The 57671-nt window shown below is 58.2% G+C and carries 50 protein-coding genes and 1 tRNA gene (2 of these 51 running past the window's edge); 19 read left to right on the top strand and 32 right to left on the bottom strand.

Annotated features, from left to right (window positions below; translation table 11 throughout):
- The 6 genes from thiP to H3Z84_RS10160 all read left to right on the top strand — a co-directional run.
- A protein-coding gene (thiP, locus tag H3Z84_RS10185; RefSeq protein ID WP_199457364.1) for a thiamine/thiamine pyrophosphate ABC transporter permease crosses the window boundary here: on the top strand, positions 1–1030 show its 3' portion. It extends 653 nt beyond the left edge of the window; the window shows 1030 of its 1683 coding nt (coding positions 654–1683); the start codon falls outside the window, past its left edge; the stop codon is at positions 1028–1030.
- Positions 1023–1637: an ATP-binding cassette domain-containing protein gene (locus H3Z84_RS10180; protein ID WP_199457363.1), complete on the top strand. Its 615-nt coding sequence runs from the start codon at positions 1023–1025 to the stop codon at positions 1635–1637. The genes thiP and H3Z84_RS10180 overlap by 8 nt, the downstream gene beginning before the upstream one ends.
- A gap of 96 nt (positions 1638–1733) precedes the next feature.
- Complete coding sequence (locus tag H3Z84_RS10175; protein WP_206768967.1) at positions 1734–2822, top strand: MlaE family ABC transporter permease; 1089 nt, start codon at positions 1734–1736, stop codon at positions 2820–2822.
- 9 nt (positions 2823–2831) lie between these two features.
- Positions 2832–3647 (top strand): ABC transporter ATP-binding protein, encoded by an 816-nt coding sequence (locus tag H3Z84_RS10170; RefSeq protein WP_199457362.1) that lies wholly within the window; start codon positions 2832–2834, stop codon positions 3645–3647.
- On the top strand, positions 3647–4588 hold the full coding sequence (locus H3Z84_RS10165; RefSeq protein ID WP_199457361.1) for an MlaD family protein: 942 nt from the start codon (positions 3647–3649) through the stop codon (positions 4586–4588). The genes H3Z84_RS10170 and H3Z84_RS10165 overlap by 1 nt, the downstream gene beginning before the upstream one ends.
- The gene (locus H3Z84_RS10160; protein ID WP_199457360.1) at positions 4581–5189 is read left to right on the top strand and encodes an ABC-type transport auxiliary lipoprotein family protein; all 609 of its coding nucleotides are present in this window, start codon (positions 4581–4583) and stop codon (positions 5187–5189) included. The genes H3Z84_RS10165 and H3Z84_RS10160 overlap by 8 nt, the downstream gene beginning before the upstream one ends.
- Before the next feature lie 5 nt (positions 5190–5194).
- Here the strand turns inward: H3Z84_RS10160 and pgsA are convergent, their stop codons facing one another.
- The 4 genes from pgsA to H3Z84_RS10140 form a co-directional block, all read right to left on the bottom strand.
- Entirely contained in the window at positions 5195–5743 is a 549-nt protein-coding gene (pgsA, locus tag H3Z84_RS10155; RefSeq protein WP_022988958.1) for a CDP-diacylglycerol--glycerol-3-phosphate 3-phosphatidyltransferase, read from the bottom strand.
- Between the two features lie 7 nt (positions 5744–5750).
- Positions 5751–7610, bottom strand: coding sequence for an excinuclease ABC subunit UvrC (gene uvrC, locus H3Z84_RS10150; protein WP_036219419.1), 1860 nt, complete (start codon positions 7608–7610; stop codon positions 5751–5753).
- A complete protein-coding gene (gene uvrY / locus H3Z84_RS10145) occupies positions 7594–8253 on the bottom strand; it encodes a UvrY/SirA/GacA family response regulator transcription factor (protein WP_094625088.1) in 660 nt (219 codons plus the stop codon). The genes uvrC and uvrY overlap by 17 nt, the downstream gene beginning before the upstream one ends.
- Positions 8254–8345: 92 nt before the next feature.
- Positions 8346–8597: a hypothetical protein gene (locus H3Z84_RS10140; protein ID WP_022988955.1), complete on the bottom strand. Its 252-nt coding sequence runs from the start codon at positions 8595–8597 to the stop codon at positions 8346–8348.
- Between the two features lie 106 nt (positions 8598–8703).
- Between H3Z84_RS10140 and H3Z84_RS10135 the strand changes: the two genes are divergently transcribed.
- Positions 8704–9408, top strand: a complete 705-nt coding sequence (locus tag H3Z84_RS10135; protein WP_199457359.1) for an AzlC family ABC transporter permease — start codon at positions 8704–8706, stop codon at positions 9406–9408.
- Entirely contained in the window at positions 9401–9736 is a 336-nt protein-coding gene (locus H3Z84_RS10130) for a branched-chain amino acid transporter permease (RefSeq protein WP_199457358.1), read from the top strand. Before H3Z84_RS10135 ends, H3Z84_RS10130 begins: the two co-directional genes overlap by 8 nt.
- On the opposite strand, the gene H3Z84_RS10125 is transcribed toward H3Z84_RS10130, so the two are convergent.
- Positions 9737–10141 (bottom strand): DUF1330 domain-containing protein, encoded by a 405-nt coding sequence (locus tag H3Z84_RS10125; protein WP_199457357.1) that lies wholly within the window; start codon positions 10139–10141, stop codon positions 9737–9739.
- Between the two features lie 222 nt (positions 10142–10363).
- Here H3Z84_RS10125 and H3Z84_RS10120 point away from each other — a divergent pair, with 222 nt between their 5' ends.
- The 3 genes from H3Z84_RS10120 (at position 10364) to H3Z84_RS10110 (ending at position 13069) form a co-directional block, all read left to right on the top strand.
- Positions 10364–11011 carry a c-type cytochrome gene (locus H3Z84_RS10120; RefSeq protein ID WP_199457356.1) on the top strand — a complete coding sequence of 216 codons (648 nt, stop codon included), beginning with the start codon at positions 10364–10366 and terminating at the stop codon, positions 11009–11011.
- A gap of 13 nt (positions 11012–11024) precedes the next feature.
- Positions 11025–12038 (top strand): c-type cytochrome, encoded by a 1014-nt coding sequence (locus H3Z84_RS10115; protein ID WP_199457355.1) that lies wholly within the window; start codon positions 11025–11027, stop codon positions 12036–12038.
- Positions 12039–12127: 89 nt separating this feature from the next.
- The gene (locus tag H3Z84_RS10110; protein WP_416226134.1) at positions 12128–13069 is read left to right on the top strand and encodes an AEC family transporter; all 942 of its coding nucleotides are present in this window, start codon (positions 12128–12130) and stop codon (positions 13067–13069) included.
- A gap of 32 nt (positions 13070–13101) precedes the next feature.
- On the opposite strand, the gene H3Z84_RS10105 is transcribed toward H3Z84_RS10110, so the two are convergent.
- Together H3Z84_RS10105 and H3Z84_RS10100 are read right to left on the bottom strand one after the other, a co-directional pair.
- The gene (locus H3Z84_RS10105; protein WP_199457353.1) at positions 13102–13677 is read right to left on the bottom strand and encodes a hypothetical protein; all 576 of its coding nucleotides are present in this window, start codon (positions 13675–13677) and stop codon (positions 13102–13104) included.
- Between the two features lie 164 nt (positions 13678–13841).
- Positions 13842–13932: transfer RNA gene (locus H3Z84_RS10100), tRNA-Ser, on the bottom strand.
- Between the two features lie 189 nt (positions 13933–14121).
- Here H3Z84_RS10100 and H3Z84_RS10095 point away from each other — a divergent pair.
- Positions 14122–14652 (top strand): isochorismatase family protein, encoded by a 531-nt coding sequence (locus tag H3Z84_RS10095; protein WP_022989254.1) that lies wholly within the window; start codon positions 14122–14124, stop codon positions 14650–14652.
- 19 nt (positions 14653–14671) lie between these two features.
- On the top strand, positions 14672–15334 hold the full coding sequence (locus tag H3Z84_RS10090) for a cupin domain-containing protein (RefSeq protein ID WP_199457352.1): 663 nt from the start codon (positions 14672–14674) through the stop codon (positions 15332–15334).
- Here H3Z84_RS10090 and H3Z84_RS10085 read toward each other — a convergent pair.
- The 3 genes from H3Z84_RS10085 to H3Z84_RS10075 form a co-directional block, all read right to left on the bottom strand.
- Complete coding sequence (locus H3Z84_RS10085; RefSeq protein ID WP_199457351.1) at positions 15297–16487, bottom strand: MFS transporter; 1191 nt, start codon at positions 16485–16487, stop codon at positions 15297–15299. The genes H3Z84_RS10090 and H3Z84_RS10085 overlap by 38 nt on opposite strands.
- 12 nt (positions 16488–16499) lie before the next feature.
- A complete protein-coding gene (locus tag H3Z84_RS17190) occupies positions 16500–16631 on the bottom strand; it encodes a hypothetical protein (RefSeq protein ID WP_266096199.1) in 132 nt (43 codons plus the stop codon).
- Between the two features lie 75 nt (positions 16632–16706).
- Entirely contained in the window at positions 16707–17288 is a 582-nt protein-coding gene (locus tag H3Z84_RS10075) for a hypothetical protein (RefSeq protein ID WP_199457350.1), read from the bottom strand.
- Between the two features lie 213 nt (positions 17289–17501).
- On the opposite strand from H3Z84_RS10075, the gene H3Z84_RS10070 reads away from it, so the two are divergent.
- Together H3Z84_RS10070 and mnmC are read left to right on the top strand one after the other, a co-directional pair.
- Positions 17502–18110 (top strand): peptidylprolyl isomerase, encoded by a 609-nt coding sequence (locus H3Z84_RS10070; RefSeq protein ID WP_199457349.1) that lies wholly within the window; start codon positions 17502–17504, stop codon positions 18108–18110.
- 4 nt (positions 18111–18114) lie between these two features.
- Positions 18115–19992 (top strand): bifunctional tRNA (5-methylaminomethyl-2-thiouridine)(34)-methyltransferase MnmD/FAD-dependent 5-carboxymethylaminomethyl-2-thiouridine(34) oxidoreductase MnmC, encoded by a 1878-nt coding sequence (gene mnmC, locus H3Z84_RS10065; RefSeq protein ID WP_199457348.1) that lies wholly within the window; start codon positions 18115–18117, stop codon positions 19990–19992.
- A 44-nt stretch (positions 19993–20036) separates the two neighbouring features.
- On the opposite strand, the gene H3Z84_RS10060 is transcribed toward mnmC, so the two are convergent.
- From H3Z84_RS10060 to sdhC, 18 genes are all read right to left on the bottom strand, one after another.
- Complete coding sequence (locus H3Z84_RS10060; RefSeq protein WP_199457347.1) at positions 20037–22679, bottom strand: hypothetical protein; 2643 nt, start codon at positions 22677–22679, stop codon at positions 20037–20039.
- Between the two features lie 150 nt (positions 22680–22829).
- A complete protein-coding gene (gene ligA, locus H3Z84_RS10055; RefSeq protein WP_199457346.1) occupies positions 22830–24866 on the bottom strand; it encodes an NAD-dependent DNA ligase LigA in 2037 nt (678 codons plus the stop codon).
- A 24-nt stretch (positions 24867–24890) separates the two neighbouring features.
- The gene (gene zipA / locus H3Z84_RS10050) at positions 24891–25883 is read right to left on the bottom strand and encodes a cell division protein ZipA (protein ID WP_199457345.1); all 993 of its coding nucleotides are present in this window, start codon (positions 25881–25883) and stop codon (positions 24891–24893) included.
- Positions 25884–26004: 121 nt separating this feature from the next.
- Complete coding sequence (gene smc, locus H3Z84_RS10045; protein WP_199457344.1) at positions 26005–29499, bottom strand: chromosome segregation protein SMC; 3495 nt, start codon at positions 29497–29499, stop codon at positions 26005–26007.
- Position 29500: 1 nt separating this feature from the next.
- Positions 29501–30181: a GntR family transcriptional regulator gene (locus H3Z84_RS10040; RefSeq protein ID WP_058340556.1), complete on the bottom strand. Its 681-nt coding sequence runs from the start codon at positions 30179–30181 to the stop codon at positions 29501–29503.
- A 127-nt stretch (positions 30182–30308) separates the two neighbouring features.
- On the bottom strand, positions 30309–31271 hold the full coding sequence (rluB, locus tag H3Z84_RS10035) for a 23S rRNA pseudouridine(2605) synthase RluB (RefSeq protein ID WP_058340555.1): 963 nt from the start codon (positions 31269–31271) through the stop codon (positions 30309–30311).
- A gap of 37 nt (positions 31272–31308) precedes the next feature.
- Positions 31309–31920, bottom strand: coding sequence for an SMC-Scp complex subunit ScpB (gene scpB, locus H3Z84_RS10030; RefSeq protein WP_199457343.1), 612 nt, complete (start codon positions 31918–31920; stop codon positions 31309–31311).
- Positions 31921–31935: 15 nt separating this feature from the next.
- Positions 31936–32763 carry a segregation and condensation protein A gene (locus H3Z84_RS10025; protein ID WP_199457342.1) on the bottom strand — a complete coding sequence of 276 codons (828 nt, stop codon included), beginning with the start codon at positions 32761–32763 and terminating at the stop codon, positions 31936–31938.
- Positions 32764–32799: 36 nt separating this feature from the next.
- Entirely contained in the window at positions 32800–34014 is a 1215-nt protein-coding gene (locus H3Z84_RS10020; protein ID WP_199457341.1) for a tryptophan--tRNA ligase, read from the bottom strand.
- Positions 34015–34216: 202 nt separating this feature from the next.
- Positions 34217–35089, bottom strand: coding sequence for a succinate--CoA ligase subunit alpha (gene sucD, locus H3Z84_RS10015; protein ID WP_058340552.1), 873 nt, complete (start codon positions 35087–35089; stop codon positions 34217–34219).
- Positions 35089–36255 (bottom strand): ADP-forming succinate--CoA ligase subunit beta, encoded by a 1167-nt coding sequence (gene sucC / locus H3Z84_RS10010; protein WP_058340551.1) that lies wholly within the window; start codon positions 36253–36255, stop codon positions 35089–35091. Before sucC ends, sucD begins: the two co-directional genes overlap by 1 nt.
- 94 nt (positions 36256–36349) lie before the next feature.
- Positions 36350–37792, bottom strand: a complete 1443-nt coding sequence (lpdA, locus tag H3Z84_RS10005) for a dihydrolipoyl dehydrogenase (RefSeq protein WP_058340550.1) — start codon at positions 37790–37792, stop codon at positions 36350–36352.
- Between the two features lie 35 nt (positions 37793–37827).
- Positions 37828–39042 carry a 2-oxoglutarate dehydrogenase complex dihydrolipoyllysine-residue succinyltransferase gene (gene odhB, locus H3Z84_RS10000; protein ID WP_199457340.1) on the bottom strand — a complete coding sequence of 405 codons (1215 nt, stop codon included), beginning with the start codon at positions 39040–39042 and terminating at the stop codon, positions 37828–37830.
- Between the two features lie 25 nt (positions 39043–39067).
- Positions 39068–41905 carry a 2-oxoglutarate dehydrogenase E1 component gene (locus H3Z84_RS09995; protein WP_199457339.1) on the bottom strand — a complete coding sequence of 946 codons (2838 nt, stop codon included), beginning with the start codon at positions 41903–41905 and terminating at the stop codon, positions 39068–39070.
- Between the two features lie 318 nt (positions 41906–42223).
- Positions 42224–42928 (bottom strand): succinate dehydrogenase iron-sulfur subunit, encoded by a 705-nt coding sequence (locus tag H3Z84_RS09990; protein WP_058340547.1) that lies wholly within the window; start codon positions 42926–42928, stop codon positions 42224–42226.
- A 15-nt stretch (positions 42929–42943) separates the two neighbouring features.
- Entirely contained in the window at positions 42944–44716 is a 1773-nt protein-coding gene (gene sdhA, locus H3Z84_RS09985) for a succinate dehydrogenase flavoprotein subunit (protein ID WP_199457338.1), read from the bottom strand.
- A 3-nt stretch (positions 44717–44719) separates the two neighbouring features.
- A complete protein-coding gene (gene sdhD / locus H3Z84_RS09980; protein ID WP_199457385.1) occupies positions 44720–45061 on the bottom strand; it encodes a succinate dehydrogenase, hydrophobic membrane anchor protein in 342 nt (113 codons plus the stop codon).
- The gene (gene sdhC, locus H3Z84_RS09975; protein ID WP_058340544.1) at positions 45058–45435 is read right to left on the bottom strand and encodes a succinate dehydrogenase, cytochrome b556 subunit; all 378 of its coding nucleotides are present in this window, start codon (positions 45433–45435) and stop codon (positions 45058–45060) included. The genes sdhD and sdhC overlap by 4 nt, the downstream gene beginning before the upstream one ends.
- Positions 45436–45916: 481 nt before the next feature.
- On the opposite strand from sdhC, the gene gltA reads away from it, so the two are divergent.
- A complete protein-coding gene (gene gltA / locus H3Z84_RS09970) occupies positions 45917–47191 on the top strand; it encodes a citrate synthase (RefSeq protein WP_058340543.1) in 1275 nt (424 codons plus the stop codon).
- 104 nt (positions 47192–47295) lie between these two features.
- The gene (locus tag H3Z84_RS09965; RefSeq protein ID WP_199457337.1) at positions 47296–48165 is read left to right on the top strand and encodes an NAD(P)-dependent oxidoreductase; all 870 of its coding nucleotides are present in this window, start codon (positions 47296–47298) and stop codon (positions 48163–48165) included.
- Positions 48166–48359: 194 nt separating this feature from the next.
- On the opposite strand, the gene topA is transcribed toward H3Z84_RS09965, so the two are convergent.
- The 3 genes from topA to fadB all read right to left on the bottom strand — a co-directional run bounded on the left by topA (position 48360) and on the right by fadB (position 54622).
- Positions 48360–50999: a type I DNA topoisomerase gene (gene topA, locus H3Z84_RS09960; RefSeq protein ID WP_199457336.1), complete on the bottom strand. Its 2640-nt coding sequence runs from the start codon at positions 50997–50999 to the stop codon at positions 48360–48362.
- A gap of 267 nt (positions 51000–51266) precedes the next feature.
- Entirely contained in the window at positions 51267–52442 is a 1176-nt protein-coding gene (gene fadA, locus H3Z84_RS09955; protein WP_199457335.1) for an acetyl-CoA C-acyltransferase FadA, read from the bottom strand.
- Between the two features lie 32 nt (positions 52443–52474).
- Positions 52475–54622, bottom strand: coding sequence for a fatty acid oxidation complex subunit alpha FadB (gene fadB / locus H3Z84_RS09950; RefSeq protein ID WP_199457334.1), 2148 nt, complete (start codon positions 54620–54622; stop codon positions 52475–52477).
- Positions 54623–54948: 326 nt separating this feature from the next.
- Here fadB and H3Z84_RS09945 point away from each other — a divergent pair, with 326 nt between their 5' ends.
- The gene (locus tag H3Z84_RS09945) at positions 54949–55767 is read left to right on the top strand and encodes a hypothetical protein (protein ID WP_199457333.1); all 819 of its coding nucleotides are present in this window, start codon (positions 54949–54951) and stop codon (positions 55765–55767) included.
- Between the two features lie 152 nt (positions 55768–55919).
- A complete protein-coding gene (locus H3Z84_RS09940; RefSeq protein ID WP_022989223.1) occupies positions 55920–56351 on the top strand; it encodes a universal stress protein in 432 nt (143 codons plus the stop codon).
- Between the two features lie 20 nt (positions 56352–56371).
- On the opposite strand, the gene H3Z84_RS09935 is transcribed toward H3Z84_RS09940, so the two are convergent.
- A protein-coding gene (locus H3Z84_RS09935) for an ATP-binding cassette domain-containing protein (protein ID WP_199457332.1) crosses the window boundary here: on the bottom strand, positions 56372–57671 show its 3' portion. The gene runs 629 nt beyond the window's last position; 1300 of the gene's 1929 nt are visible here — the last part of the coding sequence; its start codon lies beyond the right edge, outside the window; it ends in the stop codon at positions 56372–56374.

Here is a 57671-nt window from a genome sequence, read left to right as displayed (position 1 = left end):
CAGCTTCGCCATCATCATGACCCTGGGTGGCGGGCCTCGCGCCACAACCCTTGAAGTGGCCATTTACCAGGCGTTGCGGTTCGAATTCGATTTCGGCCAGGCCGCCATCCTGGCCACCATTCAGCTGGTTATTTGCGGCAGCCTGTGGTGGCTTGTGTTCCGGAACCGCCTGGAGTCCTCACTACTTCCGGATCGGCGGTTTGCTGAACCTGTCTCTTTAAAAGACAGCCCCGGGCAGGGTCTGGGGCGCGTGTTGCTGCTGGGCATCTTTTCCGCTTTCCTGACGCTTCCCCTGCTGGCCATCGCGTTACGCGGTTTGCCGGCACTCTGGCCGGCCTCTCCCATGCCATCTATCTACGGACAACTGCTCCCCGCCACAGGCCGCAGTTTGTTGATTGCCGTTCCCGCCGGGCTTGGTGCGGTTGTCGCCAGTCTGTTCACACTGGCGGCCGCCAACAAATCCGAAAACCGGATACTGGCGGCCATTCCGGTTACCACGGGTTATCTGCCGCTGATTGTGCCGCCCCTGGTGCTTGGTACCGGCCTGTTCCTGTTATTGCGGCCCCAGCTCGGGAACAGCGCACAAGGCTGGGTACTGGTGTCTATGATTAACGGTTTGATGGCCATTCCATTTGTGCTGCAGGTGCTGCGTGGGCCACTGAATGCCATCGACAAGAACACCCTGAACCAGGCGGACCAGCTGGGCATCCTGGGCTGGTATCGCTGGCGCTGGCTGTACTGGCCACGGCTGCGCCGGCCAATCGCCCTGGGGCTGGCCTATGGCATTGCCCTGTCGCTGGGAGATTTCGGGGTAATTGCCCTGTTCGGTAGCCCCGGGCAGCCCACTTTGCCGGTTCTGCTTTACCAGCAGCTGGGCAGTTACCGAATCAGCGAAGCGGCTGGCACCGGGCTGTGGTTGCTTGTATTACTGGTGACCCTCTTCGCCCTGCTGTCCCGGGTTGCCCGGCCGGCCCCGGGCACAAACACAGAGCCTGCCCCCGCCGCCGCTCCGGAGCCTCGTCATGCTTGAACTAAGAAACCTGTGTTTCCAGTACCCGGATCAGTCGGAGGAGTGGCGCTTCCACTTCTCGGTCGCCGCCGGGCATTGCCTCGCAGTACGCGGTGCCAGTGGAACCGGTAAATCCACCTTGCTGAACCTGGTTGCCGGTTTTCTCGCACCCAAAAGCGGAGAAATTCTCTGGAACAACCAAGCTATCCATAACCTGCCCGCCTGGGAGCGGCCGGTAACAAGCGTGTTCCAGGAGCACAACCTGTTCGAACACCTGGATGTCTTCACCAATATCGGTCTTGGCCTGCACCCGGGCATGAAGCTGTCCCCCGAACAGCAATCGGCCATTGAGCAGGGTCTTGAACAAACCGGGCTCGGCGGTTTTGGTACACGGCTGCCCGGCGAACTATCCGGTGGCCAGCGGCAACGAGTTGCCCTGCTGCGCGCCATTCTGCGGCGCAAACCGGTACTGCTGCTGGACGAACCCATGACCGGGCTGGACCCGGACGCCAGGGCCATCATCCGGGACTTGTTACTGCAGGAAAAGGCCAGCGGCATTACCCTGATCCTGGCCAGCCATGATGAAGAAGACCGAAAGATACTGGCAGACAGCAACTGGAATCTTTAAGCTTGCTAAGACTTCTGGCAGGGATTTTTTCATTCTGTGGCGATAACTTCGGGCCTTACTACAGCCAAAGCCGGCGAGCCTGCCGGCACCCTTGAGTTGTCCGGCAATACGGTGGCCTTTGCCGGAGACTGGACCCTTGCCCATTACCCGGCCCTGAACCGGCAGGTATCGCAATTCAAGGCAGAGAACACTTCACTGAAGCCGGAATTTACCCGCCTTGGACGACTGGATACCGCGGGCGCGTCCCTGATGGTGAAAATGCTGGGTGCCGAACCGGTGCTTGCCGCGCTGGAGCAACCGTCCCTGCCCGAAGCCCAGCAAGCACTCCTTAAAGCCGTGGCGGAATCCATGTGTGAATCCGCACCGGCACCAGCCACGGTTAATCCACTGCTGAACATGCTGGCAATCACCGGAGAGAAGGTCACCCGGCTAACCCGTCTGTTATGGCTGCTGTCCGGTTTTATTGGCCAGACCTTCTCCACCCTGTTCTACATACTCCCACAGCCAAAACGCTGGCGCTTTACGCCGTTCGTGGCCGCTGTGCACGACACCGGCCTGAACGCCCTTCCGATTGTTGCCTTGCTCACGTTTCTTGTGGGTGCTGTCGTCGCATTTCTGGGTGCCACGGTGCTGGAGGACTTTGGCGCGACCATTTATACCGTAGACCTAGTCGCCTTCTCTTTCCTGCGGGAATTCGGCGTTTTATTAGCCGCGATTTTGCTGGCCGGCCGGACCGCCAGTGCCTTCACAGCCCAGATCGGGGCCATGAAAGTCAACGAAGAACTGGATGCCATCCGTACCCTCGGCCTCAACCCCGTGGAGCTGCTTGTAGTCCCCAGGGTACTGGCCATGATGGTGAGCCTGCCGGTGCTGACCTTTGTCGGCATGATGGCGGGCATGGTTGGTGGTGCCGTGGTGTGTGCACTGGCACTGGATATTCCGCCCAGCCAGTTTATGGCCATCGTGGAGCGGGATATTGCCCTGAAACATTTCCTGGTGGGTATCGGTAAAGCACCCGTGTTTGCCTTCCTGATTGCCGTGATCGGCTGCCTGGAAGGTTTCAAGGTGTCGGGCAGCGCACAGTCCGTGGGTGAGCACACCACCTCCAGCGTGGTGCAATCTATCTTTATGGTCATACTGCTCGATTCCGTAGCCGCGCTATTCTTTATGGAAATGGGTTGGTAAGGCATGGCCATGGGCACGCAGGATAACCACGCGCACCAAACACCGATTATTCAGGTTCGGGGCCTGAGCAACCGCTTTGGCAGCCATTCAGTACATGAAGACCTGGACCTGAACCTCTACCCGGGCGAAATCCTCGGCGTGGTTGGCGGATCCGGCACAGGAAAATCCGTGCTGCTTCGCAGCATTGTCGGCTTGAACACGCCGACGGCGGGCCACATCACGGTATTCGGGCAGGATCTAACAGAGCTGTCAGCACCGGAACGTTCGCTTTATGAGCAGCGGTTTGGCGTGCTGTTTCAGGGCGGCGCTCTATTTACCTCCCTGAATCTGGAACAGAATATTGCCCTGCCCCTGATCGAGCACGCGGGGCTGAAGCGGGCCGAAGCGGAAGAACTGGCCCGCATGAAGCTGGCCCTGACCGGCTTGCAGCCCGAGGCGGCCCGCAAATACCCGGCGGAGTTATCCGGCGGCATGGTGAAACGTGCAGCGCTGGCCCGGGCGCTGGCCCTGGACCCTGAAATATTGTTTCTGGACGAGCCCACAGCGGGGCTGGACCCGATCGGCGCTGCCGCGTTTGACGAACTGATTGTCACCCTGCGCAATGCCCTGGGGTTAACGGTATTCCTGGTTACCCACGATCTGGATACCCTGTACACCACCTGCGACCGGGTGGCGGTGTTGTCCCGGCGCAAGGTGCTGGTGGCAGATACCCTGGATAACGTGTCCCGTACGGATGACAGCTGGATTCAGGACTACTTCCACGGCCCCCGCGGGCGGGCCGCGATTGATGCACACAACAGGCTGACCGAACAGGAGCCCGGTTAATGGAGCCAAAAGCCCATCACGTTATTATCGGATTATTTACGCTGCTGGCCGTTACCGCCGCCTTGCTGTTCGCCCTGTGGCTGGGCAAGTCCTCGGCAGACCAGGAGTGGAGTTATTACCAGATCGGTTTCGACCACCCGGTAGGCGGCCTGTCCAAGGGTAACGCGGTGCTATACAGCGGCGTGCCGGTAGGTGATGTACTGGAATTGACCCTGGCACCCGACAACCCGGCCCATGTTCGTGTGCTGGTGCGGGTTCGCAGTGATATTCCCGTGCGTGAAAACACCCGTGCCGAACTGGTGCTGGCCAATATCACCGGCAGCATGAGCGTGCAGTTTACCGGCGGCAGCCCGGACAGTCCGGTGCTTGAAGGCGGCCGGGAGAATCCACCGCTGATCAGTGCCGAGCCCTCTGCGTTTTCCAACCTGCTCAATAACGGCGAAGCCATGTTGTCGAAGGCCGAACGCCTGCTGACCAGCATGAACCAGCTATTGAACGAGGAAAACCTGGGCAACGTAGCCACCATTCTGCACAACACCCGGTTAGCAACCGAGTCGCTGCTGGCAAGCCGGGATGACATGATGGCCCTGATGGAGCAGTTCGATGCGGCAGCGATACGGGCAGAAGAAGCTGCCGTAAAGGTATCCGCCACCTCTGACCATGCGCGCGTGGTGTTAGGCGAGCAGATTACGCCGGTACTGGAGTCTATGGATAAGGCCATCTCAACCCTGCAGCCCACCCTGGACCGGCTGAACCGTGTGACCGGTAATAACGAAGGTGCACTGGACTCCGGGCTTCAGGGCCTGGGCGAGCTCACACCGGCCTTACGGGAGCTGCGCAGCACCCTCCGCAACCTGAACTCGTTTACCCGCAGGCTTGAGCAAGACCCGAGAGGCACCATCTGGGGCGGCGGCCGAATCCAGGAGTACAGCAATGACTAAGCCAAGCAGAGGCATTTTCGCACTGGCCGGGGCCCTTGCCCTGTCTGCCTGCACCGTGTTCCCGATTCCTGAAGCACCGCGCCTGATGGAACTGGCACCCCCCGCTGAACGGGAAGTGTTCGATACGCCCCGGCCTGCTGCGCTCCGGGTGGACACTCCGCTGGCATCCGATCCGCTGGACAGTACCCGGGTTCTGGTAAAGCCCACACCCTACGAGTTCCAGGCACTGCCCGGCGCCCGCTGGCGCGACAGTATTCCCGTGGTTTTGAGGGATTACCTGATTCAGGAATTTCGCCAGAGCGGCGGCTTCACCAGCGTGATGACTGACACCAGTCCGGCTACGGCAGGGTTAACACTGGTCACCGAACTGACCGGCTTTCACGCCGAGACCCACGCAGACGGCACCACGGTGGTCATACACCTGCACACCGAACTGATGGAAAACCGCTCCCGGAAAAGCCTGTGCGTATTGGATCAGCGCGAGGAGGCACTGGCTGCCAGCGCAAAACTGGACGACCTGATGTCTGCCTTCTCTCGCGCAGCATCCGCGCTTTCGAAAGACATAACCCGATGGAGCCGGGATTGCCTGGCAGACGCCTGAGCCTGTTATTTTGAAGGGAACAAATCCGGCCAGGCCGCTTTCAGGTACAGGAACATAGACCAGAGTGTGAGCCCGGCTGCGATGTAAAGCAGGCCGATCGCAACGTACGACAGCATTTGACCGGGAGGAAACGCTAGCAAACCGACAATGGCCGCCATCTGGGCGGTGGTCTTGACCTTGCCGATGTACGACACCGCCACACTGGCGCGGCTACCCACCTCTGCCATCCATTCCCGCAAGGCGGAAATCACAATTTCCCGGCCAATAATCACCGTGGCCGGAATTGTCAGCAGCACCGCTGAGTATTCTTCAATCAGCACCGCCAGGGCCACGGCCACCATCAGTTTGTCCGCCACCGGGTCCAGAAACGCACCGAAAGGCGTACTCTGGTTCAGTTTGCGGGCCAGGTAGCCGTCCAGCCAGTCGGTCACACCGGCCAGGGCAAAGATGATGGCGCTGACCAGGTAACTCCACTGCACCGGCAGGTAGAAAATCACCACAAACACCGGGATCATCACGATGCGGGACATGGTCAGCAGGTTCGGTAAATTCATGGTGTTCCTATTCGTCGTGCAATGCTGCGTATATGGATTCTGCCAGTGACTTGCTGATGCCCTGAACCTTGGCCATCTCATCCACACTGGCTTTACGTAATTCCTGTATGCCGCCGAAGTAGCGGATCAGCTCCCGGCGGCGCTTCGGCCCTACCCCTTCGATGCCTTCCAGGGTGGATTGCCGGCGTTTCTTGTCCCGGCGCGCCCGGTGGCCGGTAATAGCAAACCGGTGGGATTCGTCCCGGATATGCTGGATCAGGTGCAGCGCCGGAGAATCGGCCGGTACCCGGAATACCGCGTCTGTCATGGCGTCGATCAGCTGCTCCATGCCGGCGCGGCGGGTAACGCCCTTGGCCACGCCAATCAGCGGGATATCGGAAATTCCCAGTTCTTCAAAGACTTCCCGGGCAATGTTCAGCTGGCCTTTACCACCGTCGATGAAAACGAGGTCTGGCCGTTTGCCATCACCGCTCACCAGCCGGCGGTAGCGACGGGTCAACACCTGGCGCATGGCGGCATAGTCGTCACCGGCCTTCACGCCCTCAATGTTATATAGCCGGTAATCGCTTTTCAGTGGCCCATTCTCGTCGAAAACCACACAGGATGCGACGGTATTTTCCCCATGGCTGTGGCTGATGTCGAAACATTCCATTCGGGACGGGGTTTCAGCCAGCTCCAGCAGGTCCCGCAGCGCCAGCAAACGGCGATACACGGTTTCCTTGCTGGCCAGGTGGGTAAGCAATGTTTGCCGGGCGTTGGTCATGGCCAGTTCCAGCCAGCGCTTGCGTTCGCCCCGCACATTGCCCCGAATTCGGGTTTCCCGGTTGGCGGCCTCGCTGAGGGCTTCTGCCAGCAGTTCCTGCCCTTCCACGGCAACCGGCACGAGGATGTCCCGGGGAATTTCCCGGCGGGTATCACCGCCAAAGTAGTACTGGCCCAGAAACGCCGAGAGCAGTTCACCTTCGGACTGCTCGAGTGAAAACCTCGGGAAGTAGTCCTTGGTGCCCAGCACCCGGCCACCACGAACGATGATCACCACAATACACACCACGCCGGCATCCTGGGCAATGGCGATCACATCGGCATCGCCGCCCTCGCCTTCAATGGATTGCTGCTCCTGAACATGGCGAAGATGGTTGACCTGGTCCCGGTAGGTGGCCGCTTTCTCAAACTCCAGGTTCCTGGCCGCCTGCTCCATGGCATTCATCAGATCGTGGATAATGGCCGGGTTCTTGCCTTCCAGGAACATGGTGGCATGGCGGATATCCTGCTGGTACTCCTCCGGTGTTACGTAACCCACACAAGGGGCCGTGCACCGGTTAATCTGATACTGCAGGCAAGGTCGGTTACGGTTCCTGAAATAGCTTTCACTACAAGACCTTATACGGAAAACCTTCTGCAGGATATTAAGGCTTTCCTTGACGGCACCGGAGCTTGGAAACGGCCCGAACCAGGTACCGCCACCCTTTTTGGTGCGGCCACGGCGGAAGGTCAGCGAGGGATAGTCGCTGTGAGAAGACAGGTAGATATAGGGGTAGGATTTGTCATCCCGCAGCAGGATGTTGTACGGCGGCCGCAGCGACTTGATCAGGTTTTGTTCCAGCAGCAATGCTTCGGTTTCGCTGCCGGTAATCGTTACCTCGATGGACTCGATCTTGCCCACCAGTGCTTCGGTTTTCGGGGCCAGGCCGGTCTTGCGGAAATAACTGCTCACCCGCTTTTTCAGGTTGCGGGCTTTTCCCACGTACAGAATATTCCCGGCGCCATCGTACATACGATACACGCCGGGGCGTTCAGTAAGCTGTTTCAGGAAGTCTTTACTGTCGAACTCCCCGGATCCTTGCTGGGGGTCAGACCTTGTCGGCATCCAGCAATCCAAGCCGTACGGCCATCAGCGCCAGCTCTACATCACTGGAAATCTCCAGCTTCTCGAAAATCCGGTAGCGGTAGCTGTTCACGGTTTTGGGGCTGAGGCAGAGTTTATCGGAGATATCCTGAACCTTCTGGCAATCCACCACCATCATGGCAATCTGCATTTCCCGTTCAGACAAACGATCGAACTTTGCCAGTTCGCCATCGTCGTCCTTTTCACCCGCCAGCTGCTTCAGCGCCATCTTCTGGGCAATTTCCGGGCTGATGTAACGCTGTCCGGAATGGGCCTTGCGAATGGCACGCACCATTTCCTGGATGTCCGCGCCCTTGGTGATGTACGCCTGGGCGCCACTTTGCATCACTCGGGAGGGGTAAGGATCATCCGCGCAGGCGGTTACCACAATCACTCGAATAGAGTCGTCCAGGCGCAGGATACGACGGGTGGCTTCCAGGCCACCGATTCCTGGCATGCGAATGTCCATCAGAACGATATCCGGTCGGTTCTCTCGCACAAACTCGATGGCGTCCTCTCCGGATGAAGCCTGGCCAATCACGTCGAGATCGGGATTGTCGGCTAACATGCGGGTTATACCGGAGCGCACCAGCTCGTGGTCATCTACAACCAGTACCCTGATCAAAGCTCACCTCGCAGTCAGGTAGACGAAAAATCACGGTGATTGTACCGTTTACACCGCCCATCGGGTAGGTAGGGGCCTGAAAACGATGGAAATCAGGCGGGAGCGCCCAGCCCCGCGGTGTTTTCCACCGGGTCAAACCACACGACCAGCTCTCCCCGTTTTACGGCAGCAAGTACCCGGCTTCGTTCCGCCAGCGGGTTCTCGGTATCGTTCAGGCCGTGGTAACGGGTGCAATATTCTTCCGCCAGCCCTTCCAGCTGGTCCTGGGTAAGCAGGTCTGCGTCTACTACGAACTTTTCCTGGCGCGGATCTTCATCGGGCACATAAGCGGTATCGTCGGTCATAAATCCTCCAGTCCGGGGCGTATGGTACGGGGTTTTCGGTTTTTGCGCTCTTCAAAACCCTGTGCGCTTTGACTATCATCGCCGCTTTCGTAACGTTTGGATGCTAATGAACCAGAACGTCTTTCGCCTGACACTGCCGATTCTGTTCGGCTACATTCCACTGGGTATGGCCTTCGGGGTGCTGTTCACCACCCAGCTGGACTATGCCTGGTGGGTCGCGCCGCTCATGGGCCTGGTGATCTATGCCGGTTCCGGGCAGATCCTGGCCGTCAGCCTGCTGGCCGCCAACGCAGGGCTGCTTGAGGTCGCAGTTGCCATGTTTGTACTGAACGCCCGGCACCTGTTTTACGGGTTGTCCCTGCTGGGTCGGTTCCGGGGTGCTGGCTGGCGTAAAGGCTATCTGATTTTCGGCTTGACAGACGAGACGTATTCCCTGCTAACCAGTCGTCCGCTGTCCTCAGACAAACACCACGAGCAGGAAGTGGACTTCCGCATTACCGCGTTCAACCAGGCTTACTGGATTGCCGGTTGCGGAATTGGCGCACTGCTGGGAGAGATGGTGGCGTTCGACAGCACCGGTATTGAATTCGCGCTGGTCGCGCTGTTTATTGTATTGACGATTGAACAGATCAAGGCCCTGGGCGACAGCTTCCCGCTCTGGGCCGGTGCCTTTGCCGCCGGGATCTCAATGGTGCTGGTCGGGCCATCTCATCAGCTGATTCTCGCGATCGCAATTGTCACCGGCATTCTCCTGATCCAGTATCGCCAGCTCAAGAACCGTCTGCCGGCAGCGGAGGCCAGCCATGACTGACACTTATTACCTGGCCGCGTTCATTGCCATTTCAGCGGCGGCAACCTTTGCCACCCGGGTGGTGCCCTTCCTGTTTTTTGAACGCCACACAGAACACCCGTTGCTGCAGCATATTGGCCGGTTTCTGCCGGCCGCGGTTATGGCCCTGCTGGCCATCGTATTCCTGCAGCGTTCCGCGAACTGGAGCGCAAGCCTGCCAGGGCTGGACGCCATCCTGCCGGGATTGCTGGTGGTAGCTGTACACCTGTGGCGGCGTAATGCCCTGCTCTCTATTGCGGTGGGTACGGTTGCCTATATGACGATCCAGCAATCCGGCTGGCTGGTCTGATCAGGGCGAGCCTTCAACATTGGCCACCAGCCTGGAGTCTTCCAGCGCGGCGGTACGGTGCTTTACCACACCTTTGTATTCAGGGCTTTCGATCATCGCCAGGAAGGCGTTGATGGAGGGGTAACGTACCAGCAATACCTGGTCCCAGGATTCGTCGGGCGGCGCAATCAGCGAACCCACACTGCGGCCGGACCAGATTACCTCTGCGCCAACCGAGCGCACGCATTCTGCCGCTTCGTCCATATACCGCTTATAGGCATCCCGCCCCGAGCAGTTTTCTGTGTCGTCTTTGTAGGCCGCCTGGTCACGAAACCGAAGCAGATTCAGCATTACTACCGGCTGATCTTTTGGCGTCTCTTGCAAAACTTTCCTAAGCTCTTCCTGAGAAGGGTTGACGGTCGCCATAGGTGTCCCTGCTTTTCGTTATAACGATGTTTGCTGACTTCCGGTTTGCATCTCAGACAGTAAACGAAATTCCCGGCGCATGCATCCTCGTATTAGCCTTTCGGATAAGTCCGCTTGCATTGTTGACCTTCGTCAAGCGAGAATTGCGCGCTTTGTGCAAGCTATATCGAAATAACTTTTAGTACTAAGTGCGCATATATAAGAATAGAGAGGCTACCGACCGTGAGAAAAATTCCGATTACGCTGGCTGCATTCGGGCTGGCTGCCTATGCGGGCTTTGCGCTGGCTGCAACCGAAGGTGATGCTGAACGTGGCAAAGAAGTTGCCAACCTGTGTATTGCCTGCCACCAGGCAGACGGCAGCGGCATGCACATTGAAGGTGGAGAATCCTGGCCACGGCTGGCCGGTCTGAATGCCACCTACTTCGCCAAGCAGATTCACGACATCAAGAAAGGCACTCGGGTAAACGCGACCATGACCCCGTTCGTGAACATGCTGGACGACCAGAAAATTGCCGATGTTGCTGCCTATTACAGCCAACTGGAACCCACGGCTGGCCAGGGTGGTGCAAATGCCGAGGAGGCCACGCTGAAGCGTGGTCAACAGCTGGCCGAACGCGGCGACTGGTCCCAGTACATTGTTTCCTGCAAAAGCTGCCATGGCCCTGGCAACCGCGGTGCCGGTGATGTATTCCCGGGCATTGCCGGCCAGCATGCCGGTTATATCGAAACCCAGCTGAAAGCCTGGAAAGAAGGCACCCGCAAGAACGATCCGCAGGACCTGATGGGCTCCATCGCCCGACGCATGAGCGATGAAGACATTCACGCGGTAGCCGTATGGCTTGCCAACCAGAGCGCCGGCAGCAAATAAGGGGACACCTATCATGATGCGCAAACTGCTTACTGTCGCCCTGTCTGGAACCTTTGCGTTCTCGGCTAACCTGGCGGCTAATGAAGACACAACCCAGGCTTACATCGATCAGTTGACCTCTATGGGCTTTCCGGCCCCGAAGGAAAACCAGCTGGTGCACATTCCGCCTACCATGGCAGACCTGGAAGAAGCGGACATCCATCCGGAACTGAAAAAGGTCATCCGCAAGGGCTACGACCTGTTCACCAACACCCAGCAACTACGTGGCGAGAATGTGTTCAACAACATGAACTGCTCCAGCTGCCACCTGGGTGAAGGCCGCATGCCGTTCAGCGCGCCGATCTGGCCAGCAGCTGTTACCCTGCCCGGTTACCGTGGCAAGAATGGCCATGTAAACAACCTGGAAGAACGTATTGCCGGTTGTTTTACTTACTCCATGAATGGCAAGCCGCTGGAATACGGCAGTGACAACATGCTGGCACTGTCTGCCTACCACCAGTGGCTGGCCACCGGCGTGGAAATGTACCCGAAGCAGCCCATTTACGGCCGCGGCTTCCCTGCACCAGAGCGCCCGGCGGAACTCAGCTACGCTAACGGTGAAAAGCTGTACGAGGAAAACTGTGCCGTTTGCCACCAGGAAGATGGCTCTGGCCTGCGCGTAGATGGCCACACCGTATTCCCGGCACCCTGGGGCGATATGTCCAACAACTGGGGTGCAGGCATTGTGCGCCTGTTCACCGCAGCCGGCTTTATCAAGAACAACATGCCTCTGGGCCAGCCCAACTCCCTGAGTGACCAGGAAGCCTGGGACATCGCCTTCTACATGGACAGCCAGGAGCGCCCGCAAGACCCGCGCTACACCGGCGATGTAAAAGAAACCCTGGAGCAATTCGGGCCTACCTTCCACAAGCACTCCATGTACGGCCAGGTTCGCGAGCACGACGGCAAGGTGCTGGCTGACCACGACAATACCGGCGAAAAGCCTTTCCTGAAGCCTGATACCATCCGCTCAAGGAACTTCGACTGAAAGACCGGTTATAATGCCGACACCAGGCCTCCCCAGCGGAGGCCTTTTTCGTTGTTTGTTCCAGAGGAGTACGTTGTCCCTTGAGCGGTCTGTTAGCAACCTTCGCCCACACCCTTGAAACCACCCTGCCGGTTTTTGCCATGGTCTTTATCGGCATCGGCCTGCGCCGGATTGGCTGGATAGACCAGAACTTTGTCGGCACCGCTTCCGCCCTGGTGTTCAAGGCCACGCTGCCAACCCTGGTATTCCTCAGCATCATCCGGGCAGATCTGACGACGGCATTCAACATCAAACTGCTGCTGTTCTACCTGGCGGCCACACTGGCCAGCTTCGGCGCTGTCTGGTTCTGGGCAATCCGGCGGGTGACCAAAGATGACCGGGGCGTCTATGTGCAGGGTGCGTTCCGGGGTAATTGCGGGATTGTCGGCCTGGCATTGGCGGCCAACCTTTATGGCGATTACGGCTTGTCTGCCGGCGGCATATTGCTGGGGCTGGTGATTATTTCCTACAACGTGCTGTCTGTCGTGGTATTGCTGGCGTATCAGCCGGGTAAAAGCATGAGCTTCTCGAATACCGTTAAAGACGTGGTTCGCAATCCGCTGATTATTGCCGTGGTTATCGCCATTCCCTTCGCCGCCTGGGAGGTCAGCCTTCCACAATGGGTGATGACCAGCGGCAATTACTTTGCCTCTCTCACCTTGCCATTGGCCCTGCTCTGCATTGGCGCCACCGTTTCCCTGAAAGCCATCAGAACAGACAGCGGCCCGGCGCTGGGAGCGTCGGTATGGAAAATGGTGAGTTTGCCGGCCCTGTGCACACTGGCGGCCTGGCTGGCGGGATTCGAAGGCCGGGAGCTGGGCCTGATGTTCCTGTTCTTCGCCAGCCCGACGGCAGCGGCGAGTTTTGTCATGGTGAAGGCTTTGGGCGGGAACGACCGCATGGCGGCCAATATCATTGCACTGACCACCTTACTGGCCAGCGTAACGGTAACGGCGGGGGTCTTCATACTGCAGTCCACCGGGCTGGCGTAATGCCCTGCCCGGCGGGCTTAGGTTTCGGGCGATCAGGACTTCAGGCGGCTGCCGATCATGGCGACGTTTACATCGTCATAGTCGCCGTTGTCAGCATCCAGCGCGAAGTTGTTGTAGGCGAAGTATACGTCCAGGCGCTTGATGGGCTGGTAGACGTAGGCGGCGCCGTAGATTTCTACGTCGGAGCCGATGACTTTATGCTCAACATCGCCTGCTGCGCCTCCAACATCTCTTGTGGAGTAACCAACAGCTGCTGATAAACGGCCAAGGCCGTCAATCGCGGTCTTATAGGTGGCAGCAACTTCAGTAATATCCTGGTCACCCTTATAGCCCTGACTTACTGCCAGTTTGACCGGGCCAAAGGCAGGTGCGTCGTAGCGTACCCGGTCATAACGGGCCTCAAAGTCCTGGTTACGCACAGACTGGAACAGAGTCGGGTTCCAGCCGCTGTCATTCTTATCGATAAACTTCTGTGCACCACCTACCAACGCCAGATCCGGGAAGGAGGCCACCTTGGTGCCAGACAGATCAGATTCAGTTGCCCCGTCGGCCGCAATGCAAGTTGGTGTTTTTTCATTCTGATTCTCCGGTTTTGGAAGATATTTCATTTCCTTGGCATGGAGAACAAGTTAGAAAATTCAGGGGGGGGTGGCAATTTGACTGATGTCAGTTTTGTGGGGGTGTTTGGTGCGCGGTAGCGGTTAATGCTTACGGCTGCAGAGATTATTCAGCACAATAAAAAACCCCGGCATTTCTGCCGGGGTTCTTTTATTGGCGGAGAGGGAGGGATTCGAACCCTCGATACGCTATTAACGTATACACACTTTCCAGGCGTGCGCCTTCAGCCACTCGGCCACCTCTCCAATAAACTGTTTCAAATCAGCTACGTTGTCGCTCATTTGAGGGCGCAAACTTTAATAGTTTTGCTGGCGTTTGGCAACTGCAATGAAGCGATTCCTTTAAAAAAATCCTGAAAATTCGTGTTGTCGGATTTCCGGCGACTAAATTGGCTATCCTTGTCATCAAACACCCACAATCTTCGGAGCCTCTTTATGTTAATGAAAGCCGAACAGTCCACCCTGCTTCTTGTCGATGTACAGGCCAGGCTGATGCCTGCAATCAGCCAGGGAATGGAGGTGGTTGACCGCTGCACCCTGCTGGCGACAATTGCGGGCTTGCTGGAGGTGCCGGTCATCGCCACGGAGCAGGTTCCGGACAAGCTGGGGCCGAACGTGGAAAGCGTTCGGGAGCTTTGCCACCACACCGTCAGCAAATACCATTTCGATGCCTGCCCGGACGGGCTGATCGATGCCCTGCCGGAGGGCCGCCAGCATATTGTCATCGGAGGCTGCGAAACCCACGTATGTATGCTGCAAACGGCCCTGAGCCTTCTGGATGCCGGTTACAAGGTCTGGGTGGTTGCGGATGCAACCGGCTCCCGGAATGATTTCGACCGGGACGTAGCGCTGGACCGCCTGCACCAGAGTGGCGCCCGGATAGTTACCACAGAGATGGTAGCGTTCGAGTGGATGGTAGACTGCCGCCATCCGAGGTTCCGGGACGTTCAGGCACTGATCAAATAGCACTTATTCGAGGTTTTTCATGCTGAATATGGATTTCTCCCAGCGAGTGGTTGTTCATACCCGCGAACAGGAATGGCAACCCAGCCCGGCGGCGGGTGTGGAGCGCAAGCCGCTGGCACGGGAAGAGGCCGAACGGGGCCATGCCACCAGCATAGTTCGCTACAAACCCGGTTCTTCCTTCAAGCGGCATGAGCACCCACTGGGCGAGGAAATCCTGGTATTGGAGGGCGTATTCTCCGACGAGACCGGCCATTACCCGGCCGGCACCTACCTCCGGAACCCGCCCGGCACTGGCCACGCGCCCTTCAGCGAAGAAGGTTGCACCCTGTTGGTGAAGCTGCACCAGTTTGATCCGAGGGACACCGCAACCGTTCGTGTCGATACCAATCAGGCTGAATGGTTACCGGGCATTGGCGGGCTGCAGGTAATGCCCCTGCACGATTTCGAGCATGAGCATGTGGCCCTGGTGAAATGGCCGGCCAATGAGGTCTTCCAGCCGCACCGGCACTTTGGTGGCGAGGAGATCCTGGTGCTGTCCGGCGAGTTCTGCGACGAACACGGCCGTTACCCGGTAGGTACCTGGATGCGCAGCCCACACCTGAGCCAGCATCATCCGTTCGTAGAACAGGAAACCGTTATCTGGGTTAAGACCGGCCACCTGCCCCTGCCGGCTGGCGCCTGAGCAGCCAGGCTGCCATCAACACCGCGTGCAGCACCAGCAGCGGCACGGCAACCATTAACAGCGAAGCCCAGCCCAAGGCTGTCAGCACGGCTCCGGCACTCAGCGCCGCCGTGGCCTGGGCGCTGAATACCATGATGTCATTGAGGCCCTGTACCCGGAATCGCTCTGAATCCCGATAGCCCTGAGGCAACAGGGTGGTGCCGCCAACAAACAGGAAGTTCCAGCCCACCCCGAGCAGGATCAGGGCCCATAAATAATGGTGGAAGCTGATGCCTGCCGCGGCCAACAGAATACACCCCAGATAGGCCAGCAAGCCGACAGTCATCATCAAGGGGATGCCCACCACCCGGATCAGCCATCCGGAGATAAGAGACGGCAGGTACATGGCCATGATGTGCAGCTGGATTACCCGCTTGGCGTCGTCAAAATCGTGCCCGGCCATTTCCGTCATGCTCAGGGGCGTTGCAGTCATGATAAAGCTCATCACCGCATAACCAATGGCTGCACCACTGATGGCGGTCCAGACCAGGGGATTGGCGAGAATCTCACGCATGGGGCGACCACCACCCACGACAGTCTCGGCCACGCGCTCCCCGGAAGGCCGATAACCGACCGCCACCACAACCAGAGCCATGGCTTGCACCACCGCCAGTCCGGCCCAGCTCAGAAGAAATGGAAAACGTTCGCCGGTGCCGCTGCCCAGTCCGGCAACTTCCGGCCCGAGCCAGGCAGCTACCAGGCCACCAAGCAATACCCTGGCGGCCGCTGTACCCGCCATGTCCGAAGCTACCGATTCCATGGCCGCAAACCGGTATTGATGCACCACCGCCAACCCGGAGCCACCGATAACGGCGGCAAGGCACATGGTGACAAAGTCCGATTGCCAGGAGGCAAACATACCCAGCCCGCCAGCGATCATGCCAGCCAGCGTGCCCAGCAACATCACCTGCTTGCGCCCTACCCGCTCCATCAGCCAGGTAGCCGGCTTGATAGCCAGAACTGTGCCGACCACCACCAGTCCTACCGGCAAGGTGGCCAGTTCCGGTACCGGCGCCAGCAGCCGCCCCTGGATACTTCCGATAAATACAATAAAAGGAGCCGTGCACATGGCCAGCGCCTGAGCCGCTACCAGCACCCACACATTCAAAGGCATGAAACTGTCCCGTCAGAAATACGAAAACGGCACTCTATCAATAAAGGACGGGCCGGCTTCCAGCTGGCCTTCCGAGATATAACCCCGGTTGATCAGCAACCGGCCAAGCCGGGACTTTTCCTCAAACCCTTTGTGTACTTTCACTGGCAAACGCTCCCGCTGGTACAGTTTCAACCGTACAACCCGGCCCGGCACGAACGAACCGCACCCGGCTGAGCATTATTCTCCCTGGATGCGGATTCTGGAATCCCGGTGAAAGCTTAGATCATAGAGGTTGATATCGCCTAGTGGCGGGCCGTCTCCACCGCCTACGTTAAGATTTTCGATGCTGACCAGGTCCACGGTCTCCGGGAAGGCAACATGGATTGCGCCATCACTGCCCAGAGTGACGACCTCTTCGCCCGGCCGGTATTTGATGCCGACAATCTTGAAGTCCATGTCAAGCAAATCGGGTAGCGACGCCAGCAGGTCTTCAAGGACATTGGCCACATCTGCACCGGCAGTGCCCAAGTCCGCAAGGCTGTCTCCGCTAACCTCACCGGATGGCGCATTCACACGGGTGACATAATCCGGGCTCTCAAGGTGGGCTGGCTGGGTGCCACCACCCGCTCGCAGCAACTCCTGCAACCGCACACTGCCGTGAGCGGACACCGCAGACATACCGGCTTCTGATACCGGCAGAAACGCCGGTGTGTAGCTCCAGTTTTGCTGCTCGGAAGCCAAGGCCATTGGCGCGGAACCGGCAAAGACGGCGAAGGCAGACGCCACCGCACCAGCCTGCGTTAATAAACGGAATCTCACCAGACTTCTCCTGTATTCAAAGTGATTACCGTACAACCCGAATCGGCAACATGACTTTCAAGTCGACACATTTCAAGGATAACCCAGCTTATTCAACTGTCTACCATCGCGGGCATTCAATGGTTAAGTATCTGTTAGAATTGTGCACAGGTTACGATTTCAGACATTATGTCAGCCAAGCGATCCATTCCTGAAACCGCGAGTACTGTTGAAATGACAAATACCGTAAAAAGCCTGTTTAATGTGAAGCCCGTCCTGCTTGCCCTCGCACTACCCCTGATGGCTGCCGCTCCGGTACAGGCAGAAGAGCCTGTAAACGAGCGTCCGGAAGTGCGGTTTGAAACCTCTCACGGTGATTTTTCCCTGGAACTGCGCCCGGATGTCGCCCCGAAAACGGTCGAAAACTTCCTGGGCTATGTCGATAAAGGCTTCTACAACGGCACAATTTTCCACCGCGTAATCGCCGACTTCATGATTCAGGGCGGCGGATTTACTGAAGACATGTCCCGCAAGTCTACCGAAGAGACCATTGTTAACGAGGCCTCCGCCGAGCTGCCTAACGAGCGCGGCACCATTGCCATGGCCCGCACCAGCGCACCGGATTCCGCCACCTCCCAGTTCTTCATCAACCTGGTCGACAACCCCTACCTGAACAAGGGTGCTAACGGTGCCGGATATGCGGTATTTGGCAAAGTAACAGAAGGCATGGATGTGGTGGATGCCATTGCCGGCGTTAAAACGGCCCGTGTTCGTGGCATGGCCGATGTGCCCGTGCGCTCTGTGATCATCGAGCAGGTAACCCGGGCTGCTGCCGAAGACTGACTCTATGACCAACCCTGTTCTGCCGCCGGCCATGGAGCCGGCGGATCTTGTCTGGCGCGATGGTGTGCCGGAATCTGCACGCTTTGGTGATGTGTACTTCAGTCGCGACAACGGGCTGGAAGAAACCCGCTATGTATTCATCGGCCGCAACCGGCTCCGGGAGCGTTTTGCTGAGCTGGCCGATAACCGTCATTTTGTGGTTGCGGAAACCGGCTTTGGTACCGGGCTGAACTTCCTGGCCGCCTGGGCCGAGTGGCTCGACTGCCGGCCGAAAGATGATTCTGCCATTCTGCACTTTGTGTCTGTGGAGCGGTTTCCCCTGACCCGGAGTGACCTGGAAAAAGCCCTGTCTTTCTGGCCGGAGCTTGCCCCCCAGGCTGCCGAACTCATCGCCCATTACCCACCACTGATTCAGGGAACTCACCGGCTGGTACTGGCGGGCGGGCGAATCCGGCTGACGTTGTATTTCGGTGATGTTCTGGATGCCTGGCGAGACCTCTCCTTCCAGGCGGATGCCTGGTTCCTGGACGGCTTTGCCCCGTCGCTGAATCCGGAGATGTGGTTGGAAGACGCCATCGGCCAGATTCGCAACCACAGCAAACCCGGCACCACGCTGGCCACCTTCACCTCTGTGGGTCGGGTGCGCCGGGCACTGATCGATGCCGGGTTTTCCATGCAAAAGGTACCGGGCTTCGGTCGCAAGCGGGAAATGCTGACCGGCCAGCTTGAGGCTTCCGGGGCTGACTCCGGAACAGCTTACCGATCAACAGTGGCGATCATCGGTGCCGGAATTGCCGGCACCACCCTCGCCCGCAACCTTGCGGAACGGGGGGTTCCCGTTGTGCTGATTGACCGGGCCGATCAGCCCGGCGCCGGTGCCTCCGGTAATGCCCAAGGCGCGCTCTATGTGAAACTGGGCGTGGAATACAATGCCCAGACCGAACTGGCCGCAACCGCGTTGAGTTTCAGCCAGCGCTATTACCGGCGCTGGGCCGGACAGTTCTGGCACCCCACTGGCCTGCTGCAGCTGGCCTCCAACGAGCAGGAGCAGCATCGTCAGCAGAAATTCCTTGAACGCTGCCAGTACCCGGTCGAACTGCTGGAACCGGTGGATGAAGAGCTTGGTTCGAAGCGCGCCGGCCTTAAGGTAACGGCCAGCGGCCTGTGGTTTCCCGGTTCCGGCTGGCTTGAGCCGGCAAAGGCCTGCGCTGCCCTTGCCGATCACCCGGGAATCCAACGGGTATTTGGTTTCAATGTACGCACGGTGAGGTCTGACGGCAAAGGCTGGACGATTGACAGTCAGGATGGCCAGCGGCTGAGCGCAGCGAGGCTGGTGATTGCAGGCGGTCACGAGTCCGCCAGCCTGAACCCGGCCAACGGTAAACTGAGGCTGAAGCCCATCCGGGGACAGGTCACCTGCTTGCCCGCAGAAAAATACAACCTGCCAGGGGCGGTCATCTGTGGAACCAAGTACCTGAACCCGGCCATGAGTGGAATCGCAGTAACCGGTGCGACCTTTGACCTGAGAGACAATAACCCGGACGCTACACTGGAAAGCCACCAGGAAAATATCGAGCAACTGGCAGAGCTGCTGCCTGCCGTCATGGGCGACAATGGGCCTGATGCCAGCGAGCTTGCAGGTCGGGTTTCTTTCCGTTGCGCCAGCCATGATTATCAGCCGGTGGCGGACGAACTCAAGGGTAAAAACGGGCAGGAAGTGCCGGGCGCCTACCTGCTGACCGGATACGGCAGCAAGGGCCTGACCTGGGCACCACTCATGGCAGAGTACCTGGCGGACCGAATAACCGGACAGCCATTGAGCTTGCCGGAGCCGCTGATCCGCCGGGTGGAAAGCTCGAGGTTATACCCCAAGCCGGACTAAGTGCCGGCTCAGGGTAACCTCGACCCACTTTATGGATCTTCAGCTCATGGATTATCAGCCGGAGCTGTCAGCAACCGCCCTTCCGGGCTGAACAGAAGCACCTGGTACCCGGCATCGGAATCCACCAGCGCTACAATCTCATCATCCCGGTAGTTGCCGAGGCCCAGGAACTGCACACCCGGCTCCGCCAGTGCTTTTTGCCAGCTCTGATAAAGCTCCGGATCCTTCTGGGTGGTCACCCGTGCCAACAGGCCCTGGCCATCATCCAGCGTTCCGGCAGCAATCACATCACTAGCCAGTGCTACGCCCTTGTCCAGGGAGTTCACAGCGGCGTCTGCAACGGAGGCAAGGGTGAACGCAGCCTTGGGCACACCGGTGCTGGTAAAGCCCAGCACAAACCCGGCCGTTGCACCTGTTGTACGCTCCAGCTCATTATCGCCCTCTTCCACTTCAATCAAACTGTAGCTCCAGGGGCCGTCACCGATCAGCCATGCGGTACTGTTTGCATACAAGCCGTGGCGGAGTTGTTCCGAGGCATCACCACCAATACCGTATACCGCGCCGTCTGCCGTGCCCGAATAGAAGAACGGACCCACAGCACCGTTGCCATCAACCACGCCGGGTGCGTAGCCAAACAGCATAGGAGTTGAGAACTCGGTGCTGGCGCCGGCTACCCTGTCATTGCCGGTTGAGCCCTCCTGGCGGACTTCCTTAAGCTTGAGTCCCTCACCGATGGTTTCAACCACTGCCAGGAAGGTGTCGATGCCACCGGAATTGCTCTGTCCACCCCAGGCGCCGTCGGATTCACCGGCAACCACCAGGTTGCCATTGGTGCCCTGATAGCCCACTCGTTTGACGACATCATTGCCGGAGGAGCCAAACGCAAGCCTGTAGTTGTCGAATACCGGTCCGTAGGCACCAGTGTCCCCTTCTTTGCGGTATAACTCCACAACAGCCTGACCAGCGTCAGAATAAGCCACCACCAACTCTTCGTAGGTTGTACTGCGACCGTCAACCCGCTCGGTTCGCTTACCCAGGGCCAGGTACACCTCCGTGGCCGTGGCCGCTGCCGTTGCGCCGGCATTCAATTCAAGCGTGGAGCCCGACTGCGCGCCTTTCTGGTCGTAGATCCGCACCTGCAATACATCATCGGAGCCACGACCCGCCACATACAGTTCACCTTGCGAGCCAGTGGCCATGTCTGTGGGCACAAATCCATCCGTCCAGGTCAACGGCGTTATCTGTCGGTTAAAGCTCAGGGTCATCAGCTCGTCGCTCTCGCCCCGGGCAAAGTTCTCGAGGCCGGCCTGACCCTTAACATCAACAACCAGGATCGCGAGGCGGTCATGCAGGCTTTCAGCGGTGTCTGCGTAGTCCTTCGCGGTAATACTGAACTGCACCTCGTTCACGCCTGCCGGGAACACCAGTTCATTAGTCCCGGGCTCAGGATCCAGCGTAAGGCCCTGAAGAGTCTCGGGGGCCTGGACAATCACAAAATCTCCGGTTCCAACGGTAGAACCCTGTTCGCTAACCGTCAGTTTTACATTTACCTGCCCTTCCCGCTCGCCAGTCAGTATCGCAGCGTAAACCTGCGCCTCGTTGTAACCCGCAGTGGTTACATCGTTCACATCCGGATCAACATTCAGTGTATCCCGGGTGCCGCCGTTCAGGGTTCGCAGGGCAACCACCGGTTCGTTATCGGCAATGGCCAGGTTGGTGCTGATACCGGCGTTATTATTGCCAAGAGACGCCAGGCCCTCGCGAACCTCCGTCAGGGCCAGCCGAGCCTGCTCGGTGGGTTCCGCCACCTTGTCATCAATCACTTCCAGCGGGATATAGCATTCACTGATACCGGGCTCCAGGGTAACGACACCCCGGTCGTAGAAGCCTTCGGGGCCTTCCTGGTACGTTACGTAGGCCAGCTCATTGCCCTCTTCATCAACCGGATGGTCCGAGCCGCTGCCAAGAGCCACAATGTCCTCCCCGACAATCGCACGGCCCATATTGCTGTCGGCGGAATGACATTCCCGGGAAATAGCTCCAACGGGATCTTCACAGGTGAAATCCGACTCCAGCTGGAAGGCAATGGAAACTCGGGTAACAGATGGCCGTTCAAGCCGGACTTTGGCATACACCCGGCGGGTTGGCTGGGCAGCCGTTTCGGAAACACTGTGGGCGCCTTCCGGATCAAGGTCCGGCAATGCACAGTGTTCACCCCTGGGAGCACTGATCTCCGGTGATTCACCTTCCGTGAACTCCGGTGCCTCCACTGAAACCAGGTTGTGCTTCACTTCGATATCAAACGGCTGGAACCCGGCCCTGCGGCCATCAGTGGTCACGATATCGATATCTTCGGTTTTGCCGAGGTCGGCCAGGCCGCGCTCGCCGCCGGTCAGCCCCGGCACACCGCGCATGATGACGCCCTGCCGGGCCTTGTTGCTGGTATCTTCCAGGGCCAGCCAGGCCGGTGCATTGGTGAGGGAATAATCGAGGATGCCTTCGCCACCGTAGGCACCCCAGTTGTAGTAGTACTCAACGCCGATGTATGCCGTGGCAGGCGGTGCGCCCAGCAATGTTGGGTCGTCCGGATCCTTTTCGGTTTTACAGCCGGCCGCGGCCAGGGCAACCAGAGCCAGGCCCGCAAGCCGGCCCGTCGAAAAAGTGCGGGAGAACAAATCGGCGCGCATGCAAAAATCCGTTTCAAGACGTTGTTGTTATGGCGGTGTCCGGTTGCGTACAGCCAACCGGTTTACACACCGTTACAGGTCAACGCCATGGTAGCCAATTTGTTCTCCGGGGGATCTGCGCGAGTTCTCAGATTCACCGGCCAGCGGGCTTCAGGCCTCTAAGCCGTGCTCCTTGAGCAGGGCCAGCAATCCATCTTCGTCCAGCACCGGCACACCCAGTTGCTCAGCTTTTGCGAGCTTGGAGCCGGCCGCTTCTCCCGCCACCACGCAAGCGGTCTTTTTGGAGACGCTGCCAGCTACCTTCGCCCCCAGCCGTTCCAGCTTTTCTTTGGCCTGGTCACGGGTCATTTGCGACAAGGTGCCGGTGAGCACCCAGGTTTCACCCGCCAGCGGCTGTTCTTCAGCAGCTACTACTTGCTCTTCCTGCCAGGTAACACCGGCGTCTTTAAGCGCTTGCAGGGTTTCCTGGTTGTGGGGCTGGTCAAAGAAACTGCGGATATGGCCGGCCACGATCGGGCCGACATCCTGAACCAGCTTCAGGGCTTCCTCATCCGCCCCGGCAATGGCCTCCAGTGTTCCGAAATGAGACGCCAGGGACTTGGCCGTGGCCTCCCCCACTTCCCGGATGCCCAGCGCATACAGGAAGCGCCAGAGCACCGGGTTACGGGAACGGTCGATAGCCGCCACCAGGTTGCCGGCAGACTTGTCGCCCATGCGCTCAAGGCTGGCCAGCTGGAATTTGGTCAGCCGGTACAAATCCGCCACCGTACTCACCATGCCTTCATCCACCAGCACTTCGATCAGCCGGTCGCCAAGGCCTTCAATATCCATCGCCTTGCGGGAGGCATAATGGCGGATGGCTTCTTTGCGCTGGGCCGGGCAGTACAGGCCGCCGGAGCAGCGTGCTACGACTTCGCCCTCAATCTGGACAATGTCGGAACCGCAAACCGGACAATGTGCCGGCATATCGACGGAGGGCGCGTTATCCGGGCGTTTTTCGGGAACAACCTTGACCACCTTCGGAATCACATCCCCGGCCCGGCGAATGAATACCGTGTCGCCGATGTGCACATCCAGCCGGCGGATTTCGTCCATGTTGTGCAGCGTAGCGTTGGAAACCGTGACGCCGCCGACAAACACCGGCTTCAAGCGTGCCACCGGGGTAACCGCGCCGGTGCGGCCCACCTGGAATTCCACGTCTTCGATAATCGTAAGCTCTTCCTGGGCCGGAAACTTCTGAGCAATGGCCCAGCGCGGCGCCCTGGACACAAACCCGAGCTGTTGCTGAAGATCCAGCCGGTTCACCTTGAACACGATGCCGTCGATTTCATAGGGCAGGCTGTCACGCTTTTCCATCAGCTCGTTGTAGGCCTGCAGGCAGTCTTCCGCACCCTCGGCCTTGCGCATTTCCGGGTTGATCCGGAAACCCCAGTCGCTCACCAGCTGAAGGCTGTCCCAGTGGGTGCCAGGCAGCACGCTTTCGTCCGTTACTGCCATGCTGTAGGCGCAGAACTCCAGCGGGCGCCTGGCGGTGACGGTAGATTTCTTCTGGCGCAGGCTGCCGGCGGCGGCATTACGCGGGTTCACAAAGGTCTTCTCATCCTGCTCCGCCAACCGCTGGTTCAGCTTCTCGAACCCGGCTTTGGGCATGTACACCTCGCCACGCACCTCTACCAGCTCCGGATAGCCGCTGCCCCGAAGCTTCAGCGGTACAGACGGAATCGTTCGGATGTTGGCGGTGATGTCTTCCCCGGTGTAGCCATCGCCCCGGGTGGCGGCGCGGGTCAGCAGTCCGTTCTCGTAATGCAGGCTGACCGCAAGGCCATCGAGCTTGGGTTCGCAGACGTATTCAATGGAGTCTTCGGTGTTCAGGCGGTCGCGGATCCGGCGGTCGAAGTCCCGCAGTTCATCTTCGCTGAAGGCGTTGTCCAGCGACAGCATCGGCAGCCGGTGGGTCACTTCGGCGAAGCTGGTGTCGCGGGTGCTGCCTACCCTGCGGGTAGGCGAGTCGTCAGAAGCCAGCTCCGGATGTTCCCGCTCCAGTTGCTGAAGCTCCCGGAACAGCCGGTCGTACTCGGCATCGGGGATTCTGGGCTCGTCCAGAACGTAGTAGTAGTAATTGTGGTCTTCAAGATTGGCGCGTAGCTCAGCTACGCGCTGCTGGATTTCTGCAGAAGCTTTGGTCATCAGGTCGGGAGTCCTGGCTGGGTGTTAGGCCCGATGGGAACGTTGTTTTCGCTCGAATTCACGGATTCGCTGGCGGCAATGCTCGATGGTTTGCGGTGTCATCACACTGCGGCGCTCGTCTTTCAGCTCGCCACCCATGTTGCGGACCACGGTCTGGGCAGTTTCCAGCATGAATTCGAATGCCTGCATGGCGTTTGACGGCCCGGGCAGGCTCATGAAAAAGCTGATACCCGGCGTTTTCATCCCGGGCATGTCCTGCGGCCGGAAGGTGCCCGGCTCTACCGCGTTCGCCACACTGAACTGCACCGGCGTGGTGGTATCAGAGCCTTCGTGGCGATGGTAAATATCCATGTCGCCGTGCTCCAGGCCACAGGCTTCAAACAGCTTTTTCAGGACCGGGCCCGAAAATTCCTCGCCACTGCGGGACAACACGTTGATGACCAGTACTTCGCGGGCTTCCGGGCGGTTGGCGCCGGCCAGCGGCTGATTACCACGGGGTTTCACAGGGTCCCGGCGAGCGGTATCTTCTTCCACCTCGGAGGTGACAACCGGAGGCTCCTGCTCCTTGACCGGCCGTGACGGCTGGCGCACTTCCGGTTGTGGCTCAGGGGCGGGTTCGGGCTCCGGCTCAACCATCGGCTCCGGCTCCGCAAACTCCCGGGGCTGTTCCGGCCGGGAGGGCACACGTGTCTGAACAGGTTCTTCGGGCTCATCATCAATGGCACCCCAGCCTGTTTCGGGTTCCACGTCATCGTCATAACCGTCCGGTTCGGAGGTGTCGCGGGTGACATAGCCCCGCTCTTCCAGGTTACCCCGGGAAACTATGCGGGCTCCGCCATTCGGCAGTTCCGGGTTGTAGTCGTCATCCAGCGGGGACTCTTTCAGGTCGTCAGCCCCCATTCCTGAAGAAATCGCCATGGATTCCTTGCGGGCTCGATGCATGCGACGGATACCGTCGACCACGATTACAATAATTACCAGGGTACCTATGGCGATTAACCATTCCCTAAGTGACATAAGCTGCTGTCCTGTTTGCAGTTCGGAACGTTGCTACTCTAAGAAAAGCCCGTAATGAATACAACGCACACCGGGCCCAGATGGCGTTATTGTCATGGTTGGCGGCTTTTTCGCCAACCCGTCAGGCTTCGGCCAGGGCCGCTGCCTCGTCTACGTCTACCGATACCAGTCGCGAACAGCCCGGTTCGTGCATGGTCACCCCCATCAACTGGTCAGCCAGCTCCATAGCGATCTTGTTATGGGTAATGTAGATGAACTGTACCTGTTTGGACATCTCTTTGACCATATTGGCGTACCGGCCAACGTTGGCATCGTCCAGCGGAGCATCAACCTCATCCAGCATACAGAAAGGCGCCGGATTGAGCTGAAAAATGGAGAATACCAGGGCAATGGCCGTCAGGGCCTTTTCACCACCGGACAACAGGTGAATGGTGCTGTTCTTCTTGCCCGGGGGCCGGGCCATGATGGCGACGCCGGTTTCCAGGAGGTCTTCCCCGGTCAGCTCCAGGTAGGCATTACCTCCCCCGAACACTTTCGGGAACAACGCCTGCAGGCCACCGTTCACCTGGTCAAAGGTTTCCTTGAAACGCTGACGGGTTTCCCGGTCGATCTTGCGGATCGCATTATCCAGGGTTTCCAGCGCTTCCATCAGATCATTGTGCTGCTCATCCAGGTAGTTCTTGCGCTCACCCTGAACCTGATACTCCTCGATGGCAGCCAGGTTGATGGCCCCAAGCCGCTGGATGCGATTGCCGATCTTTTCCAGCTCTTCGGCCCAGACTTTTTCCTCGGCGTCCTCTGGCAATTGCTCAAGTACCACCTGAAGCTTAACGTCTAACTCTCTGAGTTGTTCAATATAATTTCCAGCGCGAATCTCCAGCGCCTGGGATTCCATCTTTAGCTTTTCGAGCTGTGCACGGACGTCCTGCACCACGTGTTCGGTACGGCTGCGGCCCTGCTCCCGATCCCGCACTTCCCTGTCAATATCTTCCAGGGCATCCCGGGCGGCACCCAGCTTTTCTTCTTCCGCCAGCCGGCGCTCCAGCAGGCCTTCGAGTTGCATTTGCAGGTCTTCCACAGGCTCTTCGGCGGTTTCCCGGGCCTCCCGGAGCACGTCCAGCCGCTCTTCCAGGCGCTCTTTCTGGAGCTGCATCCGGTCGATGGTCTGTTTCAGGCCGTCACGCTGGCTTTGCAGGGTCTGCAGTTGCAGCTGCAGCTGGTGGGTATGGTCACGATCGTGGCGGGCATCCTGGCGCAGGCGGTCAAGGTTCTCCCTGAGGCTATCCCGCTGTTCCAGCAGGCGTTCTTTTTCTTCATCGGAGTCTTCGCTGGAGGCCAGCGCAATATCCCATTCCTCCCGGGCTTCCAGCAGACTTTCCTGCTGGCCTTCCAGGCTCGCGGTCACTTCTTCAATATCGTCGCGAATGCGGGACAGCCGGGCATCAATCTGCTCTGCCCGGGCTTTCAGGCCGCTGGCGCGGGATGCCAGCGCTGCCAGATCGCGCTCGGTTTCGCTGATTCTGGCCTGGGCTTCTTCCCGGGCGGTCTCTGCCCGTTCGCCCTGCTCCTGCAAAAGTTCCAGTTGGTCAGTAGCGGCTTCAAGCTGTTCTTCGGCTTCCGCCAGCAAGGCTTCAAGCTCGGTGACCTTTTTCTGGCGCTCGATCACGCCCACCTGGCCGGCGTCGGAGTCCGGCATCAGTACCCAGTCCCGGGCAACCCAGATCCCTTCACGGGTAATCAGGCTGGCGGCCGGCGCCAGTTGCTCACGGCGCGCGAGTGCGTCAGCGGCAGATTCCGCCACATCAATGTTTGCCAGCATGGCATCCAGCGCCGGAACGCCGGATACCCTGGCGGCAAGTCCGGAGCTTTCCGGGCTACCATGGCCATTTTCCGAAACGACAGCCAGGCCTCTGGGAGCCTGTTCCAGCGCGCCCGTCAGCTGATCAAAGCCGGGCAACGAAAGGCCCTGGGTGAACCGGCCTATTACCTGCTCAACCGCAAACTCCCAGCCGTCTTCGATCGCCAGGCGGGTCGCCAGCCGGGGCGCATCGGAAAGGCCGTTATCTGAAAGCCATTGTTGCAGCGCATCGTCCTGGCTGCCCATCTGTTCGTCCAGCAGGGATTGCTGGGACTCCAGGGAAGCCCGCAGGCTTTGCACCCGCTGGCGATGCTCCTGTACCTGCTGTTCGGCATCGCGGAGTTTCTGGCGCGCGTTATAAACGTCATCCTGCAGAGACTGAATACGCTCCTGGGCTTCTTCCCGCTGGAGCTCCAGGGTTTCCTGCTGTTCCAGAAGGTCTTCCAGCTCTGCCCGGTCCAGCTGGCCTTCCAGCAGTTCGTTCTCGTCGTGCAGTTTCTGTTTGCGGTTGCGCAGCTGCTCGATGGCATCTTCCAGCGAACGGATGCGGGATTGGGCAAGCTCCGCCTGGCGGCGAGAATCGGCGGATCGGGTGCTGAATTCATCCCAGCGATGCTGCCAGTCGCTCATGGCATCCTCGGCCTGCTGGAGCTTCTCGCCGGATTCCTCGGCCCGGATGGCCAGGCTCTCCTGCTCGGGCTCCAGCATATCCAGTTCTTCCTGGATGCCCGCCAGCTTGTCTTCGTCCTGTTCCAGCTCCCGGGCCAGTTCCCGCTGGTTGGCCATGGCCTGGTCCAGCTCGGCAGCGGTCTGGCGGCTGCGTTCCCGTTGGTGTTCGATGCTCTGCTCAATACGGGCAATATCCGCGCCGGCTTCGTAGTAGCGGGCCTGGGCTCGGTTAAAGTGTTCGGTGCGTTCGTGGTGGGCTTCCCGCAGGGATTCCAGGGAGGTTTCCAGGTTCACCCGCTCGGTCAGGAGTTTTTCAAGCTCCAGCTCGGTATCGCGGATCTTGCCACGCGAGGTTTGCAGGTCGTTATCCAGGGCCTTCCAGCGCAGTACGGTAAGTTCCGCTTTTTTCTGGCGCTCTTCCTGCTTGTAGGTTTTGTACTTTTCCGCTGCAGCCGCCTGTCGCTCCAGGTGCTGCAATTGCCGGCCAAGCTCTTCCCGCAGGTCGGTCAGGCGATCAAGGTTTTCCTGGGTACGCTTGATGCGGTTTTCGGTTTCCCGGCGGCGTTCCTTGTACTTGGAAATGCCGGCGGCTTCTTCGATGTAGACACGCAATTCCTCCGGCTTGGCTTCGATCAACCGGGAAATCATGCCCTGTTCGATAATGGCGTAGCTTCGCGGCCCCAGGCCGGTGCCCAGAAACAGGTCGGTGATGTCTCGACGGCGGCACTTGGAGCCGTTCAGGAAGTATTCGGACTGGCCTTCCCGGGATACCCGTCGTTTTACCGAAATTTCATTGAATTTGACGAACTCGCCCGGCGCCTTACCCTCGGTGTTATCAAACACCAGCTCGATGGAAGCCTGCCCCACCGGCTTGCGGGCGCTGGAGCCGTTGAAGATAACGTCTGTCATGGATTCGCCCCGCAGGTACTTTGCGGAGCTCTCGCCCATTACCCAGCGAACGGCGTCAATGATGTTGGATTTGCCACAACCGTTCGGCCCCACTACCGCCGTCATATTCGACGGGAACGGTACCGTGGTTGGATCAACAAAGGATTTGAAACCGGCCAGTTTAATGGACTTGAGCCGCATGTCAGGCGTTCTCCTCCGTGAGAATGCTCAGTACCTGTTGGCGCTGGTGTTCACCGAAGTCCTGGATAACCTTCTGCAGGCGCTCGGCATCACCGGCTACGGCCGCATCGGCCAGGTTTCGGAAGAAGGTGCCGGTTTCGGCAATTTCACTGCGGAAATGATCCAGCGCCACGTAGTAGGTACGGCTGATGGCGGGCCGGAAGTTTTCCAGGGTTTCTTCCAGAAACGGGTTTTCAACCAGGCTGTAGGCGTAGCGCATGACGCCAAAACCGGCCTCGATCACCCGTTCGGCGGCGTCTGGCGCCTGGGAGTTCAGGGCGTCGATTACGGCCTGCATCTCCCGCACCTGGCTCATGACGCCGCCAAGCTCGTCGCCGGACCAGCGTTCCAGCACCTTGCGCCCGAGCATGCACAGCAGGTCGATGTAGATGTCGTAGAGGGCATTCACAGAGGCCGGAGTCAGGTCAGACACCACGGCACCACGGCGCGGGTAGATTTCCACCAGGTGCCGGCGCTCGAGAATCAGCAGCGCCTCACGCACGGAGCCACGGCTGACGTTCAGCTCTCCGGCTACCTTCAGCTCCTGAATGCGCTCGCCGGGCTTGAGATCCCGGATAACGATTCTCTGGCCAATATGCTGGGCGATCTGTTCGGAAAGACTTTCCGGTGCCTGAAATCTCATAGACCTGATGCTCACCTCTGCCAACGCGGGACAATCAAACGCAGGAGTTTATCACAGGCTTTTGCCGGCCCCACCCCCTTGTCGGACATTTTGATTGCCGGCAGACAGGGGCGGGACCGCTGAGGGATCAGCTACGAGGTTTGCGTTGGGGACGGGCCGGGGCGGAATCAGAGACCTGCCAGCTGCCTTTGCGGGCACGCTGCAGCGATTTACCCGGGCTCTTGCGGCGTCTCCGATCGTGTTCAGCCTGTTCCCCAGGCGTTTTCTGGGGAATGCTCACCGGTGCCAGGTCGACCGTGCGACTCAGGGTATCGACCGCTTTCTGGTCCAGCTCTTCCCATTTGCCCAGGGTCAGACGGCTGGGCAGGAAGATCGGCCCGTAACGGACACGCTTCAGGCGGCTTACCCGCACACCCTGGGATTCCCACAGGCGGCGCACTTCCCGGTTGCGACCTTCCAGCAGGGTTACATGGAACCAACGGTTCATGCCGCTGCCACCGGCGGGCGCGATATCGGAAAACTTGGCCATGCCGTCTTCCAGCAACACACCTTCCCGCAAGCGCTCCAGCATGGCGTCGTCTACTTCACCAAACACCCGTACCGCGTATTCACGGTCAATCTGGCGGGACGGATGCATCAGCCGGTTGGCCAGTTCGCCGTCGGTGGTAAACAGCACCAGTCCGGTGGTGTTGATATCCAGGCGACCAATGGAAATCCAGCGCTGATCTTTCAGCCGTGGCAGCCGGTCAAATACCGTCGGGCGGCCTTCCGGATCTTTACGGCTGGTCACTTCACCTTCGGGCTTGTTGTAGATCAGCACCCGGCGAACCACCTGGGCGGCCGAGCTTACGTCCAGAACCTTGCCGTCCAGTTCGAAGGAGTCGTCAATGGTGGCTTTCTGCCCGGGCTGCGCCGGCTGGCCGTTGACCAGCAGGCGGCCGGACTCCATCCAGCCCTCGATTTCCCGGCGTGATCCGGCACCGGCACGGGCCAGGAGTTTCTGAATGCGCTCCGGGCCTTCACTCAGGGCCTGGTCGCCGCGGGCCGGTTTCTTTGCTGCGCCTGGTTTTCCGGGGCTAGATGCCGCCATGTATTACATCCTTACTGAATAGCTGATGCCGGTGGCATCAGTGAAGTGTCTGGTCGGGCGCATCGAGTTCGATTTCGCCCTGCATATTGCGTTCTATCTCCCGGCCGATCTCTTCGAGATCCCGCACTTCCGACAACGGAGGCAACTCATCGAGCCCGGTCAGGTTGAAATAATCAAGAAATTGTCTGGTGGTGGCATACATGGCCGGCCTGCCCGGCACATCGCGATGGCCCACTACCCGCACCCACTCTCGCTCAAGCAGGGTGCGAATGATATTGCTGCTTACCGTAACGCCACGGATTTCTTCAATCTCGCCCCGGGTAATCGGTTGCCGGTAGGCAATCAGTGCCAGGGTTTCCAGCAACGCCCGGGAATACCGCTGCGGCTTTTCCTCGAACAGCCGGCCAACCCAGGGCGCGAACTCTTCCCTCACCTGCAACCGGTAACCGCTGGCAACTTTCTTCAACTCGAATCCGCGGCCTTCACAGGACTGCTCCAGCAGCACCAGCACATGCTCCATAACCTGCCGGGCCGGACGATCGCCTTCGTCGAACAGCTCCCGGAGCTGATCCAGCGACAGGGGCTTTCCGGCGGCCAGCAGGGCGGCCTCGGCAATACAACGAATGCGGTCCAACTGTTCTTCGTTCATGGTTCCGAATATCCCTTAGCTGGCAGCACGGGCGCGCACGTGAATGGACCCGAGAACCTCTGCCTGCACAATTTCAATCAGCTGTTCCTTGACCAGTTCCAGCGTCGCCAGAAAGGTTACCACCACACCAAGCCGGCCTTCTTCGATGGTGAACAGGCTTTCGAAGGTCACGAACCGGTCTCCCTGAAGGCTGGCCAGGATATGGGACATGCGTTCCCGGGTAGACAGCCGTTCCCTCTCCACATGGTGGCTGGTAAACAGGTCGGCCCGTTGCAGTACGCCACGCAGCGCCAGCAGAAGCTCCCTCATATCGACATCCGGGTGCGGCTGGGACGACGGCAGCTTCGGCAGTGCGGCAGAACCGGCAAAGGTGTCCCGCTCCATGCGGGGCATTTCGTCGATATCTTCTGCCGCCTGCTTGAACCGCTCGTATTGCTGCAGCCGGCGGATCAGCTCTGCCCTCGGATCGACATCATCCTCATCGTCAGTTTCCTGGCGAGGCAGCAGCATCCGGGACTTGATCTCCGCCAGGGTGGCGGCCATTACCAGGTACTCCGCCGCCAGTTCGAAGCGCATGGCTTCCACGGCACCGATGTAATCCATGTACTGCCGGGTGATTTCGCTGACGTCGATATCCAGAATGTTCATGTTCTGGCGGCGAATCAGGTACAACAGTAAATCCAGGGGCCCCTCAAAGGCCTCCAGGAAAACTGCCAGTGCATCCGGTGGAATGTAGAGATCTTTCGGCAGGTCGACCAGGGGCTTGCCAGACACCCGTGCAAGGGGTTCCTGCACCGGGGTATCCGCCGGGGCGTCAGCTACTTCCGTGCTTTCGTCCGTCATACCTTTTCACCTCTGGTCGGGGTTGCCCGGCCTGGCTCAGCGGTAACTGAGCCCCATGGCCGCGCGGACTTCCTCAAGGGTATCGCGGGCCGCGTCACGGGCCTGCTCACGCCCTTCTTCAAGAATGGAGCGGACCAGGTCCGGATTGCCCTCATATTCGCTGGCCCGCTCGTGCAGCGGTTTCTGCTCTTCGATAATGGAATCGATCAGCGGTTTTTTACAATCCAGGCAGCCAATACCGGCACTGCGGCAGCCTTCCTGTACCCACTGGCAGGTCTTCTCGTCTGAGTACACCTTGTGCATGCCCCAAACCGGGCACTTCTCCGGTTCGCCAGGGTCGGTACGGCGCACCCGCTGCGGGTCGGTCTGCATGGTGCGAATTTTCTGAGCCACGCTGTCCGGCTCTTCCCGCAGGCCGATGTAGTTGTTGTACGACTTGGACATCTTCTGTCCGTCCAGCCCCGGCATCTTGGATTCCGGGGTCAGCAGCGGCTGGGGCTCAGGCAGAATCACCTTGCCGCCGCCTTCGATGTAGCCATAAAGCCGCTCGCGATCGCCCAGGGAAATATTCTGCTGCTCTTTCAACAGTGCCCGGGCCGTTTCCAGGGCTTCTACATCGCCCTCTTCCTGGTAACGCTTCTTCAGGTTGCGGTAGAGCTTGGCGTTCTTCTTGCCCATCTTGACGATGGCCGCTTCCGAAAGCTCTTCGAAATTCGGCTCACGGCCATAGATATGGTTAAAGCGACGAGCGATTTCCCGGGTAATCTCGACATGGGAAAGCTGGTCGGCCCCCACAGGCACTTTGCCGGCACGATACATCAGGATGTCGGAGGACATCAGCAGCGGATAGCCCAGGAAGCCGTAGGTGGCCAGGTCTTTTTCCCGCAGCTTCTCCTGCTGTTCTTTGTAAGTCGGAACCCTTTCCAGCCAGCCCAGCGGAGTGATCATGGACAACAGCAGGTTGAGTTCTGCGTGCTCCGGCACCTGGGACTGAATGAACATGGTTGAGGAACCCGGGTTCACGCCGGCGGCCAGCCAGTCGATGACCATGTCCCAAACACTTTGCTCGATGCCGGAGGTGTCGTCGTACTGGGTGGTCAAGGCATGCCAGTCTGCGACGAAGAAGAAGCACTCATACTCGTGCTGGAGCTTGACCCAGTTTTTCAGCACACCGTGGTAGTGGCCGAGGTGCAGCTTGCCGGTCGGACGCATGCCGGACAACACTCTTTGCTGGGAATCGACAGAACTCAAAGCACGAACTCCTTCTTTCTGTTTATAAAGTGCCCGTTTCGGCCAGAATACATACGGCCACGGGAAACGGGCTGACCGGGCATTATAGACGCAACACTGCCCTGCGTTAAGCAAAGCGAATCAAAAGCCTGGCAACATAACGCAAAACCCCCGGAATTCTCGCGAATCCGGGGGTTTTGTTAAAGGCTTGAAACCGGACTGATTACCAGCCAGTCACTTCCTTCAGGGCCTTGCCGATTTCGGCCAGGCTACGCACGGTTTTAACGCCGGCGTCTTCCAGGGCTGCAAACTTCTCGTCTGCAGTACCCTTACCACCAGAGATGATGGCGCCCGCGTGGCCCATACGCTTGCCTGGAGGTGCAGTAACACCGGCAATGTAGGAAACCACGGGCTTGGTTACGTTCTCTTTGATGAACGCAGCCGCCTCTTCTTCGGCAGTACCACCGATCTCACCGATCATTACGATAGCTTCGGTTTCCGGATCTTCCTGCAGCAGGGCCAGGATATCGATGAAGTTGGAGCCAGGAATCGGGTCACCACCGATACCGATACAGGTAGACTGGCCAAAGCCGTAGTCAGTCGTCTGCTTCACGGCTTCGTAAGTCAGGGTGCCGGAGCGGGATACGATGCCAACCTTACCCTTCTTGTGGATATGGCCAGGCATGATGCCGATCTTGCACTCGTCCGGAGTGATTACACCCGGGCAGTTCGGACCAATCATGCGAACGCCGGCACGATCAACGTATTCCTTGGCGTACAGCATGTCGATGGTCGGGATGCCTTCAGTAATACATACGATCAGCTTGATGCCGGCATCGGCTGCTTCAATGATGGCGTCTTTACAGAACGGAGCCGGTACGTAGATAACGGTGGCTTCTGCACCGGTCTTTTCTACGGCGTCACGAACGGTGTTGAACACCGGCAGACCCAGGTGCTCGGTACCGCCCTTACCCGGGCTTACACCGCCAACCATCTTGGTGCCGTAGGCAATGGCTTGCTCAGAGTGGAAAGTACCCTGTGCGCCGGTAAAGCCCTGGCAGATAACCTTGGTGTCTTTGTTGATCAGGATGCTCATTATTTACCCCCTGCGGCTTTAACGACTTGCTCTGCGGCATCCGCCAGGCTGGTGGCGGCGATGATGTTCAGGCCACTTTCAGCCAGAACCTTGGCGCCCAGGTCAGCGTTGTTGCCTTCCAGACGAACCACAACCGGCACTTTAACGCCTACTTCTTTAACGGCACCGATGATGCCTTCAGCGATCATGTCGCAGCGAACGATACCACCGAAGATGTTAACCAGAACGGCTTGCACTGCGTCGTCAGACAGGATGATCTTGAACGCTTCGGTAACGCGCTCTTTGGTCGCGCCGCCACCTACGTCCAGGAAGTTGGCAGGCTGGCCGCCGGCGAGCTTGATGATGTCCATGGTACCCATGGCCAGGCCCGCACCGTTAACCATACAACCGATGTTGCCTTCCAGGGCTACGTAGTTCAGTTCCCACTTGGCCGCTTCGGCTTCACGGGCGTCTTCCTGGGAAGGATCGCGCATGTCGTGGATTTTCTTCTGACGGTACAGGGCGTTGCCGTCTACACCGAGCTTGGCGTCCAGGCAGTGCAGGTCGCCAGCCGGAGTGATAACCAGCGGGTTGATCTCAACCAGAGCCAGGTCACACTCTTCAAACAGCTTGGCCAGGCCCAGGAAAATCTTGGTGAACTGACCGATCTGCTTGCCTTCCAGACCCAGTTTGAATGCCAGCTCGCGGCCCTGGTAAGGCTGAGCGCCTACCAGCGGATCGATTTCGGCTTTCAGGATCTTTTCAGGAGTTTCTTCGGCAACTTTCTCGATTTCCACGCCGCCTTCAGTGGAGGCCATGAAAACGATACGACGGGTGCCACGGTCAACAACCGCGCCCAGGTACAGCTCCTGGTCGATGTCGGTGAGGGATTCAACCAGAATCTTGCTGACCGGCTGGCCGTTTTCGTCAGTCTGGTAAGTTACCAGGTTTTTGCCCAGCCAGTTCTGTGCGAAGGCACGGATTTCTTCTTTGTCTTTAACCAGCTTTACACCGCCAGCCTTACCACGGCCACCAGCGTGAACCTGTGCTTTGACAACCCATGCGTCACCGCCAATTTCAGTGGCAGCGTCAACAGCTTCTTGAGGAGTATCGCAGGCGATGCCCTGGGATACCGGCAGGCCATATTCAGCGAAAAGCTGTTTGCCCTGATATTCGTGCAAATTCATAGTTAATGTCCCGTCTTTAGATGGATGATAACCACGTACGGAGAGTAACCGGCAGCGGGGCGCCAAAAGGCGCCCCGCTCAATCCGATAACGAATTACTTCTTCTTGCGACGGTTGGCGACGTGAATCGCTCCACCGGCAACGGCCAGAGCCGCTTCATGCACTGACTCCGACAGAGTCGGGTGCGCGAAACAGGTCAGGGCCAGATCTTCGGCACTGGAACCGAATTCCATGGCGATCACGCCCTGGGCAACGATTTCAGAAGCCTGGGGGCCAACTACGTGGAAGCCCAGAATGCGGTCGGTCTTCGCGTCTGCGATGATCTTGACCATACCACCCGTGGCGTTTGCCGCCATGGCACGACCGTTGGCCGCAAACGGGAAAGTACCCACGTTGTATTCTTCACCTTCGGCTTTCAGCTGCTCTTCGGTCTTGCCAACCCAGGCAACTTCCGGCGCGGTGTAGATTACGTTGGGGATGCAGTCGTAATTGACCTGCGGCTTGTGGCCTGCGATACGCTCGGCAACCATAACGCCTTCTTCAGACGCTTTGTGTGCCAGCATCGGACCACGAACGATGTCACCTACGGCCCATACGCCCGGTGCTTCGGTTTTGCAGTTGTCGTCTACAAAGATGAAGCCGCGCTCATCCATGGTTACGCCGGAATCTTCAGCCAGCGCACCATCGGTGTACGGGCGACGGCCAACAGCGACAATCAGTTTGTCGAACTTGGCTTCCTGCTTGCCCTTGGAGTCTTCGTAGTTCACGTAAACCAGCTTGCGCTTCACTTCAGCACCGGTCATGCGGGCACCGGTAATGATGTTCAGGCCCTGCTTCTTGAACTGCTTCAGAGCATCCTTGGCAACCTGCTGGTCAACAACCGGCAGGAAAGTATCCTGGGCTTCGATCACGGTAACTTCGGCACCCAGGCGAGCCCAGACACTACCCAGTTCCAGGCCGATTACGCCAGCACCGATGATGCCCAGACGCTTGGGAACTTCGGTAAATTCCAGCGCGCCTTCGGAATCGACGATGTAATCACCGTCAAACGGAGCCGGCGGGATTTCGATCGGCTTGGAGCCGGTCGCCAGGATCACGTTGTCGGCTTCGTAGGTCTTGGTGTTGCCGTCTTTATCGGTCACTTCAACCTTGCGGCCGGCAAGCAGCTTGCCGTGGCCGTGGATCGGGGTTACACCGTTAGCCTTGAACAGACCGGCGATACCACCGGTCAGCTGCTTAACGATGCCATCCTTACGCTCCATCATCTTGGCAACGTCAATATCAACGCTCTTGGCCAGGATACCCATGGACTCGTAGTCGTGGCTTGCTTCCTCGAACTTGTGAGTCACTTCCAGCAGTGCCTTGGACGGGATACAGCCCACGTTCAGGCAGGTGCCGCCCAGAACCTGGCTTTTGCCGTCTTTGCCGGTCCAGGATTCTACACAGGCAGTCTTCAGACCCAGCTGAGCAGCCTTGATGGCGGCCACATAACCGCCGGGGCCTGCGCCAATGACAATAACGTCGAATTTATCGGACATAATCTTTCCTGTTATCGAATTCGTTGAGTGTCAGCTTACACGTCCAGCAGGATACGGGCCGGGTCTTCCAGCATTTCCTTGATCGCAACCAGGAACTGCACCGCTTCCTTACCGTCGATCATACGGTGGTCGTATGACAGCGCGAGGTACATCATCGGCAGGATTTCAACCTTCCCGTTCACCGCCATCGGGCGCTCCTGGATCTTGTGCATGCCCAGAATCGCAGTCTGCGGCGGGTTCAGGATCGGTGTGGAGATCAGGGAACCGAAAATACCACCGTTGGTGATGGTGAAGGTGCCGCCGGTCATCTCTTCGATGCCCAGCTTGCCGTCTTTCGCCTTGGTGCCGTACTCGACAATCTTCTTCTCGATGTCGGCCAGGCCCATGGCGTCGGTGTCACGCAGAACCGGTACAACCAGGCCACGGTCAGTAGATACGGCTACGCCTACGTCCTGGTAACCGTGGTAAACCATGTCGTTACCATCGATGGACGCGTTAACAGCCGGGAAGCGCTTCAGGGCTTCGGTCGCTGCCTTGGTGAAGAAAGACATGAAGCCAAGCTTGATGCCGTGGCGCTTCACAAAGCTTTCCTGGTACTGCTTGCGCAGTTCCATGATCGGAGCCATGTTCACTTCGTTGAACGTGGTCAGCATAGCGGCGGTCTGCTGGGCATCCACCAGGCGCTTGGCGATGCTGGCACGCAGGCGGGTCATCGGAACACGCTTCTCGGCGCGCTCGCCCTGGGCAACTTCCAGCGCCGGAGCAGCGGCCGGCTTGGCGGCGGCAGAACCAGAAGATTTGTTGCTGTCTACGTGGTTCTGAACGTCTTCCTTGGTAACACGACCGTCTTTACCGGTGCCCTTTACAGCAGCCGGATCAACGTTGTTCTCTTCGGCCAGCTTGCGGGCAGCCGGGCTCAGGATAGCGTCGCCGGAGGAAGCAGCGGCTTCTTCCCTGGGCGCTTCGACCTTGGCTTCCGGCTTGCTTTCAGCAGGCTTGGACTCGCCTGCGGCGCCTTCCTTGAATCGGCCGATCACTTCACCGCTTTCGCAGGTGTCGCCTTCGCCTTTAACAATTTCTTCAATCACACCATCAGCCGGTGCAACCACTTCAAGCACAACCTTGTCGGTTTCAATATCGACAATCAGCTCGTCACGGGAGCAGGCTTCGCCGGGCTGCTTGTGCCAGGTCGCGACGGTGCCTTCGGCAACCGACTCAGGGAAAACGGGGGCTTTAATCTCAGTTGACATTACAAATCCTTAGTTCGGTAGCTCGTCAGATTCCAAACGCGTCGTTAACCAGTTTCTTCTGCTCTTCGATGTGAACAGACATGTGTCCACAGGCAGGAGCAGCAGAAGCATCACGACCGGCGTACTCAAGGTGCAGTTTCGGGTTCAGGCGCTGCAGTGCGTGCCGCATGTGGTGCTGACTGCAGTACCAGGCGCCCTGGTTCATAGGCTCTTCCTGACACCAGACCGCGCTCTTGAGCTTGGTGTACTGGCCCAGAATTTCGTCCAGATCGTCTGCCGGGAACGGATACAACTGCTCGAGGCGAACGATGGCCACATCGTCACGCTCGTCGGCTTTCTTCTTCTCCAGAAGATCATAGTAGACTTTGCCGCTACACATGATTACACGGGTGACTTTCTTCGGATCAGAAGGTTCTTTCTCGGGCAGTACTGTCTGGAAGGTACCTGAGGTCAGGTCATCCAGGCCGGAGATCGCCTCTTTGTGACGCAGCAGGCTCTTCGGTGTGATCGCAACCAGCGGCTTACGCAGCGGGCGCTTCACCTGGCGACGCAGCATGTGGAATACCTGGGACGGCGTGGTGGGTACGCAGACCTGGATATTGTGCTCGGCACAAAGCTGCAGGAAACGCTCCAGGCGCGCAGAGCTGTGCTCCGGCCCCTGCCCTTCGTAGCCATGCGGCAGCAGCAGGGTCAGGCCACACAGACGGCCCCACTTGTGCTCGCCACTGGTCAGGAACTGGTCGATTACCACCTGGGCACCGTTGGCGAAGTCACCGAACTGGGCTTCCCAAACAATCAGTGCGTTTGGCGTGGTGGTGCTGTAGCCGTATTCGAAGGCCATAACCGCTTCTTCAGACAGCAGCGAGTCATAGATTTCGAACTTTGGCTGGTCTTCGGCCAGCTCTTTCAGCGCAACGTGGGTAGAGCCATCCTTCTGGTTGTGCAGTACCGCGTGACGGTGCGAGAAGGTGCCACGGCCAACGTCCTGACCGGTCAGACGGATCGGGTGACCTTCGTTCAGCAAAGTGGCGTAAGCCATCATCTCGCCATAGCCCCAGTTCATGGACAGGGCACCGGCAGTCATCTTTTCCCGATCGTTAACGATCTTGGAAACCTGGCGCTGGATGCTGAAGCCTTCCGGAACCTGGGTCAGCTTCTTGCCCAGTTTCTGGACGGTTTTCAGGGCAACGCTGGTCTTGCACTTGGCCGTCCACTCGTGGCCCAGGTACGGAGTCCAGTCAACGTAGAGCTCTTTGTTGGGCTCTTTGACCAGTGACTTGACCACGTGCTCACCCTTGTCGAGTGCGTCACGGTAGTCGTTCTCCATCTGCTTGGCTTCGTCTTCGCTGATCACACCGGCTTCAACCAGCTGGTCCGCATACAGGGCACGGGTGGTTTTCAGCTTACGAATCTTGTCGTACATCAGCGGCTGGGTTGCTGCCGGCTCGTCGGCCTCGTTGTGGCCGCGACGACGGTAGCAGACCAGGTCAATCACCACATCGTTCTTGAACTCGTTGCGGTAATCCATGGCCATCTGGGTTACAAACAGAACCGCTTCAGGGTCGTCTGCATTCACATGCAGAATCGGCGCCTGAACCATTTTCGCCACATCGGTACAGTACTCGGTAGAACGGGCGTCTTCCTGCTTGCTGGTGGTAAAGCCAACCTGGTTGTTGATGACGATGTGGATGGTACCACCTACACCGAAGCCCCGGGTCTGGGACATCTGGAAGGTTTCCATCACAACGCCCTGCCCGGCAAAGGCCGCGTCGCCGTGCATAACGATCGGAAGCACAGTGCTGCCGTCGGTATCGCCACGACGATCCTGGCGGGCACGGACAGAACCCTCAACCACCGGAGATACGATTTCCAGGTGTGACGGGTTGAATGCCATTGCCAGGTGCACTTCGCCACCCGGAGTCATCACGTTGGAGGAGAAGCCCTGGTGGTATTTCACGTCACCGGAGCCGGAATCCGCGAGCTTCTTGCCCTCGAACTCGTCAAACAGTTCCTTCGGATTCTTGCCCAGGGTGTTTATCAACACGTTCAGACGGCCACGGTGTGCCATGCCCAGCACGATTTCCTTGGCACCGTAAGAGCCGGCACGCTGAATCAGTTCGTCCAGGCACGGAATCAGGCTCTCGCCGCCTTCCAGGCCAAAACGCTTGACGCCCGGATAACGGGAGCCCAGATATTTTTCCAGGCCTTCGGCAGCGGTGAGACGCTCGAGCACGTGCTTGCGGGTTTCCGCTTCGTACTCAGGGCGGGAGCGTACTGGCTCCATCCGCTGCTGGAACCAACGCTTGATGCGGGTATCCACCACGTGCATATATTCGGCGCCAATGCTTTCGCAATAGGTCTGGCGCAAGCCTTGCACGATGTCTCCGAGCTTCATGGTCTCGGAGCCGAAATTCAGTGAACCTGTCTGGAACTCGAGATCCAGGTCAGACTCGCCCAGTTCGTGGAACGAGGGCTCGAGATCTTCAACAGGCTGACGCTGCCAGACTCCCAGCGGATCGAGCTTTGATTCCTGGTGACCACGGAAACGGTACGCATTGATCAGCTGCAGAACACGGATCTGCTTTTTGTCAGCATCTGACGTGGCGCTTGCAGGCACACCACTGCTGGCAAGAAAACGCTGATTGCGTGAGATATGCTCGAACTGTTCGCGGATGGTCGAGTGAACGATGTCGCGGCCTTTATAGCCATCAACACTCGGAAGCTTGTCGAAGTAGCTTCTCCACTCTTCGGGAACTGAATTGGGGTCTGTCAGGTAGGTCTCAAAAAGCTGTTCAACGTAGGCCAGATTTCCACCTTGCAGGTGGGAAGTCTGCCATAACTGCTCCATGATGCTTTCGTGCATTTTGAATAGCTCACCTTGGGCTGGTGCGGGGGAGCGAGTATGGTCGGCCAGGGGTAAATCTCAGTCAATACGGGTTATTACGGCATGACTTTTGGCCACCACACCCTGCAAGGATGTTTTCCGTCCCCAGTGATTTTTATACTCAGCTGCGCCATCAGCCAGACTGGATAAGCCCAAGCAGACAGCGCGCATAAGTTTGCACCCCGATAAGACTTTTGACTATAAGCCTTTGGTTGAAGGCCCCGCATATAGCGAGGCCTTCGAGGGTACTAACTGGTGTCAGAACACCAGTATAGCTGGTGCTGCAGATTTTGCCGGTCAGGTGGCTCGTTGCAGCAACAGGTTCCGGATATGGCCAATCGCCTTTGTGGGGTTCAGGCCTTTCGGACAAACACTTACGCAGTTCATGATGCCGCGGCAGCGGAAGACACTGAACGGGTCATCCAGGTTCGCCAGTCGCTCTGCCTGGGCAGTGTCGCGGCTGTCCGCCAGGAAGCGGTAGGCCTGCAGCAAGCCAGACGGACCAATGAACTTGTCAGGGTTCCACCAGAACGACGGACAAGCGGTGGAGCAGCATGCACACAGAATACACTCGTACAGGCCGTCCAGCTTTTCACGATCTTCCGGCGACTGCAGGCGCTCAATGGCCGGGGCCGGGTTGTCGTTTACAAGGTACGGCATAACTTTTTCGTACTGCTTGTAGAACAGACTCATATCCACGACCAGGTCACGGATAACCGGCAGGCCCGGCAGCGGGCGCAGAACCAGCTTGTTGTTCTTGACCACATCCGACACCGGAGTGATACAAGCCAGGCCGTTCTTGCCGTTCATGTTCATGCCATCAGAGCCGCAAACACCCTCACGGCAGGAACGACGATAGCTCATGGAAGGATCTTTTTCCTTCACCAGGTTCAGAACATCCAGAACCATGAGATCTTTGCCCGCAGGAATCTCGATTTCGACATCCTGCATGTAAGGGGCATTATCGGTTTCCGGATTATAGCGATACAGGCTTACCAACATATTCAGGATACCCCCTTAGTAGGTCCGGACTTTCGGCTGGAAAGTCGGAACCGTTTTCGGTGCAAAGTTCACGTCACGCTTGCCAACACGCTTGTCCAGCGGGAAGTACATGGAGTGCTTCAGCCAGTTCTCGTCGTCACGCTCGGTAAAGTCGTTACGGGCGTGCGCACCACGGCTTTCTTTACGCTCGATCGCAGACTTGGCTGTTGCGTAGGCAACTTCGTACAGGTTATCCAGCTCCAGCGCTTCGATACGGGCAGTGTTGAACGCCTTGCTGGTATCGGCCAGCTTGGTCTTGCGAACACGCTCGCCAATCTCTTCCAGCAGCTTGATACCCTTCTCCATGCTCTCGCCGTCACGGAATACGCCGAAGTACAGCTGCATGCAGTTCTGCAGATCCTTACGAACCTTGGCCACATCCTCACCTTCAGAGGCACTGTCCAGACGCTCCAGGCGAGCCATGGCACGCTTGATATCTTCTTCGCTGGCGCCATCAACCTCGAAGCCGCCACGCAGCTGCTCTTCAATGTGCAGGCCAGCTGCACGACCGAAGACCACCAGGTCCAGCAGGGAGTTACCACCCAGACGGTTAGCGCCGTGTACAGATACACAAGCTGCTTCACCACAGGCAAACAGGCCGGGAATAGGCTTGTCGTTGCCGTTTTCATCCTGGGTCAGGGCCTGGCCACCTACGTTGGTGGGAACACCGCCCATCATGTAGTGACAGGTCGGAACGACCGGGATCGGCTCTTTAACCGGGTCAACGTGCGCAAAGGTACGGGACAACTCGCAGATGCCCGGCAGACGCAGGTTCAGGGTTTCTTCACCCAGGTGATCCAGCTTCAGCAGTACGTGATCCTTGTCGGGACCACAACCGCGACCTTCCAGGATCTCCAGAACCATGGAACGGGCCACAACGTCACGGCCAGCCAGGTCTTTCGCGTTCGGAGCATAGCGCTCCATGAAACGCTCACCTTCGGCGTTGATCAGGTAACCGCCCTCACCCCGACAACCTTCTGTAACCAGGGTGCCAGCACCGTGAATACCGGTCGGGTGGAACTGCCACATTTCCATATCCTGTACCGGGAAACCGGCACGCAGCGCCATACCGATACCGTCGCCGGTGTTGATCATGGCGTTCGTGGTAGAGGCGTAGATACGGCCAGCACCACCGGTAGCCAGAACGGTAGCCTTGGACTTGATGTAAGCCACTTCACCGGATTCGATCTCAATGGCTACAACACCAACCACTTCGTCTTTGCTGTTCTTGACCAGGTCTACGGCGTACCACTCGTTCAGGAAGGTAGTACCGCCCTTCAGGTTGGCCTGGTACAGGGTGTGCAGCAGGGCGTGACCGGTACGGTCAGCGGCGGCACAGGTACGGGCTGCCTGGGTGGGGTTGTCCGGACCCTTGGACTGGCCACCGAACGGACGCTGGTAGATACGGCCCTGCTCGGTACGGGAGAACGGCAAGCCCATGTGTTCCAGCTCGAACACAGCCTGGGGGCCTACAGAACACATGTACTCGATAGCGTCCTGGTCACCGATATAGTCGGAGCCCTTGACGGTATCGTACATGTGCCAGCGCCAGTCATCATTGGGATCAGCGCTTGCGATCGCACAGGTAATGCCGCCCTGGGCAGACACTGTGTGCGAACGGGTCGGAAAGACCTTGGTGATACACGCGGTGTTGATACCGGATTCTGTCAGCTGCAGGGCGGCACGCATACCGGCACCGCCGCCACCGATAACAATCGCGTCGTAAGACATGGTTTTGATGTTAGCCATCGATTAAAGCCCCCACAGAATCTGAATGCCCCACACGACATATACGAACATCACCAGAATGCAGGCTGCCTGCAGCAGGAAGCGCGGCATTGCTGATTTGATGTAGTCGGTGGATACGGTCCACAAGCCTACCCAGGCGTGTCCGGCAATGGACAACAGCGCCAGCAGGCTGAAAATCTTGAACCAACCCTGGCTGTACAGAGAAGACCACGCCTGGTAGTCCACGTCTGTAGTTACGAAGAAACCAAGGAGAAACAGCGTGTACAGAGCCAATACGTAGGCAGTAACCCGCTGGATGATCCAGTCCTGAATCCCGTTACGACCAATATTCGTTACACTGTTCATGCCCATACCCAGACTCCTGCCAGAATGATGAGAACAATGGAAACCACAAGCGTGATTTTGGCGGCAAGGCGGCCACTTTCCAGCTCTTCAGCAATACCCGCATCCATCAGCAGGTGCTTGATACCTGCAACAAGGTGGTAAAGCAGAGCAGACAGGATGCCCCAGATAATCAGCTTTGCCAGGAAGCTGTCCAGCAGTTCGTTAACCCGATTGAAGCCATCTTCCCCGGACAGGGAAAGATCCAGGCCGTACATCAGGAATGCAACACCAACAAAGATGATGATGCCGCTGATACGATGCAGGATCGAAGTAATGGCTGGCAGCGGGAAATGGAACTTGCCGAGATCGAGATTTACTGGTCGTTTGCTATTCACAGCGCTCTCACACTCTCTCTTGGTACCGCGAAACCGGAAAAACCGGCGGCGGTGGGTTGGTATGTTAGGTCCGGAGAATCAGTACGATACCGGTAACCGATTGGTTCAGGAGGGCGGATGACAACCCGGTAGCTTGCTACGCTGAAGCATGCAAGAAAACGGTGCATCCCCGATTCCGGGCTACGGATTATAAGGAGACACCCCGGTAATTACAAACTTGCAACAACCGCCAAAGCCTTGCGAGGCGCTGCCCTGCCCCATCTATAGGGATTATTGACAAACCGGAATTCAGGGCAAAAGCGCCGTCATTCGGGATATCCCTCATTTACACCGGATGTTAATTTGGTGCTTTTCGCACCCAGCTCATTGACAAAAAAAGCTGACGCCCTATATTTTGCGCCCAGTTTTGCGATAATACGCGCTTTCTGGCGCATCTACACATGCAAATCAGCTGTCACAGCTAATCAAACGGGAGAGCACCATGACCGACAGGAAAGCCACGCTCTCGGTGGGAGACAAGTCCATTGAGCTACCGGTTTACTCCGGCACCGTCGGCCCTGACGTTATAGACGTACGCGGCCTCGTCCAGGAAGGCGTATTCACTTACGACCCGGGTTTTGTATCTACCGCAGCCTGCGAATCTGCCATCACCTACATCGATGGTGCCAAAGGCGTCCTGCTGCACCGGGGTTACCCGATCGACCAGCTGGCCGAGCATTCCGACTTCCTCGAGGTCTGCTATCTGCTCCTGAACGGTGAACTGCCGAGCGCTGAAGAGAACAAGCAGTTCCACGACACCATCAAAAACCACACCATGCTGCACGACCAGATGCGCAACTTCTTCAACGGCTTCCGCCGTGATGCGCACCCCATGGCCATTATGTGCGGCGTTGTGGGTGCCCTGTCTGCGTTCTACCACGACCAGATGGATGTGGCTGATCCCAAGCAGCGCGAGATTACCGGCCATCGCCTGATCGCCAAGATGCCGACCATCGCGGCATGGTGCTACAAGTACTCCATGGGCCAGCCGTTCATGTATCCGCGTAACGACCTGTCCTACGCCGAGAACTTCCTGTACATGATGTTCGGCACCCCTTGCGAGGACTACAAGCCGAACCCGGTTCTGGCCAACGCGATGGACAAGATCTTCATCCTCCACGCTGACCACGAGCAGAACGCCTCTACCTCCACCGTACGCCTGGCGGGCTCCACCGGCGCCAACCCATACGCGTGTATCGCCTCCGGCATCGCCGCCCTTTGGGGCCCGGCACACGGCGGTGCAAACGAAGCGGTTCTGGACATGCTGGCTGAAATCGGCGACGAGTCCAACATCGAGAAATTCATCGCCAAGGCCAAGGACAAAGACGATCCTTTCCGCCTGATGGGCTTTGGTCACCGGGTTTACAAGAACTTCGACCCGCGCGCCAAGGTAATGGCACAGACCGCTCACGAAGTGCTGAGCGAGCTGGGCCTGGAAAACGATCCGCTGCTGAAGATTGCCCAGCGCCTGGAAAAGATTGCCCTGGAAGACGAATACTTCGTTCAGCGCCAGCTGTACCCGAACGTCGACTTCTACTCCGGCATCATTCTGAAGGCCATCGGTATTCCGACTTCCATGTTTACCGTGATCTTCGCAATGTCCCGCACCATCGGCTGGTTCTCTCACTGGAACGAAATGGTCAGCGGCGCCAACCGCATCGGCCGCCCGCGCCAGCTGTACACCGGCTCGCCGAAGCGCGACTACCCGAAGAAGTAAGCTGCAAGCTTGCTTCACCCAGAAAAAAGCCGCTGAATCCAGCGGCTTTTTTCGTATCATGGCACGACAAATTCAACCAATCCGACAAGAACCAGGAGCAGACCATGGCAACTATCGCGTTTATCGGGCTCGGAGTAATGGGCTACCCGATGGCAGGCCACCTTGCCCGGGCCGGCTATGACGTCAGCGTTTGGAACCGCACCAGCGAAAAGGCCCGTCAGTGGGGCGAACAGTATCCGGGGAAAGCCAGTGACAGCATTGCAGATGCGGTCGCCAACGCAGACGTGGTACTGACCTGCGTGGGCGCCGATAAAGACCTGGAAGAAGTCTACACCGCCCCGGATGGCATCATCAGCAACGCTCCGGCCACAGCCACACTGGTCGACCACACTACTGCATCTGCCGGCATTGCCGAGACACTGGCACAGGCGGCCCGTGCACGGGGCCAGGGCTTTATCGACGCCCCGGTTTCCGGCGGCCAGCAGGGTGCCGAAAACGGCCAGCTGACGATTATGTGCGGCGGCAGTCCCGAGGATTTCAGCAAGGTTAAGCCAGTACTCGAATGCTACGCCCGGGCCCTGAACCTGATGGGCCCTGTGGGCAGCGGCCAGAAGACCAAGATGGTTAACCAGATTGCCATTGCGGGGCTGGTACAGGGGCTGTCAGAAGCCCTGCACTTTGCCGAGCAGGCAGAGCTGGACGTGCGCAAGGTGGTGGACGTGATCTCCAAGGGCGCGGCCCAGTCCTGGCAGATGGAAAACCGCTCCGGAACCATGATCGACGGCGAATTCAACCACGGCTTTGCGGTGGACTGGATGCGCAAGGACCTGGGCATCTGCCTTGAAGAAGCCCGCAGAAACGGCTCCAGACTGCCGGTAACGGCGCTGGTGGACCAGTTCTACGGAGATGTGCAGGAGATGGGCGGAAACCGCTGGGATACGTCTTCGCTGATTCAGAGGCTTCGTAAGAAATAATGATTTGCCACGAAATCCACTAAAGAACACTAAAAAAGAAAACTAATTAGCCACGGACACTCACGGACCCACACGGACAAAAGAGAAAACTGCCTTGTTACTGTCCGTGAGAGTCCGTGAGTGTCCGCGGCAAAAAATCAGTTATCTTTTCTTCAGTTTTCGTGTTCTTTAGTGGATTTCGTGGCAAAAAAGAATCACTTCTTCTTGTCCCGAGGCACCCAGCGGCCGTTTTCGTACCAGGCGGACCAGCCGGTGGCCTTGCCATCCTGTTCCGACATAACGTACTGCTCTTTCGACTTCCGGCTGTAGCGGATCACCGTCGGGTTACCCTCGGGGTCTTTCTCCGGGGCGTCCATCAGGTAATCGTATTTCGGGTCGATTTCCTTGCGGTGCGGTTTGATCTCCATCACCAGCGGTGGCCGGGTTTCCCGGTTTTTCGGGAATTTGCTGGCCGCCAGGAACAGGCCGGAGGCACCGTCACGCAGCACGTAGGTGTCGTCTACCTTCTGGCACTGCAGCTCCGGCATGGGCACCGGGTCCATTTTGGGGGGCGCAGGCTCGCCGTTCTTCAGCAGTTTGCGGGTGTTCTTGCACTCGCTGTTGGTACAGCCAAAGTACTTGCCGAAACGGCCGGTTTTCAGCTGCATTTCGGAACCACACTTGTCGCATTCCAGCGTAGGGCCGTCGTAGCCCTTGATGCGGAAACTTCCCTCTTCCACTTCGTAGCCGGAGCAGTCGGGGTTGTTACCGCACACGTGCAGCTTGCGCTTTTCATCAACCAGGTAGCTGTCCATGGCCGTGCCGCATTTCGGACAGCGGCGCTTCATGCGCAGCAGGCGGGTTTCGCCCTCGCCTTCCACGTCTTCATCGGCACTGACCACTTCGTCGCCAGACACCAGGTTAATGGTAGTCTTGCAACGCTCCTTGGGCGGTAATGAATAGCCGGAACAGCCCAGGAATACCCCGGTGCTGGCTACCCGGATCTGCATATTACGGCCGCAACTGGGGCAAGGAATGTCGGTTTCCGTGGGTGTATTGGCCCGCATGCCGCCGTCGGTCTTTTCCGCACTTTCGAGCTGGTTACGAAACTTGGCGTAGAAGTCGTTCAGCACCTTCTTCCACTGAACGTCGCCTTCGGCAATCTCGTCCAGCTCGCCTTCCAGGCGTGCGGTAAAATCGTAATCCATCAGGTTCGGGAAAGATTCTGCCAGCCGTTCGGTAACAATCTCGCCCATCTTCTCGGCGTAAAAACGGCGGTTCTGAAGCCGCACGTAACCACGATCCTGGATGGTGGAAATAATGGATGCGTAGGTAGAAGGACGGCCAATGCCCTGCTTTTCCAGTTCCTTGACCAGGCTGGCTTCGGTATAGCGCGGCGAAGGCTTGGTGAAATGCTGGGTCGGATCCAGCTTCTTGAGATCCAGGGGCTGATCTACCTTGATGTCTGGCAGCGCCACGTCTTCGTCTTTCTTGGCTGACTGGGGCGCAGCTTTCAGGAAACCTTCGAACTTGACGATGCGACCACGGGTACGCAGTTCGTAGTCACCATTGGCCACAACGATGGAGGTGCTGAGGAATTCGGCATCCGCCATCTGGCAGGCGATAAACTGGCGCCAGATCAGGTCGTAAAGCTTCTCCGCATCCATTTCCAGGCCACTGATATCGGTAGGCCTGCGGGATACGTCAGTAGGCCGGATGGCCTCGTGGGCCTCCTGGGCGCCTTCCTTGCTACCGTACACGCGGGGCTTCTCAGGCAGGTAGCGATCACCGAACTGTTTCTGAATAAACTCGCGACAGCCGGTTACGGCATCCTGGCTCAGGTTGGTGGAGTCTGTACGCATGTAGGTGATGTAGCCCGCCTCGTACAGGCGCTGGGCCAGCATCATGGTTTTCTTGACACTGAAGCCCATGCGGTTGCTCGCCGCCTGCTGCAGTGTCGAGGTAATAAAGGGAGCAGAGGGCCGTGAACGGGTTGGCTTGTCTTCCCGCTTGGCCACCTTGAAGCTACCGGCTTTCAGACGGTCAACATGTTCCTTGCTCTGAACATCATTAACCGGACGGTAGGGCTTGTCGTTGTAGCGGGTAACCTCGAACCGAACCGGGTCCCTGGTTCCTTCTGCGGTCAGGTCTGCGTGCAGCTGCCAGAATTCCTCCGGCACGAACTTGCGGATTTCCCGCTCACGCTCAACGATCAGGCGCACGGCAACCGACTGAACCCGGCCAGCAGACAGGCCCCGGGCAATCTTGGCCCAGAGCAGCGGCGAAACCATGTAACCCACAACGCGATCCAGGAACCGGCGCGCCTGCTGGGCATTTACCCGGTTGTTATCCAGCTCACCGGGGTCCTTGAACGCTTCCTGGATGGCCCGCTTGGTAATTTCGTTGAACACCACGCGGCGATACTTTTCCGGCTCGCCGCCAATGGTCTCCTGAAGGTGCCAGGCGATGGCTTCCCCTTCCCTGTCCAAATCCGTTGCCAGATAGATGTGGTCGGCATTCTTGGCCAGGCGCTTTAGCTCGCTGACGACCTTTTCCTTACCGGGCAGGATCTCGTAACGGGCGCTCCAGTCGCTATCGGGATTCACCCCCATGCGGGCAACCAGCTGTTCACGGGCCTTACGCTTCTTGTGCTCGGCTTTTTCGTCCGGGCTCATCTTGCGGGTGGCAGCGGCCTGCCTGGCGCGCTCTTTCGGGTCTGACTGGCTACCACTGCCACTGACTGGCAGGTCACGAATGTGGCCAACACTGGACTTAACTATAAAATCCGAGCCCAGGTACTTGTTGATGGTCTTCGCTTTCGCTGGAGACTCGACAATAACGAGACTTTTACCCATATCGGAGATCTGTATCCTTGGCGATCAATCGGTCAAGTTCTGGACAGAACCGTAAACTCGCATAAAAATCAGGCAACTGGAAAACACAGGGGCTGCCATTGTGTATAGGCTCACTGTTTTACAGGGTCAAGAATGGCAAAACAACCCATTCTTTGATTTCAGTCACCGTTTTTTGGGATTTCCGGGCCGTTTTACAATCCCTGAAACAGGAAGGCCCGGCGAATTGCCGGGCCTCCTGATTGAGCGTTACTGATCCGGACTAACCGATCAGAGGCGCTCCCACACAGTGGCAATGCCCTGACCCAGGCCGATACACATGGTGGATACACCAAGCTTACCGCCTTTGGCCTGCATGATATTCAGCAGTGTGGTGGAGATACGGGCACCGGAGCAGCCCAGCGGATGGCCAAGGGCAATCGCGCCGCCGTTCAGGTTAACCTTCTCTTCCATAACACCCAGCAGTTTCAGGTCTTTCAGGACCGGCAGGGACTGGCCTGCGAAGGCTTCGTTCAGTTCCCAGAAGTCGATATCTTCAACTTTCAGGCCTGCACGCTTCAGTGCCTTCTTGGTGGCCGGAACCGGGCCGTAGCCCATGATTGCGGGATCACAGCCAGCAACAGCCATGCTGCGGATCTTGGCAATCGGGGTCAGACCCAGTGCTTCTGCCCGCTCAGCGGACATCAGTACCATGGCAGCCGCGCCATCGGTCAGCTGGGAAGACGTACCGGCAGTTACGGTACCGTTCTTCGGATCAAACGCCGGACGCAGCTGGCCCAGGGACTCAGCGGTCGTTTCCGGACGAATGGTCTCGTCTTCTTCGATCAGCTTCACAAAGCCGTTTTCGTCGTGGCCTTCAATCGGAACGATTTCGTTCTTGAAGCGGCCTTCAACAGTCGCTTCGTGGGCCAGGCGATGGGAACGGGCACCGAACTCATCCTGCTGCTCGCGGGTAATACCGTGCATTTTCGCCAGCATTTCTGCAGTCAGGCCCATCATGTTGGACGCTTTTGCAGAGTACTTGGACGCAGCCGGGTTGTGGTCGAAGCCGGCAGTCATGGGTACGTGGCCCATGTGCTCGACACCGCCTACCATGAACACGTCACCGTTACCGGTCTGAATCGCCTGGGCGGCAGTGTGGATGGCGTTCATGGCGGAACCACACAGACGGTTAACGGTCTGGGCAGCAGACTCGTGCGGGATACGGGTCAGCAGGGAAATCTGCCGCGCCACGTTAAAGCCCTGCTCTTTAGTCTGGTTTACACAGCCCCAGATTACGTCTTCTACTTCTTTCGGATCGAGCTTCGGGTTGCGCTCAAACAGTGCTTCAATCAGCGCAGCAGACAGAGTCTCGGCGCGAACGTTGCGGAAACAGCCGTTTTTGGCACGACCCATCGGAGTCCGCACGCAATCGACGACGACAACGTCTCTCGGATTAAGGCTCATAGATCTTTCTCCGTTCGGAAATCTCGTTAGGGTTAGCCAAAGAACTTCTTGCCAGTCTTGGCCATTTCACGCAGCTTCTCGGTCGGCGCGTACAGCGGGCCAAGATCTGCATACTTGTCTGCCAGTTCGACGAACTTGTCGACGCCCATGTCGTCGATGTAGCGCAGGGCACCACCACGGAACGGAGGGAAACCGATACCGTAGATCAGGCCCATGTCTGCATCGGCCGGGTCTTCAACAATGTTGTCTTCCAGGCAGCGAACGGTTTCCAGGCACAGAGGAATCATCATACGGGCGATGATGTCTTCTTCGTCGAAGTCCTTGCTGCCGTTAACCACAGGCTCGATCAGCTTGTAGGTCTCTTCGTCGACAACCTTCTTCGGCTTGCCCTTCTTGTCTTCTTCGTACTTGTAGAAGCCCTTGTCGTTCTTCTGGCCGTAACGGTCGTTCTCGAACATCACGTCGATGGCAGACTTGAAGTCGGCCTTCATGCGATCCGGGAAGCCGTCTGCCATCACTTCGTTGGCGTGCTTGGCAGTGTCCATGCCCACTACGTCGAGCAGGTAGGCCGGGCCCATGGGCCAGCCGAACTTTTCCATCACCTTGTCGATCTTCTGGAAATCGGCACCGTCACGCACCAGCGCAGCAAAGCCGCCGAAGTACGGGAACAGAACACGGTTAACCAGGAAGCCCGGGCAATCGTTAACCACGATCGGGGTCTTGCCCATGGCCTTGGCGTAGGCAACGGTGGTCGCGATAGCGCGGTCACTGGTCTTCTCGCCACGGATAACCTCAACCAGCGGCATCATGTGTACCGGGTTGAAGAAGTGCATGCCGCAGAAGTTCTCCGGACGCTTCAGGTTCTTGGCCAGAAGGTTGATGGAGATGGTAGAGGTGTTGGACGTCAGGATGGCGTCTTCGCGAACCGCATCTTCGGTCTCACGCAGAACGGCATCTTTCACCTTCGGGTTTTCAACAACCGCTTCAACAACCAGGTCTACGTTCTTGAAATCACCGTAGTTCAGGGTCGGCGTGATGTTGTTCAGAACGTCGCCCATCTGGCCAGCGTCCATCTTGCCCTTGGCGACACGCTTGGACAGCAGCTTCTTGGCTTCACTCAGGCCCAGCTTGATGCCGTCCTGGTTGATGTCCTTCATAACAATCGGGGTGCCTTTCAGCGCCGACTGGAAAGCTACACCGCCACCCATGATACCGGCGCCCAGTACGGCAGCCAGGTTCACATCAGAGGCTTCTTTTTCCCAGGCACTGGCTTTCTTCTTCAGGGCCTGGTCGTTCAGGAACAGACCAACCAGACACGCGGCAACGTTGGTCTTGGCCATCTTGGCGAAGCCCTTGGCTTCTACTTCGATCGCCTTGTCGCGAGTCATGCCGGCATGCTTCTGCATGGTCTTGATGGCTTCCACCGGCGCCGGATAGTTCTTGCCAGCCTTGCCGGCCACGAACGCCTTGGAAATCTCGAACGCCATCATGCTTTCCATGGCATTGAGCTTGATCTTGCCTTTCTTCTCTTCACGGCGCGCCAGGTTGTCCAGCTTGCCTTCGTTGCACTGATTGATAATGGCAACGGCTGCGTCGACCAGCTTGTCGGCTTCAACCACGGCATCAACAGCGCCCACTTTCAGAGCGGCATCAGCGCGGTTTTCAGTACCACCGGCAATCCACTCAACCGCGTTATCCACACCCACCAGGCGGGACAGGCGAACAGTACCGCCGAAGCCCGGGAAGATACCCAGCTTCACTTCCGGCAGACCTACCTTGGCCTTGGGAGCCATAACCCGGTAGTCGGTGGAAAGGCACATTTCGAAGCCACCACCCAGAGCGATACCGTTAATCGCGGTAACGGTCGGGAACGGCAGGTCTTCAATGGCGTTGAATACTTCGTTGGCCTTCATGCTGTTGGCCACGAGAGCTTCTTCGGAACCTGCAAACAGCTCGGTAAACTCGGTGATATCGGCACCGACAATAAAGCTGTCCTTGGAACTGGTAACAACCAGGCCCTTGAGGTTTTTCTGGGATTTGAGTGCTTCAGCTGCGGCGCCCAGCTCTTCGATGGTGAGACGGTTGAACTTGTTGACTGACTCGCCCTGCAAGTCAAAGTTCAACTGAGCGATCCCGCCTTCGATCTCTTTAACCGTGATGGCTTTACCTTCGTAAATCATCAACTGATCTCCAGTCTGTGTTTGGAACTGCTGACAACCGGCTGACAATAGCTGCCGGGCCGGCTGTTTGTGCAGCGAGATTTCGGTCACTGCCCGATCTTCCGATCCAAAATTCATACAGTCGTTTGAATCGTGAGGCCACACGATGGAAAAAAACGGAGCGTTTGTCAATTTGTTTCTGCAGGGAACCCGGAGAAACTCTTGATAAAAAAGTGAAGTGGTACCGGTAACAGCCGGAAATTAGTTGATTAGGCTGCGTAGTTACTTTAACTTCGAGCTGAGACTTTAGTCCACAATAATAAAACGGCATTACGGAGACTGATCCGATGAAAGACGCCCACCTGCGAATCCGCTCACTTCTGGCAGCCCTGATCCTGTTGTCCTTTACCGCGTTCGGCGCCAAGGCACAGGAATCCGGTAACGAGTTCCTCGCAGACCTTCATGATTTCCGCATCAACAACTACCTGGCGCTGGACGCCTTCTACGCCTTCAGCGCAACCTCCGACACCGAATTGCTCAACCGTGTCGTGGTTGGAATCAATAGCGCCAACGACGCCATGAACTCTGTGGTCGGCAGCAACAGTGGCGTGCTTTCAGACGAACAGGTCGAGGAACTGAACCGGTCCTTCGACAGCTTCAAGGACCTGATGCGCAGCAACATCAACGAAGTACGGGATCGCGGTTACCCTGACCTGCGCCTGATGGCCGAGCTCGCCAATCAGGGGCAGTCGATGAACGATACCGCCACAGAGCTTTACGACCTCGCCAGGGAAAGCAGCGGAACCGAAACCAGTCCGCAAGTGGAATCGGCGCGCTCAGCGGCAGTGCTGATGGCTCAGATGATGGCCCGCTACGCCGCCCGTACCCACTCTTCTGTCTCCCAGACGTTCCAGGGCGCCGCCAATGAAGTATCTCTCGACCAGCAGGCGCTGATGTTTGACGAGCTTCTGGCGCAGGCGCGCTCCGGTTCAGCGACCGGCGAACTGAAAACTGCCCTCGATGATGTGGCCGCCAAATGGCAGTTCATTCGCGGTTCCTACATCAACTACAACGATAACAACGTCAGCTTTATCATTGACCGTTACTCCAAAGGCATTATCCAGGGCCTGGACGACGCCATTGTAATGCTCCGCAATAACGCCTGATTCCTGCCTGGCTGGCCGGCCGGGTTAACTCATTGCCCGCCGGCCAAAAACTTCCCTTTCCGCTTGATGCCGGTCAGAATGGCTATACACTTGATTGATATACAATCCAGAGTCACTCAGGATCATTTCCCAGCGCGAAGGAGCAAGACCCCATGTCCACCTACAAAAAAGTTCTGGTTGCCATCGACCTGACCGAAGAAGCACCGCAGGTCCTTAACAAAGCCAAGTCCATTGCCGAGTCACAGGCGGCGGAGCTGTTGCTGGTTCACGTTGTGGAGCCTGTCGGCTATGCCTATGGCGGCGACATCCCCATGGATCTTTCTGAATTGCAGGATCAGCTGGACAAGGCCGCCCACGACCAGCTTGGGCAATATGGCGAGCAATATGGCGTGGCCAAGGACAGCCAGATTGTGACTGTTGGCCGTCCGGAATCTGAAATTCACCGGCTGGTGAAGGAACAGGGAGTGGACCTGGTGATTGTCGGTAGCCACGGACGCAAAGGTTTCCAGCTGCTGTTGGGCTCTACCGCCAATGGCGTGCTGCACGGCACAGAATGTGACGTTCTGGCAGTGCGCATTCACTGATAAAGGCGATGGCGGGGCTGCTACTGCCCCGCCTGCTCTTCCAGCTCCATCCAGCGCTCGATGACCTGCTCAAGGCGGGCTTCTGCGTCAGACAACTGCTCCAGTGTCTTCGAAACCTTCTCCGGATCTCCGGAATAAAAATCCGGCGCGGAGATCGCTTGCTGAAACTCCGCCACTTCCTGCTCCAAAGCCTCGATTTTACCCGGTAACTGCTCCAGTTCGAGCTTGAGCTTGTAACTCAGTTTCACCGGTTTGGACTTTGCTGACGGACCGGCAGAAGCCTCAGGCTTCTTTGTCTTTGCCTCTGTCTTTTCCCGCTTATCCTGTTTGTCCGGCCGACTGCCGGAAGACTCCGCCGGAAAAACCCCGCCTTGCCGGCGCCAATCGCTGTAACCGCCAACGAACTCGCGCACCCGACCGGTGCCATCCAGGAAGATGGTGTCGGTGACCACGTTATCCAGGAATTCCCGGTCGTGACTGATCACAATCACCGTACCCTTGAACTCCGAGAGCTGTTCTTCAAGCAGTTCCAGGGTTTCCACATCCAGGTCGTTGGTTGGTTCGTCCAGAACCAGGATGTTGGCAGGCTTGCTGAACAGCTTGGCCAGCAACAGACGGGCTCGCTCACCACCCGAGAAAACACTGACCGGCGAACGGGCACGTTCCGGGGTGAACAGGAACTCCTGCAGGTAACCCAGAACGTGTTTGCTTTGGCCGTTGATATCGATAAATTCCCGGCCCTCGGCCAGGTTATCCAGAGCGTTGCTTTCCAGGTCCAGCTCACCCCGCAGCTGATCGAAGTACGCCACCTGCAGATTGGTGCCCAGCCGGATGCTACCCTCGGTAGGCTCAAGCTCACCCAGCAGCAATCGCACCAGCGTGGTCTTGCCGGTTCCGTTCTCCCCCACCAGGCCGATCTTGTCGCCTCGCAGAATGGTCAGCGTCATATCCCGGATAACCGGCTCACTGCCCGGGTAGGCAAAGCCTGCCTGCCGGGCTTCAGCCACCAGCTTGCCGGAACGGGCCGCCTCTTCGACTGAGAAATTGGCAGTGCCACCGCGAACCCGGCGCTGGCGATGTTCTTCCCGCATGGCCCTGAGCGCCCTTACACGGCCCATATTGCGGGTTCTGCGGGCCTTGATGCCCTGCCGGATCCACGCCTCTTCCTGTTTCAGGCGCTTGTCGAACAAGGCGTTCTGGCGCTCTTCATCTTCCAGCGCCTTTTCTTTCAGCTCCAGGTACTTGTCATAGTTGGCCGCAAAACTGATCAACTGCCCCCGGTCCAGCTCGACTACGCGGGTCGCCATGCGCCGGATAAAG

Source organism: Marinobacter sp. bablab_jr003 (assembly GCF_016464245.1).
Lineage (GTDB): Bacteria > Pseudomonadota > Gammaproteobacteria > Pseudomonadales > Oleiphilaceae > Marinobacter > Marinobacter vinifirmus.
This window is presented reverse-complemented; position numbering and strand designations above follow the sequence as displayed.

Bases quoted from the DNA above. Each gene is read 5' to 3' on its own strand.
- H3Z84_RS10180 (WP_199457363.1), top strand. From the start codon at position 1,023: ATGCTTGAACTAAGAAACCTGTGTTTCCAGTACCCGGATCAGTCGGAG.
- H3Z84_RS10170 (WP_199457362.1), top strand. From the start codon at position 2,832: ATGGGCACGCAGGATAACCACGCGCACCAAACACCGATTATTCAGGTT.
- H3Z84_RS10165 (WP_199457361.1), top strand. From the start codon at position 3,647: ATGGAGCCAAAAGCCCATCACGTTATTATCGGATTATTTACGCTGCTG.
- H3Z84_RS10160 (WP_199457360.1), top strand. From the start codon at position 4,581: ATGACTAAGCCAAGCAGAGGCATTTTCGCACTGGCCGGGGCCCTTGCC.
- pgsA (WP_022988958.1), bottom strand. From the start codon at position 5,743: ATGAATTTACCGAACCTGCTGACCATGTCCCGCATCGTGATGATCCCG.
- uvrC (WP_036219419.1), bottom strand. From the start codon at position 7,610: ATGCCGACAAGGTCTGACCCCCAGCAAGGATCCGGGGAGTTCGACAGT.
- H3Z84_RS10140 (WP_022988955.1), bottom strand. From the start codon at position 8,597: ATGACCGACGATACCGCTTATGTGCCCGATGAAGATCCGCGCCAGGAA.
- H3Z84_RS10135 (WP_199457359.1), top strand. From the start codon at position 8,704: ATGAACCAGAACGTCTTTCGCCTGACACTGCCGATTCTGTTCGGCTAC.
- H3Z84_RS10130 (WP_199457358.1), top strand. From the start codon at position 9,401: ATGACTGACACTTATTACCTGGCCGCGTTCATTGCCATTTCAGCGGCG.
- H3Z84_RS10125 (WP_199457357.1), bottom strand. From the start codon at position 10,141: ATGGCGACCGTCAACCCTTCTCAGGAAGAGCTTAGGAAAGTTTTGCAA.
- H3Z84_RS10115 (WP_199457355.1), top strand. From the start codon at position 11,025: ATGATGCGCAAACTGCTTACTGTCGCCCTGTCTGGAACCTTTGCGTTC.
- H3Z84_RS10105 (WP_199457353.1), bottom strand. From the start codon at position 13,677: ATGAAATATCTTCCAAAACCGGAGAATCAGAATGAAAAAACACCAACT.
- H3Z84_RS10095 (WP_022989254.1), top strand. From the start codon at position 14,122: ATGTTAATGAAAGCCGAACAGTCCACCCTGCTTCTTGTCGATGTACAG.
- H3Z84_RS10090 (WP_199457352.1), top strand. From the start codon at position 14,672: ATGCTGAATATGGATTTCTCCCAGCGAGTGGTTGTTCATACCCGCGAA.
- H3Z84_RS10085 (WP_199457351.1), bottom strand. From the start codon at position 16,487: ATGCCTTTGAATGTGTGGGTGCTGGTAGCGGCTCAGGCGCTGGCCATG.
- H3Z84_RS10070 (WP_199457349.1), top strand. From the start codon at position 17,502: ATGACAAATACCGTAAAAAGCCTGTTTAATGTGAAGCCCGTCCTGCTT.
- mnmC (WP_199457348.1), top strand. From the start codon at position 18,115: ATGACCAACCCTGTTCTGCCGCCGGCCATGGAGCCGGCGGATCTTGTC.
- H3Z84_RS10060 (WP_199457347.1), bottom strand. From the start codon at position 22,679: ATGCGCGCCGATTTGTTCTCCCGCACTTTTTCGACGGGCCGGCTTGCG.
- ligA (WP_199457346.1), bottom strand. From the start codon at position 24,866: ATGACCAAAGCTTCTGCAGAAATCCAGCAGCGCGTAGCTGAGCTACGC.
- zipA (WP_199457345.1), bottom strand. From the start codon at position 25,883: ATGTCACTTAGGGAATGGTTAATCGCCATAGGTACCCTGGTAATTATT.
- smc (WP_199457344.1), bottom strand. From the start codon at position 29,499: ATGCGGCTCAAGTCCATTAAACTGGCCGGTTTCAAATCCTTTGTTGAT.
- H3Z84_RS10040 (WP_058340556.1), bottom strand. From the start codon at position 30,181: ATGAGATTTCAGGCACCGGAAAGTCTTTCCGAACAGATCGCCCAGCAT.
- rluB (WP_058340555.1), bottom strand. From the start codon at position 31,271: ATGGCGGCATCTAGCCCCGGAAAACCAGGCGCAGCAAAGAAACCGGCC.
- scpB (WP_199457343.1), bottom strand. From the start codon at position 31,920: ATGAACGAAGAACAGTTGGACCGCATTCGTTGTATTGCCGAGGCCGCC.
- H3Z84_RS10025 (WP_199457342.1), bottom strand. From the start codon at position 32,763: ATGACGGACGAAAGCACGGAAGTAGCTGACGCCCCGGCGGATACCCCG.
- sucD (WP_058340552.1), bottom strand. From the start codon at position 35,089: ATGAGCATCCTGATCAACAAAGACACCAAGGTTATCTGCCAGGGCTTT.
- sucC (WP_058340551.1), bottom strand. From the start codon at position 36,255: ATGAATTTGCACGAATATCAGGGCAAACAGCTTTTCGCTGAATATGGC.
- lpdA (WP_058340550.1), bottom strand. From the start codon at position 37,792: ATGTCCGATAAATTCGACGTTATTGTCATTGGCGCAGGCCCCGGCGGT.
- odhB (WP_199457340.1), bottom strand. From the start codon at position 39,042: ATGTCAACTGAGATTAAAGCCCCCGTTTTCCCTGAGTCGGTTGCCGAA.
- H3Z84_RS09995 (WP_199457339.1), bottom strand. From the start codon at position 41,905: ATGCACGAAAGCATCATGGAGCAGTTATGGCAGACTTCCCACCTGCAA.
- H3Z84_RS09990 (WP_058340547.1), bottom strand. From the start codon at position 42,928: ATGTTGGTAAGCCTGTATCGCTATAATCCGGAAACCGATAATGCCCCT.
- sdhA (WP_199457338.1), bottom strand. From the start codon at position 44,716: ATGGCTAACATCAAAACCATGTCTTACGACGCGATTGTTATCGGTGGC.
- sdhD (WP_199457385.1), bottom strand. From the start codon at position 45,061: ATGAACAGTGTAACGAATATTGGTCGTAACGGGATTCAGGACTGGATC.
- gltA (WP_058340543.1), top strand. From the start codon at position 45,917: ATGACCGACAGGAAAGCCACGCTCTCGGTGGGAGACAAGTCCATTGAG.
- H3Z84_RS09965 (WP_199457337.1), top strand. From the start codon at position 47,296: ATGGCAACTATCGCGTTTATCGGGCTCGGAGTAATGGGCTACCCGATG.
- topA (WP_199457336.1), bottom strand. From the start codon at position 50,999: ATGGGTAAAAGTCTCGTTATTGTCGAGTCTCCAGCGAAAGCGAAGACC.
- fadA (WP_199457335.1), bottom strand. From the start codon at position 52,442: ATGAGCCTTAATCCGAGAGACGTTGTCGTCGTCGATTGCGTGCGGACT.
- fadB (WP_199457334.1), bottom strand. From the start codon at position 54,622: ATGATTTACGAAGGTAAAGCCATCACGGTTAAAGAGATCGAAGGCGGG.
- H3Z84_RS09945 (WP_199457333.1), top strand. From the start codon at position 54,949: ATGAAAGACGCCCACCTGCGAATCCGCTCACTTCTGGCAGCCCTGATC.
- H3Z84_RS09940 (WP_022989223.1), top strand. From the start codon at position 55,920: ATGTCCACCTACAAAAAAGTTCTGGTTGCCATCGACCTGACCGAAGAA.